This window comes from Vicinamibacterales bacterium, from assembly GCA_036504215.1.
In the GTDB taxonomy this organism is placed as follows: Bacteria; Acidobacteriota; Vicinamibacteria; order Vicinamibacterales; family Fen-181; genus FEN-299.
The window spans coordinates 1-48,363 of the sequence record DASXVO010000074.1; the positions used below are offsets into that span (position 1 = coordinate 1).

Consider the following 48,363-nt stretch of genomic DNA (forward strand, 5'->3'; position numbering starts at 1 on the left):
AGGTAGTCGGCCAGTATCCGGTGCGGGCTCGGTCCGGACAGGTCGCTGAAGATACGGACGGCTCGGACGGTGTCCGCCACGTTGCTCGCGCCCCACGCCACGAAGACGGCGAGCGCGATCCCCCGCAGCCGACGGGACGGCTCGCGGACCATGAACGCCGCCAGACAGGCGATCGGCATCAGAAGCGGAAGATGAAGATATCGCACCATGGGCGGGACGCCCGTGGTGAGCATGCACGCGAGCGTGTAGGACGCCAGGCCGAAGGCGCCGACCAGCATGAGGAACGCCGCCACGTCGGTCCGGCCGTCGTCCCTGCGCCACGTCCAGGCCAGCCTGGCGAGCATCACCGACAACGTGGGGAACAGAACCCAGCCGAGGGCCGGAGAGCCGACGATCTTCGCTCCTCCCGTGTAGAGCCCGATCCGGTAGGTTCCGAAGAGGACAGGCAGACAATCGGTGAACAGGTACACGATGCGCGGCCAGAGATCGCCAGCGCGGAAGCAGGTGTTGACCGCCAGCATCCGGACCTGCATGAAGAGCGACGTGTTGTTCAGGTGGAGATTCAGGTCGTCGATGGCCAGCCAGACGAGGCCGAATCCAGCCGCCATCCGGAGTGCCCTGGTGAGCGACGATCGGCGCCAGAGCGTGCCGGCCGCCGCCTCGACAATCACGAGCGCTGGCAGCACAAACAACGTGAACTCGCGGTGCAGGTAGGCGAGCGCGAACATGGCGCCGAAGGCGAACGGCTTGTTCCGGAGCGCCCACAGGGTCAGCACGTAGAAGTACAGTTCGCCGGCGCCACAGCCCTGTCCGTCGAGCAGGCTGCCCGCGATGGCGGGAGAAGCCGCGATGAACGGGAGCGCGGCTATCAGCGCCACGGCCGGCCGAAGCCGAAGTTCCCGCCCGAGCGTCCGCATGAGGAACAACGCGGCCGCCACGTTCAGCAGCATGAGCGGAAATCGCAGCGCCGTCACGGACGGTCGGGCCAGCCAGAAGAACGGCGCAACGATCCAGGCCTGCACGCCGAGCATGTAGCTCTGGCCGTAGAAGAAGAGCGGGAATGCGCGGAACTCGCTCAAGTGCTTCGCCATCAGGCCGATGACTGCCTGGTCCGAGTCGAAGCGTGTGCTCTCCCACAGCACCCACGGCGCGGCACGCAAGGCCACCAGGGCCGAGGTGATCAGCACGGCGGCCCACCACTCGCGCCGACCGCCGTCCAGGATGGCGAGCACACGACAGCGGACAGCCAGCCATTCGACGAGGGACGCCTCAGACGACGACTGCGAATTGGCGGAGACGACGTTAGTCTTCATGGCCGTGGAGTGGGCGTGCAGCCGGTGACGGAAGGCCATGCTAGCACGCTTCAGTCACCTCGAGGCGCGCCGTCGCTCCTCGTCACGATCTGGCGCCGCGTGTCCGCGTCGTTGTTCCCCGGCGGGGCAATCAGCTATCATTCCGGCCCAATGGACCGTCGGTCAGCGCCCGGATCCCGTGCAGTACCCGTCCTCTGGGTCATCCTGCTCTACGCGCTGCTCGAGGTCGCATTCGCGTACCCGCTCTCGATGCATCCCTGGGACACCGCGCTGCGCATCGGATCCGACACGGATCTGTACACCTGGACGCTGGCCTGGGACGCCCACGCCTTCCTGCACCGCCCGCTCTCGATCTTCGACGCGAACATCTTCTACCCTGCGCCAAACACGCTCGCCTTCTCGGAGAACCTGATCGGGGCCGCGTTCATCTCGGCACCCGTTCAGTGGATCACCGGCAATCCAGTCCTGGCGTTGAACTTCGCGGCACTGAGCTCGGGCGTGCTCTCCGGCCTCGGTGGCTACGTGCTGGGGCGGGCTCTTGGAATGAGCCGGCTGGCCGCCTTCCTGTCGGGCCTCATCTACGCCTTCGGGCCGCCGCGGTTCCTCCGCCTCGGACAACTCCATCTGACCACGGTCCAGTGGATTCCATTCGGCCTCGCGTCGCTGCACCGATACCTGGACGGCGGGCGCCGCCGCGATCTCTGGATGGCCGTCGGGTTCTTCACGCTGCAGGTGCTGTCGAGCGGCCATGGCGCGGCGTTCATGGCAGTCGCCTACGTGGCCCTCCTCATCTACCGTGTCGCTCTCGGAGACGAGGTTGCGCCGTTCAGGCGGCTGCGCGACTTCGGCATGCCCGGCCTCCTGCTGGTACTACCCATCGTCTTTGCCGTGCTGCCGTATCGGAGCGTCCAGCAGGAGGGGCTTCGACGGACGCTGGACGACTGGACGGCCACCTTCGAGAGCCTGCTCGCTTCCCCGTCACATCTGCACCAGTACCTCATCTCGCTCGTGCCGGGCCTGAGAATCAACCAGCGAGGGAAGGCGTACCTCTTCCCCGGCGTGCTGCCTGTCCTGCTCGCGGCAATCGCGCTGTGGCCACGCTGGCGTCGGGCACCAGTCGAGGCGATCGTGGCCGGGACCACGAGTGTTGTGGCGGTGCGTGCCAGTTGGCGTGAGCGGTGCCAACGCGGGATGGCGGTCGTGCTCGACCTCATCGCGCTCGTCAGCCTGGTAACGGGCGTCTTTGTCGCGATCGGTGGGCCGCTCAGGATCCGGTGGGCGGGCGCCCCGGTCTTCTCGGCGGCCGGGCCGTGGCGGCTGTGGCTGGCGGCGTCCGCGGCCCTCGGAATCCGTCTCGGCATCCGCCGATGGGTCCCGCTCGACCCGCACCAACCCGTGGTCGTGATGAAGCGCCTCCAGGTGATCTGGCGTGCCGTGGTGCTTCGAGTGCAGGCGTGGCGGGCCACGCATCGACAGTCACCGTCCCTCTTCTACGGCCTGCTCGCACTCATCGCCTTTCTGATGACCACCCCCCGGCCGTTGACGCTGTGGCCCTACGTCTACTCCTGGCCCGGCTTCAACTTCATCCGGGTTCCGTCGCGGTTTGCGATGCTGGGGCTGATGTGCGTCGGCGTGCTGGCGGGGCTCGGGTTCGACAGGTTGTTCGCCCGGCGCCGGCGGGCCTGGCGCGCCGTCGCCGCCGGGCTGGCCGCGGGCGTGCTCGTGGCCGAGTATGCGACGATGCCGCTCACGAACACGTTGCCGTATACGATCGATATCCCCGCGATCGACCAGTGGCTCGACACCAGGCCCAAGCCCTTCTCGGTGGCCGAAGTGCCGGTCCTGCCGCACGTGCGTGAGTCCGACGCGGCCCGGTACGAGAAGCGGCAGTCGGTCTACATGACGCACTCGATGGCCCACTGGCAGAAGACGATCCACGGGTCCAGCGGTTTTCGGCTGCTGCTCCACGACCGGCTCAACGCCGAGCTCAGCACGTTCCCAAACCGGACCGCGCTCGAGAGCCTGGTCCAAATCCACGTCACCTACCTCGTGGTTCACACCGATCTCTACCAGACCGGCGAATGGGCCCAAGTGGAGCCGCGCTTCGCCGAGTTTGCGGAATGGATGACGCTCGAGCACGTCGAAGGGGCCGGCCGCGTGTATTCCCTGCATCGCCCGCGGCAGGAGTAGGGCAGCCGTGTGTCGGCCGAGGAGTCGGTGGGTCGAGAGGAGCACATGTTCAACTGGTCGTCATCCACGGCTTCGGTGACCGGGGAGGGCGCGGCGCGGCCCGGCGCGCGCCGGATCGCGTGGGGCCGGGAACTCGTGACGCTGGCGCTGTTCGTGTTGCTGGCCGTGGCGCACACCTGGCCCCTGGCCAGCGCGCCGAATACGTGGTGTCGCAACGACAATGGGGACGCCGGCCTCAACGAGTGGGCACTCGCGTGGGTGGCGCACCAGGTGGTCCGGGATCCGGTGCACCTGTTCGACGCGAACATCTTCTATCCCGAACGACGCACGCTGGCGTTCTCCGAGCATCTGCTGCCGGAGGCCGCGCTCGTGGCTCCGCTGCTGTGGGGCGGTGGGTCGCCAGTGCTCGCCCACAACGTTGCCCTGCTGGCGGGATTCGTGTTGACGGGCTGGGCGATGTGCTTCGTCGTCCGGCGGTGGACTGGCAGCCTGGCGGCGGGGCTCGTGGCGGGGTCGCTCGCGGCCTTCAACGCGCACACTCTGACGCGCCTGGCAAATCTCCAGGCGCAGCACGTCCAGTACCTGCCCCTGGCCCTTCTGGCGCTCGATCGGCTGCTCGACTCCCCGCGCGTACGACACGCCCTGGCCCTGGCCGCGTACGTGACGCTGCAGGTCCTGTCGTCCAGCTACTTCCTGCTCTTCACCGTGGTGACCGTCGCCGCGTCCAGCCTCGTTCGACCCGGCGACTGGCTTGGCGCCCGCTTTCGACGAGTGGCTCCCCTGCTGCTGCTTGCCGTGCTCGTCGCGGTGCTCGCGCTCCTGCCGGTGATCGCCACCTATTGGCTGGTGCGCCAGGAGCAGGGGTTCGTGCGCACGATGAAGGACGTTCGAACCTACTCCGCCATCTGGACCGACTACCTCGCGACCGGGGCGCTCGTGCACTGGGGCTGGAGCGGGCGCTTCTTCCGGGGGAACGGTTACTTTCAGGGATTCACGGCGCTTGGCCTGGCCGGGCTGTGCCTGGTGACGGGAACCGCGCTGAAGGACCGCCGGGCCAGGATGTGCCTGGCCGCCGCGCTCGCGGCCTTCGTGCTGTCGTTCGGCTCGCAGTTGCCGTTCTACGAGTTCCTCTTCAATCACGTCCCGCTATTCGATACGGTCCGGTCGGTCGATCGCTTCGCGCAGGTGACGATCCTCGGCGTGGCCGCGCTCGCAGGCTTCGGCGTCGCGTGGTGTCTGAGGAAGGCAACCAGTCGGCGCCAGGCCCTGATCCTGGCGTTCGTGTTGCTGGCGGCGGTCAACATCGAGGCGTGGCGAGGGCCGCTGACCTATACGAGGTTCGAGGGGCTTCCGCGGGTTCTCAGGAGCCTGGCCGGGGCACCTGGCGCCGTGGTCGTCTACTTTCCCTACTACCACCGCGGCGGCGAGGCCGGCCTCAATTCCCGATTCATGTTGTGGTCCACGCTGAACTGGCGCCCGATGCTGAACGGGTACTCGGGATTCATGCCCGCCAGCTTCCACCGGACCGCGGATGCCGTGGGTCGGTTCCCGGACGCCGCAAGCCTCGGCTACCTGCAGAGCGTCGGCGTCACGCACATCGTGGTGGACGGGGCCAATATGAACAAGCCCCAATTCCACCAAGTGACCGAGGCCGAGGGATTGAAGCTGTGGGCGAGCGACGGGACGGTCTTCATCTACACGATTCGCTGATGACCCGGTCCGACGGCGCCCGTTTCGCCCGCGTCCGGTTCAGGCGGCGCCGGTCGAATCGCGCCCGGTCGCGCGCACCGGCCACGAACGCGCGAGGGCTATGCCCGCGACCAGGATGAGGGCGACGGTCAGCATGGCCGCGAGGTTCGGGACGTACGTCCAGTAGCTCGAAAAATCCCAGAAGTAGAACGAGGGGAGCAGGCCGCGGATTCCCAGCGGGAAGAGGCTGTCCCGCTCGGCGATCTTCTCCGACAGGTAGGGGAACAGCACATCCGGCGTTCTGAGCCATCGGACGGCGAGCGCCGCCTGGTAGACCAGCGCCACGACCGTCGCGGCCGGCAGGTATCGGCGCAGACGCGGGTATGCCGCCAGGCCGGTCACCATCGGCACGGCCCAGAGCCACATCGCGGGCCAGGCAAAGCGCGACGTTGGCGCGCCGCCGCCGTACCGCGCGAGCTCGAGGGAATTCGGTCCGATCAGGGACAGGTAGAGCAGTCCCCAAAACGCCGCCTGCGCCGGTTGGCGGCGGAAGAAGAGGGGCAGGAACAGGACGCCGGCGAGTAACAGCGGATTCCGCACGAACATCCCCTGGCTCTGATCGAGATGCAGGCCAAGGAAGATCTCCGCGGCCCTCGAAGGCACCGACGCCACCTCCGCGATGAAGCGGCCGCCAGTGAGGTTGTCGTAGGCCCAGACGTTGAACGCCACCAGTCCGAGCGGACCGACCACGAGGCACCCGGCGCTCATGAGCGCCATTCGTGCGGTCGCGGGTCTTGCCGTCCGGGACGCGTGCCACGCGACGCCCAGCAGGCCGGCCAGGAAGACTCCAGACGTGGCGACGAACTTCACGTTGAGCCAGGTGAGCAGCCCCATCGCGAGGCCCGCTCCGGCCCATGCCAGCGGCCTGGCGTCATCCTCCTCGCGGTTCAGCAGCCACAGCGCGAGCGCCGTCGCGAACACGCCCGCCGGCAGGTCGGGAAAGATCCGCGATCCGCCGAAGCACGCCGGGCTGCACACGACGACTCCAAGCGTCAGCCAGGCGGCGTCGGCGGGCGTCAGCCGGGCGCGGGTCCACCGGACGATCGACCACGGCAGCAGCGCCATCAGGAGGCACAGCCAGATCCTGACAGCGGCTTGGCCCTGGAGCCAGAAGGGGAGCGCGATCAGGATGGACATCCCGGGCGTATGGAACGGCATCCACCGATGCTGGACGAAGACCATGTGCGGCGGGACCGGCCCGAAGATGGCGGCGGTCTGCGCATCGCGCGCATAGGCGGGGCGGAGGTCGAAGCTGGCGTCGGTGACCAGGCTGTCGGCCATGATCAGGTAGTGGGGCTCGTCGCCGTTGGTGCCCGCCTTCCCGATGGTCAGCGCGCAGACGATCAGCGCGAGGATGGTCGGCAAGAGCACGACGGCCAGGAGCGTCCGGCGCGATCGGGCGGTCAGTGTCGGGAGCGTCATCGGTCGGAGAGTATACCCCAGCAGCCCGGCGGCCGACGCCGCGTGCCGGGCGGCGTGCCGGGCGGCGTCTGGCGCGGGCGGCTCCGCGCGGAAGGGGCGGGACCACAGTGCTACAATCGGGCCCCGTGGGTCGTGACCTTGGCGCTCCGTCCGTCCGGATCTCTCTCTTGTCCCGCGAGACGTGGCTGGTCGTGCTCTTGTACGTGGCGCTCACGCTGCTTCTGGCGTATCCGATCTCGATGCACCCCTCGACGCTCAGATTCCCGACGGGGCCGGACGGGGACCTGGGCATGTATCTCCTGGGATGGAATACCCACGCGTTCCTCGACAAGCCCTGGGCGATCTTCGACGCGAACATCTACTATCCGCAGCGCCTGACGCTCGCGTACGGCGAGAACGTGATCGGAATCTCGCTGTTCGCCGCGCCGGTCATCTGGATCACCGACGATCTCCTGCTGGCCGCCAACTTCGTGGCCCTGCTGTCGTGCGTCCTGTGCGGGCTCGGGGCGTACGTGCTCGCCCGGCGCCTCGGACTCAGCGTCGCGGCAGCCGTGCTGTGCGGGGTCATCTTCGAGTGCTCGCCGCCACGGTTCTTCCGCGTGACCCAGATGAACCTGTCGTCCGTGCAGTGGATCCCGTTCGCGTTGGCTTCACTGCACGCCTACCTCGACGAAGGGCGGAAGCGGGACCTTCGCGTTGCGGCGGGGTTCTTCTCGCTGCAGGCGCTCTCCAGCGGCCACGGTGCGGTGTTCATGAGCGTGACGCTCGCCCTGTTCGGGGCGTACCGCATTCTGCTCGGCGAACCCCTCCGCCTGTTCCGGCGCGTGCGTGACCTCGGGGTGACGGGCGTCCTGCTGCTCGCACCGGCCGTCCTGGTGTTCCTGCCCTACCTGGCGGTGCAGGACGACGTTGGCCTGAGGCGCGGCCTGGGGAGCTGGACCCAGGACCTCACGTCGTTTCTCGCGTCGCCGTCGCACGTGCACGCCTTCCTGTTGTCGGCTGTCGGCGCGGCTCGCGTCAACCAAACCGCCCAAGCGTACCTGTTCCCAGGGTATGTGCCGCTTCTGCTCGCGCTGGTTGCGCTGGCCTGGCCCCGGCTCGGGCGTTCCCGGCGCGAGACGCCGCCACTGGCCATCGATCGCGGGCCCACCGGGCCGGGCGACGGGTCCGCCGATCCGGTCGTTGCCGATGTGGATGGCGCGACGAGACCCGAGCGCGGCGTCGGCACGCCGGGCGCATGGACGCGCGTCGCCCTCCTCGCCGACCTCGGCGCGGTGGCGTCTGCAGTACTCGGCCTCGTGGTGATCTACGCGGGGTCGATCAGGTGGAAGGTGGGACCCGTCGTGATCTTGACGGCCCGGGACGCGTTTCGCCCCTGGATGTTCTTCGCGATCTGCGTGATCGCCAGGCTGGCCATTCTCCGGCGCGCGCCCCTCCATGCCCGACGCCGCCTGTTCACATGGTGGTCGGCGGTGGCCCCCCTGGCCCGGGGAGGCTGGAAGGCGTGGCGACCCGCGATGGCGAGCGTCGTGCGACTGCCGGCGGTGACCGTTCGCCTCGCCCGGCTCGCATGGGTCCGGCTGGGGCCGGTGCGGCGATGGGCGAGCGTGCAGAGAACGGACGCGACCGGCTTCTACGGCGTGCTCACCGCGGTGATGTTTGGACTCGCGCTCGGACCACCCTACGGACTCTGGCGGTACGTGTACTCGTTGCCCGGGTTCAACTTCATTCGCGTGTCATCCCGCTTCTCGATTGTCCTCGTGCTCGGCCTGGCGGTCCTCGCGGCAATTGGCTTCGACAGGCTCACGGCCGGCCGAACGCGGAGGATACGCACGCGGCTCGCGGTGATCGTCGGGGCGCTCCTGGTCGCGGAGTTTGCAGCCATGCCCATGCGCGCCGTCCCGAGCAACCTCGAGGTACCCGCCATCGATCGCTGGCTCGACACGAAGGCGAAGCCGTTCGTCATCGCCGAACTGCCGTTGCCGAGCTACGACTACGCGGGGGCCTTCGAGCGACAGCAGGTCGCCTACATGATTCACTCGACGGCGCACTGGCAGAAGACCATTCACGGGTATAGCGGCTGGCGGACTGCGCAGCACATGGACCTGTACAAGAGCCTGGAAGGTTTTCCAGACGAGACGAGCCTGCGGAACCTGGCGGAGATCGGCGTCACCGATCTCGTGGTCCACACCGACCGGTATCCGTCCACCGAGTGGCCGAAGATCGAGGAACGGATCGGGCACTTCCAGGCCTGGCTCACGCTCGAGCACGTCGAGGGGGGTGGGCGAGTCTACTCGCTGCGGGCGCCGCGCGCCGCCACGTCCCGCTGACGGGTGAGATCAGTACTTCAGCGCCAGCTCGATGGCGTCCAGCTTGTGCCGTGAGATCAACCCGTACCACTCGGCGACGCTGATGCTCCGCGTATTGCGGATGTGTCGCCGCCTCCTGAGCATCGTCGGCAGGCGCCAGAGCGCGGCGAGGCGAGCCTGGATCAACAGGACGAAGAGCCGCATCACCGAGTACTCCTTCACGAACTGCGAGGACAGCCCCTGGTGCGTGTAGGCGGCGTACGCCTGCATGGCGTAGCGGTTCATCGTGAAGAGCGGCGATGCCAGGACGAGAAAGCGCGGCATCCACTTCCACAGGCAGTAGATGCGGTTGCGCTCGACATGGAAGGCCTTGAAGACCGAGTAGTTGCCGGCTGTCGCCGACTTCTTGTGCCGCACCCGCGCGGTCGGGACGTACCAGCACTTCCATCCCGCGAGCTGTCCCCGCACGCCGAGATCGAGGTCCTCGAGGTAGCAGAAGAAGTCCTCGTCGAAGTCCCCGATTTGGTCGAGCATGGCCTTTCGAAGCGCACACGCGCACCCGTGAGGGGCCAGCACCTCTTCGGCGCGATCGTATTGTCCCTGGTCCTTCTCGTCCCATCCTCTCGACCGGCAGACGCCATCCGGATAGACCAGCAGCCCCACCGAGTCGAAGAAGATCGGCTGGTCCGCCCGTACGACCCGACACGCGAGCTGGCCGACATCCGGTCTTTCCGCGGCGAACGCCATCAACTCCGCGATGACATCGGCGTCGCAGATGGCGTCTGAATTCAGCAGGAAGATCCACTCGCCCGTTGCCACGCGGAAGCCCGCGTTGTTGCCGGCGGCGAACCCGAGATTCCCGGCGTTCCTCACGACCACCAGGCGGTCACCGAATCGGTCGATCGCGTGATCGACCGACGCGTCGGTCGATCCATTGTCCACGAGGACGACCTCGAGTGCCGGCCACGTCTGGGCGAAGAGGGAGGCGAGTGCGTCGAGGAGCATCTCCCCGCCGTTCCAGTTGACGACGATGGCGCTGACGAGTGGGGTTGCCGCAGGGAGTGAGCGGTCGGCCGACGTGGGCATGGTGGTGGCTCAATTCGCCGCGGTTCGTGGGCCGTCTGCCGACGCGGCCGGCTTCGTGCTCACCACGACGAATTCGTTGTGGGCGAAGAACCTGCCGGCCCATCGCGGAAGCGGAAAGGAGAACGACCGGTCCGGTCGGCAGCCCACGCATGCCGCAATACGAGCGAGTTTCCCGAAGTCCACGAACTCCACGTGTGTGGGATCGCTCGCCTGCCCGGCTTCTTGCGGGGTGATCAGGATGACCTGGCCGTTGTCTCGGACGAGACCGGCGTAGCGGGCGAGTAGCGAGACGGTCTCGTCCACTCCCAGGTGTTCCGCCACGTGGGCCAGCAGGAGAGAATCGAAACGTCCGGGTGCGTGGTAATCGACGGAGCGCTCGAACTCGTCCGGCGTGAAGACCACGAACCCCCGATCGCGGGCGACGCGCAGACAGTGCTCGTTGACGTCGATGCCCACCCCGTTTCCGCCAAGGTGGATGAGGTTACGGCCGATGCCGCAACCGATATCGAGGGTGAAGCCCGGGTCGAGTCGCCGGAGGTTCCAGCGGTAGGGCGCCTGGACATCCAGCCACTGCTTCCATCTCGCGGTCTGGGCACGCACCAGCCGTTCAGCGTACAACCTGCTCTGAACGTCCATCCGGGCCATCATACCCGAGGTGGCGGCCGATCCGGCACCTGGCCGTCCGAGCGCACCGGCTAGAACCTGGCGACTCCCATGATGTACGGTCCACTCAGCTTGAACGAGCCCGTATCCGTCTTCACGCGGTAGGAGACGTCCAGCGAGCGATAGCCGCCCTGCACGCCGACGTTGTTCGTGAAGTTCAACGTCCCGTAGATATCGAAGTCCACGTAGCGGCCATCGTACCGATTGGCCTTGTCCACGCTGGTCGGCAGCTTGAAGCCGGTGACCTCGCCGGTGATGGCGACGTTCGCGACGGGGTAGACGCGGACGATGCCGCCGATCGTCGGGATGGGCGCGCGCACCCGGGCGTACTCGGAATCCACCGGGCTCGCGAGGTTGACCTCGACGTCCGTGTACTTCGCCTCGAGGATCAGGCCAACGAAGCCGCGGTCCCGATAGATGAAGTCGTACTCGTAGCCGAACCGCATCGCCTTCCAGTCGAGGGACGAATTCACCGGCATGCCGACGTTGTACGCGATGCCGTTGAACACGATCCGCCGCTTGAGGATGGCCTCGGCACTGTAGTTGATCGGGATGTAGCCGAACCGGAACTTGTGCTTCTTGAACGGCCGCAGCACCAGCCTGAATTCCTTGAACGTCGTCTTGCTCATGCCCAGATCGTTGACCCCGTCGATCTGATCGCCGATGATGCCCAGGGATTCACTCGACACCAGCATTTCCGGGGTCGGACTGATCAGGCCGACGCCGAACTCCACGTGGTAGGTCTCGCCCGTGGCCGGTTCGTTGATCGGGGCTTTCCGGTACTGTGCGCTGGCCGACGACGCGCCGAATACGACGGCCACGACCGAGAGGAACACGAGAACACGGGTTATCAGGCGCATGGTCCTTCCTTGTGCGTGGGGCACGGTGGGCGCACTTCTCCCTGTTGCCCTTATCGGCCGGAGCCCAGTCGGACTGTAGCCCCTCGACCGACCTGAATCCACCGGCGTACCGACGAGACGAGGATGATGATGACGCACGCCATCATGACGACCGTGAGAACCGAGTTCAGGTAGCCCTGCACGTGCATCGCGGGGTCGGTTCCGACAGCCATCGGCCAGAAGTTGTCCCTCACGCTCATCCATCCGGCGGTCAGCGTCGTCGTCGACAGGAAGACGAGCGGGACGACCGTGACCCAGCAGTAGCGCGCACGGCCGAGATTGATCAGGATGGTCGTGCCGATGAGGAGGGCGATCACCGCCAGGAGCTGGTTGCTGATGCCAAACATCGGCCAGATCGTGCCGATGCTGCCGGTCCAGATGAAGTAGCCCCATCCGAGGACGACCAGCCCGGTGGAGATCACCGTGCCGGGCATCCAGTCGGTTCGGGCGAACGGCTTGTAGAAGCGGCCGAAGAACTCCTGCACGAGGAAGCGGGCCACCCGCGTGCCGGCGTCGATGGTCGTGAGGATGAAGAGCGCCTCGAACATGATGGCGAAGTGGTACCAGTAGTCCATCAGGCCCTTCATGCCGGGGAGACCGCTGAAGATCTGGGCCATGCCGACCGCCAGCGACACCGCGCCGCCCGTCCGACCCGTGACGGTCTCGCCGACCGCCTGTTCGAGCGCGTGGAGGTTGACCGCCGGGATGCCGAGCGACGCGAAGACCGCGGGCGGCACGTTGATGGCGAAGTAGTCGCCGGGATAGAGCGACGTGGCGGCCAGCAGCGCCACGATCCCCACGAGGCCCTCGATGAGCATGGCGCCGTAGCCGATCGGCCGGATGTCGGATTCCTTGTCGATCATCTTCGGCGTGGTCCCCGAGCCGATGAGGGCGTGGAATCCCGAGATGGCGCCGCAGGCAATCGTGATGAAGACGAAGGGGAACAGCGGCCCCTTGATGATCGGCCCGCCGCCCGCGACAAACCGCGTGACGGCCGGCATGTGCAGTTCCGGGTTGACGATCATCACGCCAAAGACCAGCAGCGCGATGGTGCCGATCTTCATGAACGAGCTCAGGTAGTCGCGGGGCGCGAGCAGCATCCAGACCGGCAACACGGAGGCGACGAAGCCGTAGACGGCCATCGCGACGATGAGTTGATTGTGCGAGAGGAGGAAGATCTGCCCGAAGGCCGACGCGGCGAGCGGTTTGCCGAAGGCCACGGCGCACAGCAGGCCGATGACGCCGATCACGGTCGCTTCCGCGATCTTCCCCTTGCGGAAACGGTACATGTAGAAGCCCATGAACAGGGCGAGCGGGATGGTCGAGCCGATCGTGAAGGTGCCCCAGGCGCTCTCGCTGAGGGCGTTGACGACGACGAGGCCGAGGCCCGCCAGCGCGATGATGACGATGAAGAGGACGGCCACGCCGGCGGTGATGCCGGCGACGGTGCCGATCTCCTCGTGCGCGATCTCGGCCAGCGAACGACCGCCGCGCCGGGTGGACGCCCAGAGGATGATCAGGTCGTGCACGGCGCCGGCGAGGACGACGCCGGTGACGAGCCAGATGAGTCCGGGCGCGTAGCCGAATTGTGCCGCGAGCACGGGACCAACCAGCGGACCGGCTCCGGTGATGGCTGCGAAGTGATGGCCGAACAGCACCCAGCGGGTCGTCGGGTAGTAGTTGTGACCGTCGTATTGAGTGTGCGACGGCGTCGTGCGAGTGTCGTCCAGCACGAGCAGGCGCGCCGCGATGAAGCCGCTGTAGAACCGGTAGGCGATGACGAGAATGCAGAGAATGGGAACGATGAGATACAGCGCATGCATGGCGGGATTTTATGCGAGAAACGAGAATTGGAACATGAGGAATGGAGGTTGGGCGGTGTGATACGTTTATGAGATGCTTCCGGCAGTCCGACGCCTCCTGCCCTATCTCCTGCGCTACCGGCGTCAGTTCCTGCTCGGTCTCGCCTTGGTCGGCGTCACGACCGGTGTCTCGCTCGTGACGCCCTGGGTGCTCAAGCTCGCGATCGACGATCTCTACCGCGGCGTCACCCGAGGCAAGCTCGGTTACTACTCGCTGCTGCTGCTCTCGATTGCGGTGACCGGCGCGACGTTCCGCTTCCTGATGCGCCGCATCATCATCGGGGTGTCGCGCAACATCGAGTACGACCTCCGCAACGACTTCTTCGCGACCCTCCAACGGTTTCCGCTGCTGTACTTCCAGTCGCGGCGCACGGGCGACCTGATGTCGCGGGCGACCAACGACCTCAATGCGGTCCGGATGACGGTCGGCCCGGCGATCATGTACTCGGCGAACACGGCCATCCTGTTCGTCATCGCCATCGTGATGATGCTCTCCCTCGACGCGCGCCTGACGCTGGTCGCGCTGATCCCGCTGCCGTTCGTGTCCATTGCGGTCCGCTATTTCGGTGCGGCGATCCACCGGCGGTTCGAGCGCATCCAGGCACAGCTCTCGGACCTCAGCGCCGTCACGCAGGAGGCGCTCTCCGGCGTGCGCGTGGTCCGGGCGTACGGCCAGGAGCGTGCGGAGATGGAACGCTTCGGCCAGGCGAACCGCGAGTACCTCGAGCGCAACCGGCGGCTCGTCCGGCTCCAGGGGTTCTTCTATCCGACGATGTCGCTGTTCCTCGGCCTGGGATCCCTGCTGGTGCTGTGGCTGGGGAGCCGGGAGGTCATCCTCGGCCGCATCACGATCGGCGAGTTCGTCGCGTTCAACGCGTACCTCGTGATGCTGTCGTGGCCGATGATCGCGTTCGGCTGGGTCACCAACATGGTGCAGCGCGGGATGGCCTCATGGAAGCGGATGCTGGAGGTCTTCGACACCGAGGCGGCGATCGGCGATCCGCCCGAGGACCGCCGTGTGGTGCTGTCGGAGGTGAAAGGCGCCATCGAGTTCCGCGACCTGACGTTCCGCTACGGGGACCGGCCGGTCCTCGAACACGTCTCGCTGCTCATCGAGCCGGGCCAGACGGTCGCACTGGTTGGTCCGACCGGCTCTGGAAAGTCGACGTTGATCAGCCTGCTGCCCCGGCTGTTCGATCCGCCGCCGGGCACGGTGTTCATCGACGGCGTCGATGTCCGAGACCTGTCGCTGGCGCAGCTTCGCGGAGTGATCGGCTTCGTGCCCCAGGAGGCCTTCCTGTTCTCCGAGTCGGTGGCCGACAACATCGCGTTTGGCGTGGCGGGTTCCGGCGGGGCCGACCGCGACCGCGTCGCGTGGGCGGCCGGCGTCGCGCGCCTCGACACGGACCGGACGGAATTCCCGCACGGGATCGACACGATGGTGGGCGAGCGGGGCATCACGTTGTCGGGCGGCCAGAAGCAGCGCGCGGCGATCGCGCGCGCCGTGATGACCGACCCGCGCATCCTGGTGCTCGACGATGCGCTGTCGGCGGTGGACACGTACACCGAGGAGGAAATCCTCGCGAGACTCCGTGGCGTGATGCGGCAGCGCACCTCAATCCTCGTCTCACACCGGATCTCGACCGTGCGGGATGCCGATCTGATTCTCGTGCTCGAGCAGGGCCGCATCATCGAACGCGGGCACCACGACGATCTCGTGCGACGCGACGGATTCTACGCGGAGTTGTACCGGAAGCAGTTGCTCGAAGAGGAACTGGCGGCATCGTGAGGCGGACGGCAGGGCGGCTTGCCCCGAGCGAGCGGAGCGAGTTGAGGGGACGGGTGGCGAGGGGACCGAGCGCCCAGCGCCCAGAGACCAGAGTCGAGTGCATGTCCATCCAGGAAGAGGAAGTTCTCGGCAAGTCCTATGACGCCCGGCTGATGCGGCGGCTGCTGGGATACCTGCGTCCTTATCGGCCGCAGGTGGCGGGCGCGCTGGCGGCCATCATCGGGGGCGCCGCGCTCCAACTCGGGCAGCCCTACCTGTTGAAGGTCGCGATCGACCGGTACATTGCGCAACACGACCTGGCCGGTCTGAACCTGATCGCGGTCGGCTTCCTGGGCATCCTCGTCGGCTCGTTCGTGCTGGAGTACATCCAGACGTACGTCCTGCAGTACGTCGGACAGCGGATCATGTACGACATGCGAATGCAGATCTACGGGCACCTGCAGCGCGTGGACGTCCAGTACTACGACCGCAACCCGGTCGGCCGGCTCATGACTCGGGTGACGACCGACGTGGACGTGCTGAACGACCTGTTCGCGTCCGGCGTCATCACCGTATTCGGCGACGTGTTCGCACTGGCCGGGATCATGGGCGCCCTGCTGGTCATGAACTGGCGGCTCGCGCTCGTGACCTTCTCCGTTCTCCCGATCATCGTCTTCATCACGCAGTGGTTCCGCCGCAACGTCCGGGAGTCGTACCGGACGGTGCGGACGTGGATCGCGAAGATCAACGCCTTCCTGCAGGAGAACATCAGCGGGATGTCGACGGTGCAGCTCTTCCGCCGCGAGGCCGAGAACTTCCGCCGCTTCGACGCGATCGACCGGGGCCACCGCGACGCCAACATCGAATCGGTCTTCTACTACGCCGTCTTCTATCCGGCCATCGAGGTGACGAGCTCGATCGCGATTGCGCTCATCATCTGGTACGGCGGCGGGCTCGTGATCGCGAGTGCGTTGACGCTGGGCTCGCTGGTGGCCTTCATTCAGTACTCGCAGCGGTTCTTCCGCCCGATCAGCGACATCTCGGAGAAGTTCAACCTGCTCCAGTCGGCGATGGCCTCGTCCGAGCGGATCTTCAAGCTGCTCGACACGGAGGTGAAGATCCGGGATGGAGAGGTTCAGGCCGCCGGGCGTGCCCCGGTGGGCCACCTCGTCTTCGACCACGTCTGGTTCGCCTACAACGGCGAGGAGTACGTCCTGCGCGACGTGTCGTTCGAGGTGCGGCCGGGACAGCGCGTCGGCGTGGTGGGGGCGACCGGGGCCGGCAAGTCCACGCTCATCAACCTGCTCATGCGGTTCTACGACGTGAGCCGTGGCCGCATCCTGATCGACGGCGTGGACATCCGGGAGATGCGAATCGCCGATGTCCGGTCGCGGTTCGGTCTCGTGCTCCAGGACGTTCAGTTGTTCTCGGGCACCATCGCCAGCAACATCAGGCTGGGTTCGGCCGACATCTCCGACGACGACGTGCGGCGCGCGGCGGCGGCGGTGCACGCGGACGCATTCATCGATCGGCTGCCCGCCGGGCTGTCGAGCCCGGTGGGCGAGCGCGGGGCGAGCCTGTCGGTCGGCCAGAAGCAACTGCTGTCGTTCGCCCGCGCCCTCGCATTCAACCCGCGCGTGCTGATTCTCGACGAGGCGACGTCGAGCGTCGATACCGAGACCGAGCTCCTGATCCGGGACGCCCTGACGGTCCTCATGGCGGGCCGGACGACAATCGCCGTCGCCCACCGGCTCTCCACCATCCAGGACATGGACGCCATCCTGGTGTTCCACAAGGGCGAACTCCGCGAGGCGGGTGCCCATCAGCAACTTCTGGCCACGCGCGGCATCTACTACCGCCTGTATCAGCTGCGGTACAAAGACCAGGAAGCGCGGGTCGGCTAGCGCTGGGGGAACTGCGGCAGGTCGGTCGATGGCGACGGCCGGCGGGAGGCCGGCGCAGCCTGTTTCGCCTTCGACTTGTCGCGCCAGGGTAGCAGCGTGTCGAGCAGGCTCGGGCCCGATGCCGACGGGTTCCAACCCAGACGCAGGACGAACACCTGGACCGCGCGGCGGCCGAATCGCGTGGCCTCGCTGCAGTTGCGCGTGTAGATGTCGAGTGTCCGGCCGCGGACGACAGGCCCGGTGTCCATGATGGTGTAGATGCCGTCGTACGGGGCGCCAAGCTTCGAGATCTGGATGATCGAACCGGTCGGCAGGACGTCAGGGTCGGCGGCCGCGATGCCAGTGCGCGGGGCCAGGCCCGACGCCGTCACGTCCCCGGTGCAGTAGGCGCTGGCGGTGAAACGCAGGCGGGTGCCCGGCCCGGGGTCGGCCTTGTCTTCCCGAAGCAGCGCCTGCCGGGCCGCGTACTTCGAGTCGAGGATCGTCGCCTGGTAGACCAGGACGAATCCGCCCGCCGCGAACAGCGTGACCACCAGCTTGCGCCAGAGGGAATGGGAGATGCGCATCAGTGCTTCGTCCTGAGCCGTGCCTCCTGCATGTGCTTGTACCGCGCCTCGATGAACCCGCGAGTCAGCCAGTACGCGACGATGGACAGGAGCGCCGCGCCGAGGAGCGATCCGACGAAGTACGGCCAGAACAGCGGGCGCATCTGGTGCGCCAGCTGGCTCCAGAAATCCGCCTGGAACAACGACAGCTCGAACAGGTGGCGAACGCCGTCGCCAAACCCCTCCGGCAGCTTCGTGCCCAGCAGCCACGCCCCCGCGGCGGTTGTCACCGCGTACCACGCGGCGATGATCCACGGCAGGTTCGAGTACACGCCAATCAGGACCGCCACGCGGTTCAGGTTGAAGACGAACGCCACGCCGAGCGCCAGGACCGTGTGCAGCCCCAGGAACGGTGAGAACCCGAAGAACACGCCGACGGCGAAGGCCGCCGCCGTGCGCCGCGGCGTATCGTGTATGTGCAGCAGCGCCTCGGTCCACTTGCGGAGGAGGGCGCGCGTGATGGCAATCATCGAAAGTGTGCGAACCCTTGGGGTAGTGGAAGCGCTCCGCCGTCTCGCCGCAGCAGCACGTCTCGCCCCGTCGTCACCATGCCGATATGGGTGCAGGGCACGTCGCCGGCCAGCTTCATCACCGCCGCGAGTGCCCGCCGGCGCCTGGGCGGGACGGTGAAGAGCAACTCGTAGTCTTCGCCGCCAGACACCGCCGCATCGATGGGATCCACGCTCCCGTGCTCGACGAACCAGCGGCGAGCCGCGTCCGGTATGGGAAGCGGGCCGCCGTCGATCGTCATGCCGACGCCGCTGGCGCCCGCGACCTGGTGCACCGCATCGGCCAGTCCGTCACTGAGATCCATGCACGACGAGGCGACGCGATTGCGCGCGAGCAGCAATCCCAGCCGAACCCGCGGCTCCGGGGTCAGGAACCGCGCCTCGCATGCCGCGAGGTCTCCGTTCGGGACCACCGACCGCTCGCCCCCCGGCGAGGCCCGATGGCGGCACGCCAGAAAGCCGGCATAGGCCGTCCCAACGGTACCGCTGACGTACACGCGCTCGCCAGCCCTGGCGCCGCCACGGCGCATGACGCGCCGCGGCTTGATCGATCCGAACGCCGTCACGTCGATGACGAGCGGGCCCGGAGAACGCGCGATGTTCCCGCCGATCAACACCACGTCGTACCGCGCCGCGAGCGCGAGCCAGCCATCGAGGATCGCGTCCAGATCCGCGACGGGGAAATCGCCAGGCAGCACGAGCGACAGGACGGCGGCCCGCGGCTCGGCACCCATCGCGGCCAGATCGCTGAGGTTGGCCGCAAGGGCCTTGTGGCCGATCGCGGCGGGCGGGACGTATCGGCGGTCGAAGTGGACGCCCTCCACCAGCGAGTCGGTGGTGACGACCTCTGCGCGGTTCCGCGCCGGCTCGATCACCGCGGCATCGTCGCCGATGCCGACCGACACCCAAGGCGGCGTCCCGGGCAACCTGGCCCGGATCCGCTCGATCATCGCACGCTCGCCGACCTCGGCCACGGTCGCGGTCGAGGTGCCGTTCGGATACATCCGAACAGCATACCTCAGGTTGTGCAGGGCCAGGCCTGAAACCGACGGTCTGGCGGGCACCAGGCCGCTCCTACTTGGCGTACTCGACGGCCCGTGTCTCGCGAATCACCGTGACCTTGATCTGCCCCGGGTACTCCAGCTCGCTCTCGATTCGGCGGGCGATGTCCTTCGAGAGCCACACCGCCTCTTCGTCGCTGATCTTCTCGCTCTCGACCAGGATGCGGATCTCGCGCCCCGCCTGGAGCGCGAAGGCTTTCGAGACGCCTTTGAACGAGTCGGCGATTCCCTCGAGCTTCTCGAGCCGCTTCACGTAGGACTCGAGGATGTCGCGCCGCGCGCCCGGCCGCGCCGCGGAGATGGCGTCGGCCGCCTGCACGAGCATGGCCTCGATTGACGGCCAGTCGATGTCCATGTGGTGCGCGGCGACGATCTGCGTGACGGCTTCCGACTCGCCGTGCTTCCGCAGGAAGTCGACGCCGATCTCCAGATGCGTGCCCTGCAGCTCGCGGTCGATGGCCTTGCCGATGTCGTGAAGGAACGCCGCGCGGACCGTGAGGTGCGAATCGAGGCCGAGTTCCCTCGCCATCAGGCCGGCGAGATACGCCACTTCCTTGCAGTGGTTCAGGACGTTCTGACCATAGCTCGTCCTGAACCTGAGCCGGCCCATCAGGCTGTGGACCTCCGGGTCGAGGTCGTGCAGGCCCAGCTCGAACGCGGCCGCTTCGCCTTCTTTGCGAACCGTCTCCTCGAGCTCTGCGCGGACCTTCTCCACCACTTCCTCGATGCGCGCCGGGTGGATGCGGCCGTCCGAGATGAGCCGCTCGATTGCCTGCTTGGCGATCTCCCGCCGGTAGGGATCGAAGCCCGACAGGATGATGGCGCCCGGCGTATCGTCGACGATCAGGTCGACGCCCGTCGCAATCTCGAGTGCCCGGATGTTGCGACCCTCGCGGCCGATGATCCGTCCCTTCAGGTCGTCGCTGGGCAGGTCGACCACCGACACCGTGGTCTCGATCGCGTGGTCGGGCGCGCTGCGCTGGATCGCTTCGGTCACGAGCTGTTTGGCGCGTGCCGCGGCGGTCTCGCGCGCTTCCGATTCGAGGCGCTTGACGAGGTTGGCCCCATCGCGCCGGGCGTCCGATTCGATCTGCTTGAGCAGCAGTTCCTTGGCCTCGTCGGTCGTCAGCCGCGCGACCCGCTGGAGTTCCTGCTGCTGATCGGCCACGAGCTGCTCGTAGCGCGACGCGCTGGCGGCGGTTGCCCGCTCCCGGTCGCGGATTGCCTGCTCACGGGTCCGCAGGTCCTTCTCGTGCTGCTCGGCGGCCGCGAGCCGCTCGGTGAGCTTCTCCTCCTTCTTCGTCAGGACCTGCTCGAGCCGCGCCGCCTGCTGGCGGCGATCCTCGCTCAGGCGATCCGTCTCCATGACGATCTGGTGGGCCTTCTCCTTCGCTTCGAACAGCGCTTCCTTCTTGCGGTTCTCGGCCTCGCGCTCCGCCTCGCGCAGCAGCGTCCGGGCCTGTTCCTCGGCTCGGCCGATCGTTTCAGCGGCGATCCGTTTACGGGAGGCGGCCCAGTAGAGGAAGACACCAACGGCCGTCAGGGCGGCCGCAAGGGACAGGATCAGATATACGTACTCAGCGGGCATGCCGCGTCCTTTTCACTACCCCTCAGTCGGGATACCGCGGGGTTCGGCAGAGGAGCGGGGGCCCGCGGCCCCCGCGTTCAACGGAGATGAGGAGAGGACGGAAGAAAATCCCCGCTTTGCCGTGTGGGGAGGTCGCATGAACCTGCATGAAGCAGGTGGAACCGCTTTTTCGATCGCGCGTCAGGCTTCCTCGCGCGGAGGCATGCACACGGCGCGACCTTGCAGCTCGCTTAGTGGTACTGTTGGCTCAAGCGAGCCTCCAGAACCATCACGCACAAAGCAGGGAACCCAAATTCTGCGACGATCTTAGACCGCCGCCCCGCGACGGTCAAGGCGAAACCCCGGTGCCGCAGACCCGTCCGATTCCTCATCCAACCCGTCTGTTCAGTCCCTCAGGCGCGTCACGCGCCGGGAATCGGTGGCGGCATCGGTGGCAGCGGCGCCAGGTCCGTGCCCACCAGTGCCTTCAGCTGCGACATCTTTACCAGGAACAGGATCATGAACACGAGCGAGGCCAGGCACGACAGCATGCCAATCACCGGGATCAATCCGCACACCATCGTAATCGCCCAACCCAGCCCAACCGCGTAGCCACAGTCGCCCACGTCCGTCCGTTGTTGTGCCGCGAAGTACTCCTTGAACGACTCCGACAGCTTGATGACCACGAAGAAGACCCAGACGAAGTTCAGCAGCGGAACCAGCAAGAGAAAGATCGAGCCGGGTGCCAGTTTCCGGTACTGCGCCGGCAGACGCGACGCCGCTTGGTACAACTGGTAACAGACGAAGAGCCCGATCGCGAGGCCGACCGCCAAGACGACCAAGAACACGAGCACTCCGGCGCCACAGCCGATGAGGGCCGGAAGATCGGGTCTGTCCATCGGGGACGTCTCCTTTCAGAGAAGCTGGGGAAGATGAGCGGGCCGCGCGCCACCGCGCCGATCCCCGCCGGCCGAATCATACTCTGCCGTTCCGCAGAGTGACAAGAAACCGTGACGGTCAGGCGAGGTGCGTTTTCGATACGGAACGGGTCGACCCCGTCTCCGCCCTTTCGGCCGTCACCACAAGGATTTCAGGGCCGTCCTCAGTTCCGCGATCTGCGTGGCCGCAATGACCGTGTGGCTGCCGACGATGGTCGGGTCCGTGTAGGTGGGAGGCCTCTGGACCGCGGCGGAGAAGACCTCGTCAAGCGCGGCGCGGAGCTCCGTCAGGTGCGCGGCCTTCACACTCGTCACTCCCGGCGTCAGCAACGGGTCCGTCCAGGCCACCGCCGCCAGGCCGTAGCGGACCCTGAGCATGTCGATCGCGTCCCGCAATTCCCGCACATGGACTGCCTTGACCGTCGTCCCCGCCGCGAGAGGATCGTCGGTCAGCAGCAGTGTCGCGGGCTGGATGACGAGCGTATCGACCCACGCCGTGTCACTTCCGTGAGAGACCGCCGTATCTTTCGTATATTGCCAGCGCACGACATGGGACCCGGCGGGCACGGAGATCTGGACCCTGGCCCAGTCCACTTCGCCACTGATTCCCGCCGCCGCCCCGCCCTGCTCGATGCCGTCGACGCGCAGCGAGAGGATGTCGAAGCCGGCCTCCGACGACACCTTCCAGTAGAAGCTGACCCACGCCGGGCCGACGACCGTCGTCTCGAACGCGCTGAACTGGCTGTCCAGGATGCGCCCGGCCTTGGCCGCCGAGCCTCCGGTGCGCCAGAGTCCGTCCTGGCCGTGCCACGGCTGCGAGCCGGCGGTCGCGAACGTGCGCGTCGGCTGGTCCACCGCGTCCGCCAGCGGGATATCGGGCCCCGGCTCGAACCTCGCCGTACACGAGCGATCGGCACCGAGCGTCACGGTGCCGGCGACTCCACAGTCGCCGCCCCATCCGTAGAAGCGAGAACCGGCGTCAGGGTCGGCAATCAGCGTTGCCGTGGCGCCCTGCGCGAAGAGCGCGGCACAGCCGGCGCCGCAGTTGATGCCGTCGCTGCTGCTCGAGATGCGGCCGGAGCCCGATCCGGATTTCGACACGGTCAGGCGCGTCCGCGTGGGATCCGGTTCGATGCCCGTATAGATCCGCTGGGTCGATGCGACCCAGTTGTAGGTCGCGGTCCAGTTGTTGTCGACGTCGTACCAGCCCTTGTATCCGCCGATGGTGGTACCGGCCTCGAATGCCGCTCCCCATCCGAGGTTCACGTGGACATACTCGGGCGTGCCGGTCTGGTACCCGTCGAGGACGACCGAGTGGCCATTGACGCCGTCGGTCATCGCCATCAGGACCGGCCGTGGTGGTGCGGCGTCGAGTTCCTGCTGGATGCGGGTGAAGAACTCGCCGGCGCCCAGCCCCACGACATTCACGCAGCCCTGTGTCGGGTCGGTGGTCCGGCAGAACGGGCCGGTCGTCGGTTTGTAGCCGAAATGGGCGGGCAGCACGCTGGCCGCGGCGTCGGACGTGTAGGCACTCGACGAGCTGCAGCCGAACTGCATTTCGACGCCGACCGCGACATCGGCGATCAGTCGTGCGGTCGCTTCCACTTCGGCGGCCGTGCTCGACCCGGTCAGCGCGCCCGGCATCTGCGTCCAGTCGTAGGTGTGATCGAACGACGCCGTCAGTGTCTGGCTGAGCGTCTGGCCCGTCCAGACGTACGAATGGCCGCCCACGCCAGTCGAGCGCGCGCCCCGCTCCAGCCAGTACCGCATCAACTGCGCGGCCGCAACGGCCACGCATCCGGCCTGCGTGTGGGTGCAGGCTCCGTCGGCGGGCGTGTAGTTGTTGTAGGAGGCTCCCTGCGCCCATGACGTGGTCAGCAACGGGCCGACGAAGGCCGGGGCCGCCTCCGGTGGCCCCGCGGCCTGGGCGCCGGGGGGCTGCGACGTGGTTGATGCCGCCTGCGTGGCGCCAACGCTCGCTTCGCCGCCCACCTTCCGAGCCGGCCGTCCCGGGATCGGCGTGAACGCGGAACCAGGGACGGCAAACCGGTTCCAGGCCCCCGGGATGCGGCCCTCGATCCATTCCCTGGGCCGCTCACCGACCGGGCGCGTGCGTCTCAGTTCACGGAGCGCCGCGTAGATGCTCCGTATCTCGGGCACGATCCACGATTCGACCGCGTTCGGTTCGGTGGCACGCGCGGCCTCGAACGTCGAGGTGTCCGAATAGAGCAGCACGGGGCTGAACTCATCGTCTGCCGCAACCAGGACGTGGCCGCTGGGACGAATGGCCACGTTGTATGCGAGACGGTCGGCGCCGGACTCGACGATCTCGATGCGCCCGACCACGGGGTTGGTGGCGCCGCCCCACGATCCGAAGGTGGCAACGTGTTGGCGAATCGTGTTCTCGGCGACGAGGCGCGCGGCGCGCGTGGTGACCGGCAGTGCACCCACCGGTGTCGCGGACGCGAGGATCCAGACCACTCCAAGCAACAGGAGCAGCACTGGTTGCGGCCGGCGTGCGACGGCGCCGCGGGACGGGCGCGGGTCAGAACGGGTCATGCGGCACTACACGTCTGGACGTCCGGCGCTCGGCGACAGTCCGGAGCGCCCACAGCCGAGCCAGCAACTGCTGTGGAGGCCGCATCTAGAGTAACAGGGTCCGGATGGGGACTCAACGATAGGACAGGTGCTGGAGGTGCCAGGGACTACAGTCGAGGGCCCTGCCCGAGCGTCTCGTCGATGAGCCGTTCGAGACGGTCCAGACGGTCACGGAGCAGTTCCCCGGCTCCGGTATCATCGCTCGAGGCGTGGAAGCACTCGTCGGCGATATTGAGCGCCGCGATGACGACGAGGCGGACGGTGTCGGTGGTGGGCGTAATGTCGGCGGCGGAGCGAATCTTCTCGTCCACGTACGAGGCAAGCCGCGCCACGTACGCTTCATCGAGCGTGCTGCGAATCGGGTACTGCTGGCCCAGGATCTCGACCGAGACGACGCGCGCACTCTGGTTCACGGGACCTCTTGGCAAGGCAGGAGCCTTGCCCTACCGCGTCCTGGCTCCTAGCTCCCCTTAGACGTCGAGCGCCTCGAGTTGTTCGAGGATGTCCGCGACACGCGAACGGACCTGGTCGCGCTCCTGGCGCAGCACGGTCATCTCGGCCGTGGCGCTCTCGGCCTCGACCAGGCGCGCGCGCACGTCGTCCAGTTCGCCGGTCAGCCGGCGGTTCTCTTCGACCTGGTGCGAGTGCTCGGCGCGAAGCTTGCCGATCTCGACGACCAGCAGCCTCACCTTCTGCTCCAGGCGGTCGAGCGTTTCCAGATCAGCGGGGGTCGTCGTCTTCGCCACAGCGGAACCTCACTAGGAACGACACGCAAGCTGCCTATCTTGGGCCGGCACGGAGGCCCGCCACTCAATCGCCTATCTCTGCACCGCGCCGTGATGGCGGGAGAGCGAGTCGACGATCAGTTCCATCGCCTGCTGCACTTCGGAGTCGGTCAGCGTGCGATCGGGCGAGCGGAACGTCAAGCGCAACGACAGGCTGTAGTGTCCGTCGGGAATTCCCTTGCCCCTGTAGCGGTCGAACTCGCGCACGCGCACGAGCGTCGCGGGGGCGGCGCTACGAATGGTCGCGCGAACCTGCTCGGAACGCAACCCCCCGTCCACGACGATCGAGATGTCACGCACGATTGACGGGAAGCGGGGAAGCGGCTCCGCCTGGATGTCAGCCGACGGGACCAGCCGATCGATGGCGTCGAGGTCGAGTTCGGCCACGTAGATCTCGTCGCCGACGGGCAGGTCGCGAGCCGCGGCCTCCGCCGGGAGCAGTTGACCGACCACGCCGATCGCCACGTCGCCCACAAACACCGAGGCCGTCCGCCCGGGCGCGAGGTACGACCGCGTCGCCACAAAGAACTCCAGCCGGAGGCGGAGCGCCTCGCCGATCCGTTCGATCACACCCTTCGCGTCGAAGAAATCCACGTTGCGCTGACCGCCGGTCCAGTGCTCGGGCACGGCCGCGCCGGTCCAGGCGAACGCCACACGAGGCTGCTCGCCCGCCGCGCGCGAGAAGCACGACCCAATCTCGAAGAGCGCGACGTCACGGCACTCGCGCCGCCGGTTGTGGGCCACCGCATCGACGAGGCCGGGCAGCAGCGACGGACGGAGCACGGCCATCTTCTCGGACAGCGGGTAGGCGAGGGCGACCTGGTCCACGGGCGGGACGCCCGCGCCACTCGGCCCTGCCGAAAACTGCTGTGCCGCAGAATCTTCGATGAAGCTGTAGCCGATCGCCTCTGAGAAGCCGGCGGCCGTCAGTACGTGCCGGAGCAGCGTCTTCTGCGCAAGGCGCGGTTCCGGACGAGGCGGCATCGCGCGCAGCGCCGGGAACGTCGTGGGCACCAGGTCATAGCCGTGATGGCGCGCGACTTCTTCGATCAGGTCGGCTTCGCGCGCGATATCGACGCGCATCGTCGGCACCGTCAGACGCCAGCCGTCCCCGGTGCGTTCGATGCCGAAACCGAGACCGCCGAAGATCTCGACCACCTCGCCGTCCGCCACCGTCGTGCCGAGCAGACGCGCGATGCGATCGCGGCGCAGGCTCACCTGGATCGGACCGCGCGGAGCCGGGTAGCAGTCGAGCACGGTGCTCACGACGCGGCCCGCGCCAATCCGCTCGAGCAACGCGCAGGCGCGTTCGAGCGCCGCCACGGGTGCGTTGATGTCGGTGCCGCGTTCGAACCGTGAGGAGGCCTCGGATTTCAACCCCAGACGCTTGCTCGTCCGCCGCACGGACGCGGGTTTGAAGTACGCGCTTTCGAATGCGACCAGGCGCGTGCCCGACCACACCTCCGAGGCGGCGCCGCCCATCACGCCGGCGACGGCCTGGGGCGACACGGCGTCGGCGATCACCAGCATGCCGGCCTCGAGCGCACGAGCCTCGCCGTCCAGCGTCCGGATCCGCTCGCCGGCGCGGGCGGGGCGGGCGCGCAGTTGCCGCCCCTGGAGGCGCTCGAGGTCGAACGCGTGGAGGGGGTGGCCCACCTCGAGGAGAACGTAGTTGGTGACGTCCACGACGTTGTTGATCGGGCGGACGCCGGCGGCATCGAGACGACGTGCCAGCCAGTCGGGCGAAGGTTCGATCTTCACCTCGGCAATCGCTGCCGCATATCGCGGGCACAGGTCGGCATCCTCGATGGTGACGTCGAAGCCCTCGACCGCGACGTGTGCCGATGATGGAGCTGGAACCGGACGCGCGGTGCTGATCGGACGGCCCTGCGGATCCCACGGCAGGTGCAGTTGCAGGCGACACGCGGTCGCCGCCTCTCGCGCCAGGCCGATCACGCTGAGGCAGTCGGGACGGTTGGCGGTGATCTCGAAGTCGATCACCGCGTCCTGGTCCAGGGCCTCCACCGACGCCACCTCGAAGCCGCGCATCGACAGCAGCGAGGCCAGCTCGGCGGCCGGCAGGGGAACGTCGACGAACTCACGGAGCCACGAAGTCAGGATTCTCAAAAGGAAAACTGCTCCAGGAAACGCTGGTCGCTCTCGTAGAACAACCGGATGTCATCCACGCCGTACTTGAGCATCGCGACACGCTCGATCCCGGTCCCGAAGGCGAACCCGGTGTAGCGCTCGGGATCGTAGCCCACCGCCTCGAACACCGCCGGGTGCACCATGCCGCTGCCGAGGATTTCCAGCCAGCCCGTCCGCTTGCACACCGGGCAGCCCGACCCCGCGCAGAACACGCAGCCGATGAACATCTCGGCGCTCGGCTCCGTGTAGGGGAAGAAGGACGGGCGGAACATCACCTTGGTTTCGGGGGCGAAGATCTCGCGCACGAATGCGGTGAGCGTGCCCTTCAGGTCGGCGAACGTCACGTCCTCGCCGACCATCAGTCCTTCGAACTGATGGAACATCGGCGTGTGCGTGAGATCGGGATTGTCACGGCGGTACACCTTGCCGATGGCGACGATCCGCACCGGGGGCTCGTGGGCCTCCATGTAGCGGACCTGCATGGCCGACGTGTGCGTGCGCAGGAGCACCGCGGCGCGATCTGGCGGCGCGGGGCGCGTGCTGACACGCATGCCGGGCGATCCGAGGCCGCGCTGCGGCACCGGGTCGGCCAGGAAGAACGTGTCCTGCATGTCGCGAGCCGGATGCTCGGGCGGCATGTTGAGGGCTTCGAAGGTGTGGTAGTCGTCCTCGATCTCCGGTCCCTCGAGCACTTCGTAGCCCATGCGTCCGAAGATGGCTTCGACCTGGTTGCGCACGAGCGTGAGGGGATGGAGGTGGCCGAGCGGCGTCTTGCGGCCAGGCAGCGAGACGTCCACGCTGCCCGCGATCGGGCGGCCGGCCTCGAGCGCCGCGCGCTGCCCGTCGAGGCGCGCTTCGACCTCGACCTTGAACTGGTTGGCGAGCTTGCCGAGGACCGGGCGTTCGGCCGGGGAGGCGCCGGCGACGGCCTTCATCAGCGAGGCAATGACGCCGCCCTTCCGCCCGAGGTACTGATCGCGTACCGCGCGCAAGGCCTGGTCTGTCACCGCCGCAGCAAGCGCGGCCTGGAACTCCGCCCGGAGGCGTTCGATCTCGGCAGCGTCGGGCATCGGAACCTGCTGGAGTAGAGCAGTGGGTAGTTGTTCGTCAACGGACGGTGACTGCACCGTGAGGGCGCGAAGGCGGGTCAGAAGACCCGCCCCATCTCGTCGTGGAACCCGGCGCCCCCTACACGGCGGCCGGTGTGGCGAGCGCCTGCTTCGCCTGACCCGCGATCTTCGCAAAGGCGGCGGGTTCCTTGACGGCCATGTCGGCCAGGACCTTCCGGTCGAGCGCGATGCCCGCCAGCTTGAGGCCGCGGATCAGCTGGCCGTAGGTGATGTCCTGCTGGCGTGCAGCCGCGTTGATCCGCACGATCCACAGGCGGCGGAACTCCCGCTTCTTGTCCCGGCGACCGACGAACGCGTACTTCAACGCGGTGTCGACCGCCTCCTTGGCGGAACGATACAGCTTGCTCTTCCTGGCGTAGTAGCCCTTGGCCAGGCCGAGCAGCTTCTTTCGCTTCGCGCGCCGCACGGTTCCGCGTTTGACTCGAGGCATGGTCGATCGTCCTTTCATCGCGGGACTGAAGTCCCGCGCTCAATCACTGTCTCACGGGCGGGACGCCCGTGCCACTCTGTCTGCCGTCTCACGGGCGGGACGCCCGTGCCACTCTGTCCGCCGTCCGGGCGAAATGCCCGTGCCGGTCGCTCCGCTTGCCGGGTCCGCCGCCTGACCGCCCTCCCGCCTATTTGTACGGCAGCATCCGCTTGATCTTCGCGGCGTCGGCGTCGGACACCACGACGCTGCCGGAGAGGTGCCGCTTCTCCTTGGTGGTCTTGCTCGACAGCAGATGGCGCTTGAACGCCTGGGCGCGCGTGAACTTCCCGGTACCCGTCTTCTTGAAGCGCTTGGCAGCGCCCCGATGCGTCTTCAGTTTCGGCATGTCAGTCTCTCGATTCCCGAACCGTGATCGACTTGGCTGTTACGAACCGCTCTGCTCGGGCGCGGCCGGAGGCGCCTGCGAGGCCGCGGGCTTCGGTGCCGGCGGTCTGCTGCCCGGTTTGTGGGTGAGGATGGTGTGCATCGTGTTGCCTTCCATCCGGGGGAAGGATTCCGGCACCGCCACCTCGGCTAACTCCTGGATCAAACGCTCGAGGATCCGCCGGCCGATATCCGGGTGCGCAATCTCGCGGCCGCGGAAGAAGATTGTCGCCTTCACCTTGTCGCCGTCGGCCAGGAACCGCTCGATGTGGCTCTTCTTGAACTGGTAGTCGTGTTCATCCACCTTCGGGCGGAACTTGATCTCCTTGACCTCGATGACCTTCTGGTGTTTCCGCGCTTCGCGCGCCCGCTTCTGCTCCTGGTACTGGTACTTGCCGAAGTCCATGATTCGGCACACCGGGGGTTGCGCCATGGGCGCAACTTCCACCAGGTCGAGGGCCTTCTGCCGGGCTATCGCCAGCGCCTGCTGCGGGGACATGATGCCCAGCTGCTGGCCGGCGTCATCAATGACTCGGACTTCCCGCACGCGGATGCGTTCGTTGATCCGGGTGCGGTCGTCACGACGTGGTGCGGAGCGATCGAAAGCGATATGGACCTCCTCTGCGTACCGAATGCAAACTACACGGTGAGGACTGGAGAATGCTCCGTGGAATTGATTCTACATTTTCCGTCCTGCATTCTGCATTTTGCATTCAGGCTCCCGCCTGTCAGTGTCCCTTCCGCGCGATCTCGTCCCGTGCCGCGGCGATGAATTCGTCCACCGCACGCGACCCCTGGTCGCCGCCGGCCCGGCTGCGCACCGACACGGTTCCCTGCTCGGCCTCGCGATCGCCGACGACGAGCATGTAGGGGACTTTCTGCAATTGCGCTTCCCGGATCTTGTACCCGATCTTCTCCTGCCGATCGTCGAGTTCCACGAAGAGCCCGGCGGCCGCCAACTGGTCGCGCACCGACGCCGCATACATCAGGTGGCGATCCGCAATCGGCAGCACGATGGCCTGCACCGGCGCGAACCACAACGGCAGCGCGCCGGCGTAGTGCTCGAGCAGCAGGGCAATGAACCGCTCCACGCTCCCGAAGATGGCCCGGTGCACGACGACGGGGGTGTGCTCGGTGTTGTCCGCCCCGACGTAGGTCAGCTTGAAGCGCTGCGGCAACTGGTAGTCCAGCTGGATCGTCGCGCACTGCCACTTGCGGCCGATCGCATCGGTGACGGCGAAGTCGATCTTCGGCCCGTAGAACGCGCCGTCGCCTTCGTTCACCGCGTAGGGCTGTCCCGCGTGTTCGAGCGCCTGCTTGAGCTCGGCCTCGGCATGATCCCACGCCGCCTTCTCGCCGAGGTACTGCTCGGGCCGCGTCGAGAGCTTCATCTCGGGCGACAGGCCGAAATCGCCGTACACGCGCTGAATCAACCGGAGCAGCCGCTCCACTTCCTCCGCGATCTGGTGCTCGGTGATGAAGATGTGCGCGTCGTCCATGATGAACTCGCGCACGCGGGTCAGGCCTGAGAGCACGCCCGACGCTTCGTACCGATGCAGCACGCTCTGGTCGTGGATGCGATAGGGCAAGTCGCGGTAGCTGCGCATCTCGCTGCCGAACACGAGCATGTGCCCCGGGCAGTTCATCGGCTTCAGACCGTACGCCTGGTCCTCGGCCTCGAACAGGAACATGTTCTCGCGGTAGTGGTCCCAGTGGCCGGACATCTCCCACAGCGCCTTGTTGAAGACGAGCGGCGTCCGCATCTCCACGTAGCCTTCGGGCGCCAGCACCGCGCGCATGTAGTTCGTCAGCGTGTTCACCAGGCGGGTGCCCTTCGCGAGCCAGAACGGCTCGCCAGGCGCCCACGGGTGGAACATGAACAGCCCGAGCTCCTTGCCCAGCTTCCGATGGTCGCGCTTCTTGGCCTCCTCGAGGCGGTCGAGGTACGCCTTGAGGTCGGACTCGCTGAAGAACGCCGTGCCGTAGATGCGCTGCATCGGCTGGTTCTTCGCGTCGCCCTTCCAGTACGCATTCGACGCCGACAGCAGCTTGAACGCCTTGAGCCTGCCGGTGGACGGAACGTGCGGTCCGGTGCAGAAGTCGGTGAAGACGCCGTTGATGTCGTAGCAGGAGACGACCGGTCCGCCCTTCTCTTCGATGAGCTGCACTTTGAGCGGTTCGCCGCGCTCGTCGAACTGGCGCCTGGCCTCGTCTTTGGCCAGCATCCGGCGCTCGTAGGGAAGGTCCTGCTTCGCCAGGTCCTTCATCTTCGCTTCGATCGCCGCGAGATCCTCCGGCACGAACGGCCGGGAAACGACGAAGTCGTAGAAGAAGCCGTCGTCGGTCGACGGGCCGATGCCGCACTGGGCGCCAGGGAAGAGTGCCACCACCGCCGCCGCCATCAGGTGGGCGGTGCTGTGCCGGTACAGGTCGAGCGCTTCAGGGGCGTCGGGCGTCACGAGGCGCAGGGTGAGGTCGGCATCGATGGGGTGCGAGAGATCGACGACCTGGTCGTTGAGAACCGCAGCCAGGGCGGACTTCGCCACCCGCGGCGGGAGGCCGTCCATGAATGCCCGCACGGTCGTCCCCGCGGGGACGCTGCGAGTGGAACCGTCCGGCAACGTAACAGTCACGTGAGTCATCCGGGTGTTCAGAAGCCGAGGAAGGCGTCTTCAGCCATCAGAAAAACCAGCCACTCGCATCCAGGCTGACAGCCGATTGCTCCGGCGCAGAACGGAATCGAGGTGGTAGGCACGGGCGGACTCGAACCGCCGACCTCCTGCGTGTCAAGCAGGCGCTCTAACCATCTGAGCTACGCGCCTATGTCAAGAAAAGCCGGGACTTACAGAAGTAGTTAGTATAGCAATGGCTGGAAGGGTGAGTCAACGCGCGACAAGAAACGCAGGTCAGAGGCTCGTGCCACAAGGCAAACCTTGCAGCGTCGGCCCCCGCCAGCCAGGAGGCCCGCGCCACAAGGTTCTTGCAGTGCAAGCCTCTTGACTTGCGGCTGACGTCGTCTAGCGGATGGCTTCCTTCAACGCTTTGCCGGCGGTGAACCGCACGACGCGCCGCTTCGGGATCTTGATCGCCGCCCCGGTCTGCGGGTTCCGCGCCGTCCGCGCCTTCCGGACGGATGTCTTGAAAGTGCCGAACCCGACGAACGTGATCGGGTCGCCCTTCTTGAGCGAGCGAGTGATGCCATCGAGGGCCGATTCGAGTGCGGCCGCCGCGTGCGTCTTCGGAACGCCGGTGTCCTTCGCGATCTTGGCGATGAGTTCCTGCTTGTTCATGAAACCTCCTGGCGGCCTACTGGAGTAACACGTCGCGATACTGGTCGCAGTCGGGTGGGCGCCTCAGCGGTTATACGCGACCGATCGGAGGGTGTCAAGGGGGAACACCTCGAAACGGGAGATGGAAAGTGGACGTTGTGTCACTTGCGCAACGTCTCGAGTGCCTTCTGCAGGATCGGATCGCCCGGCGGCGGCGTCGCGCCAAACTCCACGTCGGGCACGTCGACGGCGATCGAGGGCGTCAGTCCCTTCTCGTGGATCTGCGCGCCGGCTGGTGTCAAGTACCAGCCGTTCGACACGAGCATCGCGCTGCCGTCGGGCAACCGCACGAACTTCTGGACGGCGGCGCGTCCCTGGGTGTGTTCACCAACGAGTTGCGCGCGCTTGTTGTCGGCCAGCGCTGCGGCGAACAGTTCCGACGCACCCGAGGTGCCGTCGTCGACCAGCACCACGGCGGGCAGCTTGACGACGCCGTCACCGGCCGCGGCCGCGACCTGCTGGCGCGCTGCGCCACGCATCTGCTTGACGCTGATCGTGCCGCTCGGCACGAACAGGCGCGCGATGGCGATCCCGGCATCGTACGCGCCAGTGGCCGTGTCGCGCACGTCGACGACCAGGCCCGTCGCGCCGTTGCGGGCCAACTCCGCCGCCTGGCTCGCCACGGCGGCGGCGGCGGTCGGACCGAACGCGCTGATGCGGATGATGCCGGCCTGGCCATCGAGGCGTGACGTCACCTCGGCGCCGCCGAGGGTCTCGCGCGTGACCTCGACGGCGTGCGGGTCGGCGGCGTTGCCGCGGATGACGAGCAACGTCACCTTCGTGCCGGGGGCGCCGCGCAGCAGGCGGCGTCCTTCGACCACCGACATCTCCCGCGTGGGCTTGTTGTTGATCGCCCGCAGGAAGTCGCCGGCATGCAGGCCGGCCCGGGCCGCTGGCGAGTTGTCGCGGGTCGCAATGATGCGCAGGTAGTAATTCCGCGTCAACTCGATGCCGGTCTCACCGGTGGCCGTCTTGTCGCCACTCTCGAACAGCTGTACTTCGTCCGGTGGCAGGTATGCACTGTCGGCATCGAGTCCCTCTGCCAGGCCCCGCATCGCACCGCGCATCACGCGGCTCAGATTCGCCTCTTCGACGTAATTGCTCGAGATGAGCGACAGGACGTCCTCGAAGATGCGGAGGTGCGGATAGGCGTCCTGTCGCGCCGACACTCGGCCAAGCATGCCGCCGACCACCACGAAGGCAAGGATCGGGGCCGACACGAACAGGACAATCAGTCGAGTGCGGACAGTCATTCTGGGCTCTGGGTTCTGGACGCTGGACTCCGGGTGGCAGGCTTCGGCCGCCTACCGCCGCTCCTTCAGCCATTGTAAGGGATCGACCGGTTTACCGTCGATTCGCAACTCGAAGTACACGGCCGGGGTGCCGGCAGGACCGGCGCCCGCGGTGCCGATGGGTTGGCCGGCGATCACGGTGGCGCCCTTCTGCACGCCGAGCGATCCGAGATAGCCGTAGAGGGAGAATGCCAGGTTGCCGTGATCGACGATGACGAGTTGGCCGAATCCGGTGAAGACGTCGGCAAAGGCCACGCGTCCCTCGTGGACGGCCCGCACGGGCGCGCCATCGGCGGAGGCAATCTCGATCCCGCTCTGGATCGTCGAGGTTCCGAAACGCGGGTTGCGATGTCGGCCGAAGCGGGAGGTCACCGCTCCCAGGGCGGGCCACTCGATCTCGCCGCGGAACGGACGGATCGGGAGCATCACTGGCTCGGCCGCCGACGCCGCGCCGACGGCGGCGACGGTCTGTTCGACCTTCTGCCGTGCGGACTCCAACTCGCCAACCATCTGGGCCGCCAGGTCGCGGCGGGCGTCGATCTCACGCACCATCTCGGCACGTGCCTCGGCCGCCTGGGTGGCGCGTGCCGCCGCGCGTGCCGCATCGGCCTGCAGTGCCTTCAGCCGCGCCGACTGTTCGTCGAGCGCCGTTCTGGCTTTCCCAAGCTCCGCGAGCGACGCCGCGAACTGCGCGACGCGTCGCTGGTCCATCGCCGCCAGGGCCGAGACCATGCGCGCCGCGCGGCCGGCGTCCTGTACGTTGTCGATGCCCAGCAGCACCCGGGCGTAGCCGGGGCGCCCGAGCTTGTAGACGTCGACCATGCGGGCGTCGAGACCAGGGCGTGCGGCGTCGATGGTCTGCTCGACGGTGCGGATCCGGACGGTCGCGTCCTGGATCTGCGCGGTGACGCGTGCGGCGTCGGCATCCAGCCTGCGGGCTTCCTCGACGCGCAGGTCGCGCTCGATCTCGAGCTTCCGCAGGTCGCCGAGCAGCGTGCGTTCCTGTCCGGCGAGCGCGTCGGCCTCACGCTGCAGGGCACGAATGCGATCGGCCGCCCGCGACGCGGTGTCGAGCGAGGAGGGCTGCTGCGCGGCAAGGATGGCGCCGAACGCGATCGCAATGACGGCGGCGCAGGTGTTGGGGCGGGTCTGAAACCCGCCCCAACGTGTCTGGTGGTTCAGGGTCGGTCTCCAGGGGCGGTTTTCAACCCGCCCCGACTAGAACAACGGCTTGCCGTCGATTTCCTTCGGGATACCGACCCCAAAGTACTTCAGAACGGTTGGAGCGATATCGATGATGCGCGCCTGATCGGCGGTCAGCCTGCGGTTCGACAGCAGCGAGCCGGGGATCGTCTGGTAGTCGAACGAGCAGTGGTCGCCGCTCCACTTCTTCATGTTCGGGTAGAGCAGGCCGGCCGGCGAGCCGCCGAGCGAGGTTTGCCACGACACTCGGTAGCCGTCGACGAAGCCCACCTGCAGGTCCGGGGCGTTCGCGATGTACGGGCCGGCATACACATCGTCCCGCTTGTAGACGTTGCTGACGATACGCTGGCCGGTTTTCGGGTCCGTCATCGTGAGCAGCCGGGCGGAGAGCTCGTCGGCGAGGCGCTTGTAGTCCTCGCCCGGGTTCACGATCCCCTGGCCTTCGCGCCCCTTCATGTTGAAGTAGATCTGCCCGAGGCCCAGCGAGTAGGCGCGAGTGCGGGTCCAGTCCACGTTTTCCCAGAACTGGCCGCCGCCGCCGAACATGTCGTTCAGGTTCTTCGCGCCGACCTCCCTCCCGGGCCGCGCGATGTAGCCGTTCTCCACGAGCCACGTGTTCAGGTTCACGCCGTACTTGAACGAGTGGAAGCCGTGGTCGGACATGACGAAGACGAGCGTGTCGGGTTCGATGCGCGCGAGCACATCGCCCAGCAGTTGATCGCACCGACGGTAGACGCGCTCGATCGAGTCGCCGTACTTCGCCGCGAGCGCCGGGTCGTACATCGGGTGCGTGGGGTCGATGAAGCGCCAGAACATGTGTTGTACGCGGTCGGTCGATTCGAGCACGCCGATGACGAGGTCGAACTTCTTCGAGTCGACCTCGTGCAGGATGACCTGCGCCCGGTCGTCGAACGCGCGGAACAGGTCGTCCATGAACGTCTTCTCGTCGATCCGGTCCTCGTTGAGCGGCCACGTGGCCTCGGCCCAGCCCAGCGTTCGGTACGTGCCGAGCCGTTCGTAGAGATCCTTCGAGAGGGACGCGGGCGACGAGATCGGCATGACCGGCGATTCCGGCCGCCAGTTGACGGGGGACATGTAGAGTTGCAGCTCGCCGTTTGCGCGCACGAGGAAGAACTGCGTCATGCCGTACAGACGGATCAGGAAGTTGACCCGGAACTCGAGCGGCACCCACTTGCTCCACTGGCTCTCGTTCAGGTGCACGGTGGTGCCCTGCACCTCGATGGTCGCGCTCTTGGCCTCGCGATTCCAGCGGATGCCGAACGGAACCCGCACGTCGCGCTTGGCCTCGAGGTCCACCATCCTGGCGTGGTCGGCGTCGCCGAGGGTCGCGCCCTTCTTGCGCAGCTCTGCCATCTGCGCCTGGATGATCGGATTCGGCGCGCCCACGATCTCGCTCTGCGCCGTGTCGCCTTCGAAGACGAGCCGCTTGAGGATGCCGCCCTGCTCGGTGTTGCCCTCTTCGTAGCGGCTCAGGTCGGTGGCGAAGTAGGAGAAGGTGCCGACCGTGCCGCGAATGTCGGGCAGCGGAAGGCCGGAGAGCAGTTCGCCGGCGGGCACGTCTTCGGGCGGGAACGTGATGGGCACCGTCAGAATCGCCGACCGCACGCCAGCCTGGCCGGCGGTGACCCAGAACGACGTGCCGCCACGCAGCGTCGTGATCTTCGGGCGCCCGAGCGGAACGTAGTTCAGGAAGAACTCCGGCATCTCCCGGCGCACCATCCCGAGGTCGGGCACGTACGTCTTCACGTCGCGCACGAGGAAGTCGAAGATGTTGTGCTTGGCCGCGTTGCCGCCGATGGCGAACGACGCCCACGACGTCGGGGACTCCGGCGAGGTCGAGGTCTGGAGGCGGTAGAAACCACCTTGGCTGGCCAGTTTCTGGAAGTTGGGCAGCTTGCCCTCGCCCATCCACTTCTCGACGAGACGGGGATCCATGCCATCGAAGCCGAGGATCACCATCTTCTGTTTGAACTTGGCCGGGGCAGGCGTCGAACCGCAGGCGGCGGCAAGCACCAGCGCCAGCAGCGTGAGCACAAGACGTCGTGTGTTCATGTGAAACTCGGACCAGGAAGGTGCTATATCGAAAAGTATAGCACGCGTTGAGGTTGCCCTTGCCGCCCCCGCCGGCCACCGGGTACCATTCCCGCGTGCGGGTGCTCGCCATTGACCTCGGTCGCCGTCGGATTGGGTTCGCCGTCAGCGACCCGAGCGGGTTGCTGGCGCGGCCGTTGGAGGTGGTGGCGGTCCCCCACGACAACGGACAGATGAGGGCCGTCCTCGAGGTCGTCGGCCGTCTGGCCGCGGAAGACGACGGGCTGGGCAAGGTGGTCGTGGGATGGCCGCGGCGGTTGGACGGAACGGCGAACGACGAGACGCCGCGCGTCGAGGCGTTTGCCGAGATGTTGCGGACGCGGATCAGCCAGCCGGTCGTCCTGCAGGACGAGCGGCTCTCGAGCGTCGAGGCGGAGAGTCGACTCGCGGTGCGCGACCGGGACTGGCGCAGTCGGAAGAAGAAGCTCGACGCCGCCGCCGCCGCGGTGATCCTGCAGGATTATCTGGACGGGCAGTAGGCAGGTCACGGGTCACACGGAGCCCGCACGTCGAGCATGGCTTCAGAGCCTGCGCTTCAGGGCGGGACGTGCTGCCTTGGTTCTCTCCGTGGAACTCCGAGTTGATAGCTGGAACGAACCGTGGGACGTCGAATCATCAGGTTTCTCTTCGTGCTCGTGCTCCTCGTCATCGTCGCGGGGGCGGCGGGGGCGTGGTTCGTCTTCGAGCGCGTGTCGGCGCCGTACCGAGGCTACGGCGGAGTGGAGCAGTTCGTCGACCTGGTTCCGGGGGACGGGACGCAGGTGATCGGACGGAAGCTCGTGGACGCCGGCGTCGTGCGCGACCGCTGGGTCTTCCGTCTCGCGCTCTGGCGCTCGAACGCCGCCCGTCGCCTGATGGCCGGGGAGTACAGGTTCGACCGCCCGATGACGCCGCTCGAAGTCGTCGAGAAGCTGGCTCGAGGCGACGTGTACCTCCGTGCCATCACCTTCCCGGAAGGGCTGAACATCACGGAGATGAGCCGTCTCTTCGAGTCGCACGGGTTTGGCCCGGCCTCGGACTTCGTCAAGGCTGCGCGCCGCGCCGAACTCATTCACGATCTCGACCCGGCCGCCCGCGATCTCGAAGGCTATCTGTTTCCCGAAACCTACACGCTCTCGCGCCGCGCCGGCGCGCCCGAACTCGTGCGCCTGATGGTGGCGCGCTTCCACCAGGTGTTCTCACCCGATCTCGGGCAGGCGGCGGCGTCTCACGGACTGAGCGTGCGCCAGGCGGTCACCCTGGCGTCGGTCGTCGAGAAGGAGACGGCCAGGCTCGAGGAGCGGCCGACGGTGGCGGGCGTCTACCTCGAGCGCCTCCGGATCGGCATGGCGCTCCAGTGCGATCCGACGGTCATCTTCGCGCTCCAGATCGCGGGGCGCTACCGCGGCAACCTGACGAAGGACAACCTGGCGTTCGATTCACCCTACAACACGTACCGGTACCGCGGCCTGCCGCCCGGTCCCATTGCCGCGCCGAGTCGGACGTCGCTCGAGGCTGCCGCAAGTCCCGCAGCGACGTCCTACCTGTACTTCGTCAGCCGCAACGACGGCTCGCACGAATTCGCGCGCACCCTCGACGAGCACAATCGGAACGTCTTCAAGTACCAGGTCCAGTACTTCAGGCAGAAGCGCCAGGGTCAACGGTAGGTCATCTCTCGGCCCACTTGAGTTTCTCCCGCAGCACGCTGAAGTAGCTGTGGGAGGCGGACTGGACGAGGCGGACCGGCGTCTGGTTTCGCGCCACGCGGATCGTGTCGCCCGGGCGCAGGCCGACGCCGCTCTGTCCATCGAGCGTGAGGAACACCTCCTGGGTCGGGTCGTGGACCGTCGGGATGACGGAGACGGACTCCGAGGCGGGGATGACCACGGGCCGGTTGCTGAGCGTGTGCGGCGCAATCGGCGTCAGCACCAGCGCGTCCACGGCCGGATGGAGGATCGGGCCGCCGGCCGACAAGTTGTACGCCGTGGAGCCGGTGGGGCTCGCGATGATGAGACCGTCCCCGTTGAAGGCCGCGACGAACTCGCCGCCGACCGACACCGACAGTTCGATGATGCGTGACAGCGCACCGCGCGTGACGACGACGTCGTTGAGGGCCATGTGCTCGGCAACGCACTGCCCGTCGCGGACGACGCCGGCGCGGAGCACCATCCGCTCGTCGAGGGCGGCCGTCTCGGCGATGGCCGCCTCGAGCGAGGCGTACAGCTCGGGCAACGCGATCTCGGTGAGGAAGCCGAGGTGGCCGAAGTTGACGCCGAGGATCGGAATGTCGCGTCCGGCCTGGCTCACGCGGTCGGCCATCGCGAGCAGCGTGCCGTCCCCGCCGAGGACCAGCAGGAGGTCGGCCAGGCGCGGTAACTCGTCGCGCGTCGCGGTTCGGTGCGCGCACAGCGACGGGGCGAGTTGGGCCGTGTCGACCTCGAAGATCGGTTCGACACCCCGCGCATCCAACCAGGCGGCGATCTCCACGAGGTGGCTGGCGACCGACTCCAGCCGGATCTTCGCCACGACGCCGACACGCTTGACCATGATGCCCTCGCTACCTTCGTCTCAGATGCAGCAGGAACTCCCGATTGCCCTCGGCCCCCGTGATGGGCGAAGGCGTCATCGCGAGCCGCGCCAGTCCGGCGACCGCTGCCGCCTCGGTGACCCGTTCGACGGCGCGCGCCTGCACGTCCGGATCCCTCACGATGCCCTTCTTCCCGACCTCGCCGCGTCCGGCTTCGAACTGCGGCTTCACGAGCGCGATCACGTCGCCGCCGGGCCGCAGAACGCCTGGCACCTGAGGCAGGATCTGGGCCAGCGAGATGAACGACACGTCGACCGTGACGAGATCGACCAACCCCGGCAGGTCGGAGGGCCCGAGGCGTCTCGCGTTGAATCCCTCGATGACGACCACGCGCGGATCATTGCGCAGCGTCCAGTCGAGTTGCCCATGCCCGACGTCGAGCGCGATCACCCGGACGGCCCCCCGTTTCAGCATCACGTCGGTGAAGCCGCCGGTGGAGGCGCCGATGTCGAGCGCCTCGCGGCCCGCGACCGCCACGTTAAAGGTGTCGAGCGCGTGCGCGAGTTTCAGGCCACCACGTCCGACGTACGGATGATCGGGTTGAACGAGCGCCAGATCCGCGTCGAGCGCCACTGGCGTGCCCGCCTTCGACACGACCGCGCCACCCACCGTCACCTGCCCGGCGAGGATCAACGCCCGCGCCCGCTCGCGCGAGGGCGCCAGCCCGCGTTCGGCAACGAGCAGATCGAGGCGCGTCCGCTTCATTCAGATCTTCAACCGAGAGCCTCCGGTCTCCATGCCGAGGAGCAGGCCTGACGGTCCGTCCCGGACACTCCGGACTGCGCTGCGCCCTCTTCGTGCGCTGTGTCACCCGTGATCCGCCTACGTCCCTGGCCGCGGTTGATCGCTAGTTTCGTCGTTCCACGACCCAGTCGGCAATCTCGTCCAGCCGCCCACGTTCGAGACCCGCGGCACGAAGCGCCGCCAGGGCCTCGTTGTAGGCGACCTGCGCCAGTTCGCGCGACCGCTCGAGGCCGAGGAGGGAGGGGTAGGTCGGCTTGCCCGCGGCGGCATCCTTGCCCGCGGTCTTCCCAAGGTCCTCGGTCGTCCCCTCGACGTCCAGGATGTCGTCCACGATCTGGAACGCGAGGCCGAGGTTCCGCGCATAGATCCTGACCCCGTCGATCGCGCGCTCGTGCGCGCCGGCCATGATGGCCCCGGCGACCGCGGACGCGCGGATCATCGCGCCGGTCTTGCAGGCATGCATCACGCGCAGCGCGTCGAGGCTGAACTCCGGGTTGCGGCCTTCGCGCTCGGCTTCGAGCGCGGCCTGCAGGTCCAGCGCCTGTCCGCCCACCATCCCCGTGGCGCCCGCCGCCACCGCGATCTCGCCGCCGGCGCGCATCCGGCGTTCGAGGATGTCAGGACGATTGGACGCGGGTTCGCGCGCGAGCAATGCGAACGCCTCGGTCAGCAGACCATCACCGGCCAGGATCGCCATGCCCTCGCCGTGTACGACGTGGTTGGTCGGCCGCCCGCGGCGCAACGTGTCATCGTCCATCGCGGGGAGGTCGTCGTGGATCAGGGAATAGGTGTGTATCATCTCGAGCGCACTCGCGGCTGGCAACGCCAACTCGAGGGCCTCCGCGATCGAGGTGCCGGCGTCGGGTCGTTGGAGGGCGCGGTTCGCGCCAATCGCCTCGGCAGATGCCAGGACCAGAATGGGCCTGAAGCGCTTGCCGCCGGCGAGCAGACTGTAGCGCATTGCGCTGCTGATGACGGCCGGGCACTCGGGCGGCGCGGGCAGGTACCGCTCGAGGGCCTGATCCACGCGCTCGCGGTGGGCGCGCAGGTACTCCTTCAGAGGGACGGTGGCGAGCGTCACCGGGCTCTCTCCTTGCCGAGAGGATCTGGCCCCGTGGACGGCCGGCCGGGGTCATCCGCCACCGCCGAGAGCGATCCCGGCGCGGGAGACAATTCGCCGCGTTCGTCGAGGATCTCGATCCGCCGCTCCGCTTCTTCGAGCCGCGTGTGGCAGAAGCGGGAGAGTTGCACGCCCCGCTCGTACATCTCGAGCGATTTCTCGAGGGCGAGGTCCCCTTCCTCGAGTCGCTTCACGATGCTCTCCAGTTCGGTGAGGGCCGCCTCGAAGTCCTTGATCGTCGATTCCATCTTGAAATCACTCCGGGCGGGCTCCAGGCCCGTCCCTACTCCGATTTGCGCTCGACCCGGCAGCCAAGTTCGCCGCGATGGAGTGTGACGCGAACGGCGTCACCCTCGGTGACCGCGTCCACGTCGCGGATGATTCGCGTGCGGGATGCGTCCCAGCAGACCGCGTAGCCACGTCCGAGCACGGCCAGCGGGCTGAGGCTCTCGAGGTGCGCCGCCTGGCCCCGGAACCTGGCATCGGCGCGGTGGTGTGCACGCACGATACCGGCGCGGAGCGCGGCCTCGACGCCAGACAATCGGCCTCGCACGACGCCGAGCCGCCGCCGCAAGTCGAACAGATCGAGCGTGCGGCGCAGTTCATGATACCGGCGCAGGCGTCGCGTCACCAGTTCCCGACCCGCACGGCCGAGCTGATGTGTCAGTTCCGAGACGTGACGACCACGGAGCGCGAGCCGTCCCGGCCACCCGGCCAGCCCCGGACGGCCCTCCAGGCGATGCACCTGCCCTCGCAGCCGCTCCACGCGGCGCCGCTCGGCGTTGGACAGCCTGCCGTGCAGCCGGTCGATGCGCGCAAAGAACTCGTCCTTGCCGGCAACGACGATTTCCGCGCCGGCCGACGGGGTCGGCGCCCGCACGTCCGCCACGAAGTCCGCGATCGTCACGTCGGTCTCGTGTCCCACCGCTGAGATGACGGGCACGGGCGACTGGCTGATCGCGCGCGCCACCACCTCCTCGTTGAAGGCCCAGAGGTCTTCGATCGACCCGCCGCCGCGGCCGACGATGATGACGTCCACGCCCGGTACCCGCCCGATCTGCTGCAAGGCTCGCGCGACATCTGCGGCGGCGCCCTCGCCCTGGACGCGCGCGGGCCGTATCACGAGATGCGAGTTCGGATGCCGCCTGGAGATGACCTTGATGATGTCGCGGATGGCCGCGCCGTCCAGCGAGGTGACGATGCCGATCTTGCGGGGGAGCGCAGGGAGCGGCCGCTTGCGTTCGACGGCGAAGAGACCCTCCGACTGCAGGCGCTTCTTCAACTGATCGAACGCGACCTGGAGCGCACCCACGCCTTGCGGCTCCATATGTTCGCAGACCAGTTGGTACTCGCCCTTGGGATCGTAGACGCCGACACGTCCGCGCGCGACCACGTGCAGCCCGTCTTCAGGCTTGAAGCGCAGCGCCCGCAGCGCCGAGCGAAACATCACACCTTTGATCTGTGCGCCGGCGTCCTTGAGCGTGAAGTACAGGTGTCCCGTGTTCCAGAGGCGGCAGTTGGAGATCTCACCCTCCAGCCAGATCTCCGCGAAGCGGCTCTCGAGTGTGTCCCGGATGGCCGCCGTCAGCTCCGACACGCTCCAGACGTGCCGACTGGGCGGAGGAGGTGGGACCGGCTCGGGCTCCGGCTCGGGCTCCTCGAACGGCAGGTCGAAGAGATCGTTCATCAGCTGCAGGCAGCGGGCCGTCGGCAATCGGCGACCATCATCTCATCGTCGGTTCGACGTCCATCTTCTCGAGGTCGGTGAGCGAATAGTCGAGGCGCGTGAACTTGCTGGCCCGCCCGGTCGCCTCGTCCACGGTGAGGACGACGCCGTGGAGTCGCGGGTTGCCGCTGGCCGGCTCGAAGCGCGAGGGCATCCCGGTCAGGAACCGGGCCAGCGCCGGTTCGCGCTCCGTGCCGATGATTGAATCGTGCGGACCGGTCATCCCGGCGTCGGTGATGTACGCCGTGCCCTTTGGCAGAATCCGTTCATCCGCCGTCTGCACGTGCGTGTGCGTGCCGATCACGGCGCTGACGCGGCCGTCGAGATGCCACCCCATCGCGATCTTCTCGGACGTGGCCTCGGCGTGGAAGTCGACGAGGATGACGCGCGTCTGGCCCGAGAAGTTCTCGATCTCGCGGAGCACGACCGCGAACGGATCGTCGATCGGGTGCATGAAGACGCGCCCCATCACGTTGATGATGCCGATCGGCCGACCGGTGTCGGTGCGCGCGAGGATCGATCCACGGCCGGGCGCGCCGGGAGGGTAGTTCGCGGGCCGCAGCAGCCTCGGTTCCGCGGCGACATAGTCGAGCGCTTCCTTCTTGTCCCAGATGTGGTTGCCCGACGTCAGCACGTCCACGCCGCAGGCCAGCAGGCTGTCGCCGATCTCACGGGTGATGCCAAACCCGCCGGCCGAGTTCTCCCCGTTGGCGACGACGAAATCGACACCGAAACGATCCACGAGCACGCGCATCCCCTTGCGGACGAGATCGCGTCCCGGCCGCCCGAACACATCGCCGATGAAGAGGATGTTCATGAGGTGACGATTGGCACGCTGATTTCCTGGCCACGGCGTTCGGCCAGCCTGGGGATGACCACGCGCAGCTCGCCGCCCTGCAGGACGGCACGCGTCCGGTTCCCGTCGAATGCACCTTGCAGCTGGACCGCGCGGGCGAACCGGCCGAATCCACGCTCGACCAGGTGGAACGATCCGACCCGCACGCCGGCGCCGGCGTAGGGCGACACCTTGAGACCCGCGATCACCAGGACGCCGCCCTTGAGGAGCACGCGGACGCTCTCGGGCACGACGCCCGGGAGGTCGACGACCACCTCGACCGTGGCCTCGGTTTCGAGCACGTCGAGCGCCGGCGTGCAGTGGCCCGCGGACGCGGGCTGGCCGGCGGCGACCTGACGATCCAGATCCTCGAAGAGCCGCCCGACCTCGTCGGCCAGTTCGTGCACTTCGGACGAGAGCAGGATGCGGTGGAAGTCACGCATGTGTCAGTCCATAATCGCACAGTCGTGCGGTTCATCGCTACGGGGCGGGCCGGAGGGAATGGCGCCGGGCGGGAATGCCACAGACCGGAGGGGTGACGGGCTTGAACGATCAGGTGCGTAGAGCGGTCGAAAGCCTGACGGGCGACACGACGTCAGGGGCGTCCGAACTCCTGCGCCGTGGCATCGACGTGGTGCGGTCCGCGCTCGTCAGCGACCGGTCGGCGCTCGTGGAGGTCGCGCGAGCGCTCGGGGACGCGCAGCCGAGCATGGCGTCGTTCTGGAATCTGGGGCTGGCCGCGTTGCGAGAGCTGGACGAACCGGGCGCGGTCGAGCGGTTTGCAGAGCGCCAGCAGCGGGCCGGCGCCGCGCTCGTGCGCGTGGCGCTCGAGGTCCTGACGCCCGCCGACGGCCCGTCCTTGCGTCTCGCCACCGCGTCGTTCAGCGGGTCGGTACTCGCGGTGTTGCTCGCCCTGGCGCGTCGAACGGATCTGACCGTGGACTGCGGCGAAGGACGGCCGCATCTCGAGGGGCGCCGCCTCGCGGCGGCGCTCGCCGACGCCGGCATCGCGGTGGCCCTGCGCTCGGATGCGGCGCTCGGAGCGCTCGTGTTCTCTCGCTCGGTCGACGCAGTGATCGTCGGTGCCGATGCCGTCACACCCTCGACGCTCGTCAACAAGATCGGGACCGGTCCGCTCGCGGCGACCGCGCTCTACGCGGGCACTCCGCTATTCGTCCTCGCCAGCCGGGACAAGTTCCTGGATGAGCGGTCGGCCGGATTGCTGCGGATCGAGGAGCACGATCCCGCGGAGATTTGGCGGGACGGACCCGGCGGCGTGGCCATTCGCAACCCCTACTTCGAGCGGGTTTCGCTCGATGTGGTGACCGCGACGATCACCGACGCAGGCGTGTTGGCCGGCGAGATGGTCGCCGAGGCGTGCCGCGCCGCGTCGGTGGGGGCGACCGACCAGATGATCGCCGCGCTCCAGGTGGCTCCAGAGCACGGCTGAAGCCGTGCCTTTCTCCTACACCACTTTCCGGGCCTTCAGCGACGCGATCTGCTCGTCCGTGTAGCCCAACTGCTTCAGGATCGGTTCGGTGTGGGCCGAGAGCCGCGGCGGCGGCGAGTCGAGGCTGGCCGGCGTCTCCGAGAACTTCGCGCTGAGATTGAACAGCTTGAGCGGGCCGATTCCGGGTTCCTCGATCGTCGCGATCGTTCCGCGGTGCGCGATCTGCGGCTGCGCGAGCGCGTCCTGCAGCGAGAGGATGTCGCCGGACGGAATCCCCTTCGCGTTCAGCGCCGTCGTCCAACTGGCCGTCGGTCTTTCGGTGAGCTTTGCTTCAATCAGCGGCGTCAGGGCCTTCCGATTCGCCTTTCGCACGTCGCGCTTCTGGAACCGCTCGTCTGTCTTCAATTCCGGCAGACCGAGGACGTCGCAGAGGTTCTCCCACTGCTTCTGCTCGTTGGCGGCGATGTTGATGTAGCCGTCCGACGTCTTGAACGTGCCCGACGGCGCAGCGGTCATGTTGTCGTTGCCGAGGAGCTGCGGTGGCTTGCCGCCGATGAGCCAGTTGGCCGCAACCCAGCCGAGCAGCGGCATGATCGAGTCGATCATCGCGACGTCGATCGCCTGCCCGCGGCCCGTGCGCTCGCGGCAGTACAGCGCGCCCATGATGGCGAACGCCGCGTTCAGGCCGCCGACCGTATCGCAGACCGGGAAGCCGGCGCGCAGCGGATTGAGGCGGTCGTCGCCGTTGATGGCCATCACACCGCTCAGCCCCTGGATGATCTGGTCGTAGGCCGGCTTGTCCGCATCGGGACCGGTCTGGCCGAAGCCGGAAATCGCGCAGTAGATCAGCCGGGGATTCAGCTGGTGCATGGCCTCCCAGGAGAACCCGAGGCGGGTCAACACCCCCGGGCGGAAGTTCTCCACCAGCACATCGCTCGTGGCGATGAGCTTGCGGAAGATCTCCTTCGCGTCGGCCTCCTTGAGGTTGAGCGTCAACGATTTCTTGTTGGTGTTCTGCGCGAGGAACGACGTGCCCATCAACTGCTGGTTCAACTCGGGCACGTTGCCGAGCTTCCTGGCGAGGTCACCGCCTTCCGGATTCTCGATCTTGATCACCTCGGCGCCGGCCAGCGCGAGGTGAAGGGTGGCGAACGGGCCTGCGAGGACATTCGTCATGTCCAGCACGCGGATGCCTTCGAGCAGCTTCATAAGTCCTCCAGGGGGCGTGCCTGCTAGTTGGTCCCGACCCCGATTTCGGGGATCGGGCCGGTGCGCCACAGACGTCCGGCCATGTCGCGGCCGAAGAAGCGGCCCGCGTCCTTCGCCAGAGCGATGAGGACGTCCAGCTTGATGTCCTCGCGGTGTCCCATCCGCTGCAGCATGTGCACGAGGTCCTCCGTGCACACGTTGCCGCCGGTGACCGCGGTGAACGGGCACCCGCCCAGACCGGCGAAGGCCGATTCGAAGTACGTCACGCCGGCCCGCAGCGCCGCGTAGGCGTTGGCGAGGCCGAAGCCGTAGGTGTCGTGGAGATGGCACGCGCACCCGATGGCCGGATCGAGCGCGAGGACGGCGGAGAAGAGCCGGTCCACCTGCGCGGGGTTCGCGTGACCCGCCGTGTCCGCCAGGCTGATCGTGCGGAGCCCGGCATCCACGAACCGCCTGACGATGTCGAGCACGCGCACCTCGGGCACCAGGCCCTCGAACCCGCAGCCGAACGCCGATTGCACCGAGACCTGGACGGTGGCGCCCGCGTCGCCCGCCGCCTTCGCCATGGCGATGATGCGGTCGGTGGCTTCGACGGTGCTCATCCCGGTGTTCTTCCGACTGTGGGTGTCGGAGGCCGACACGCCCATGCAGAAATAGGTCACGCCGCATTTGAAGCCGCGCTCCATCCCCTTCTCGTTGAGCACGAGCCCCGACAGGCGCGCGTGCGCCGGCTTGTGCGCGGGCTCCGAGAAGTAGGTGAAGAGCACGTCGGTGTCGGCCATCTGCGGCACCTTCTGCTGGTGCACGAACGAGCCGACCTGGATGACGTCGATGCCGGACGCGATGAGTGATTCGATCCACGCGATCTTCTGCTCGGTCGGGACCGTCGTCTTCTCGATCTGGAGCCCGTCGCGCGGACCCACTTCGTGAATGATGATGTCGGACATGGAGAGGATGCCCCCTGCGCGCTGCCACACGCCACGATCAACGGTTCATGATGCCCCGCCGCACCAACACAGATTATACCGGACCGAGAAACGGGACCAGGGCTGAAAAGTCTTTTGGATTGAAGCTGACTTACTGTCTAAAAACTTGGCGAGTGTCAGGTTCGCAGTCAATCTTCCAGATTACCGGCTCGACGCTCATCGTGCGGGGACGAGGGGGGAGCTCTAATCTGAGAGATGAGTTGTAAGGACTCAGATTATATGCTTGACAACCGCTCATGCTGCTCGTATATTTGAATTCGCATGGCAGCGCGGACAGGAAAGGAGAGCGGCATGGCGGGCAAAGTCATTGGAATCGACCTCGGCACCACGAATTCCGTGGTGGCGATCATGGAGGCCGGGCAGCCGGCGGTTATCGTGAATCAGGAAGGGGCGCGGCTGACGCCCTCAGTCGTGGCGATCGCCAAGGACGGC

General features: G+C 67.3%; 42 protein-coding genes, 1 tRNA gene and 1 other RNA gene. 9 read left to right on the forward strand and 35 right to left on the reverse strand.

Going from position 1 to position 48,363, the window contains the following annotated elements; translation table 11 throughout:
* A partial coding sequence (locus VGK32_19955; GenBank protein HEY3384045.1) for a hypothetical protein occupies positions 1–1,352 on the reverse strand: 1,352 nt, incomplete at its 3' end.
* Positions 1,353–1,463: 111 nt separating this feature from the next.
* Here VGK32_19955 and VGK32_19960 point away from each other — a divergent pair.
* Both VGK32_19960 and VGK32_19965 read left to right on the forward strand, forming a co-directional pair.
* Entirely contained in the window at positions 1,464–3,503 is a 2,040-nt protein-coding gene (locus VGK32_19960) for a hypothetical protein (GenBank protein ID HEY3384046.1), read from the forward strand.
* Positions 3,504–3,548: 45 nt separating this feature from the next.
* On the forward strand, positions 3,549–5,213 hold the full coding sequence (locus tag VGK32_19965; GenBank protein ID HEY3384047.1) for a hypothetical protein: 1,665 nt from the start codon (positions 3,549–3,551) through the stop codon (positions 5,211–5,213).
* A 39-nt stretch (positions 5,214–5,252) separates the two neighbouring features.
* Here VGK32_19965 and VGK32_19970 read toward each other — a convergent pair whose 3' ends face one another.
* On the reverse strand, positions 5,253–6,674 hold the full coding sequence (locus tag VGK32_19970; protein HEY3384048.1) for a hypothetical protein: 1,422 nt from the start codon (positions 6,672–6,674) through the stop codon (positions 5,253–5,255).
* Between the two features lie 167 nt (positions 6,675–6,841).
* Here VGK32_19970 and VGK32_19975 point away from each other — a divergent pair, with 167 nt between their 5' ends.
* Positions 6,842–9,004, forward strand: coding sequence for a hypothetical protein (locus VGK32_19975; protein HEY3384049.1), 2,163 nt, complete (start codon positions 6,842–6,844; stop codon positions 9,002–9,004).
* Positions 9,005–9,013: 9 nt separating this feature from the next.
* On the opposite strand, the gene VGK32_19980 is transcribed toward VGK32_19975, so the two are convergent.
* From VGK32_19980 to VGK32_19995, 4 genes are read right to left on the reverse strand one after another with little or no spacing between them, the layout of a single operon-like run.
* Positions 9,014–10,069 (reverse strand): glycosyltransferase family 2 protein, encoded by a 1,056-nt coding sequence (locus VGK32_19980; GenBank protein HEY3384050.1) that lies wholly within the window; start codon positions 10,067–10,069, stop codon positions 9,014–9,016.
* A 9-nt stretch (positions 10,070–10,078) separates the two neighbouring features.
* Positions 10,079–10,705: a class I SAM-dependent methyltransferase gene (locus tag VGK32_19985; protein ID HEY3384051.1), complete on the reverse strand. Its 627-nt coding sequence runs from the start codon at positions 10,703–10,705 to the stop codon at positions 10,079–10,081.
* A gap of 59 nt (positions 10,706–10,764) precedes the next feature.
* Positions 10,765–11,592 (reverse strand): hypothetical protein, encoded by an 828-nt coding sequence (locus tag VGK32_19990; protein HEY3384052.1) that lies wholly within the window; start codon positions 11,590–11,592, stop codon positions 10,765–10,767.
* A gap of 50 nt (positions 11,593–11,642) precedes the next feature.
* Complete coding sequence (locus VGK32_19995; GenBank protein ID HEY3384053.1) at positions 11,643–13,454, reverse strand: carbon starvation protein A; 1,812 nt, start codon at positions 13,452–13,454, stop codon at positions 11,643–11,645.
* Between the two features lie 73 nt (positions 13,455–13,527).
* On the opposite strand from VGK32_19995, the gene VGK32_20000 reads away from it, so the two are divergent.
* Both VGK32_20000 and VGK32_20005 read left to right on the forward strand, forming a co-directional pair.
* Complete coding sequence (locus tag VGK32_20000; protein ID HEY3384054.1) at positions 13,528–15,282, forward strand: ABC transporter ATP-binding protein; 1,755 nt, start codon at positions 13,528–13,530, stop codon at positions 15,280–15,282.
* Between the two features lie 101 nt (positions 15,283–15,383).
* Entirely contained in the window at positions 15,384–17,165 is a 1,782-nt protein-coding gene (locus VGK32_20005) for an ABC transporter ATP-binding protein (GenBank protein ID HEY3384055.1), read from the forward strand.
* Here VGK32_20005 and VGK32_20010 read toward each other — a convergent pair.
* The 20 genes from VGK32_20010 to VGK32_20105 all read right to left on the reverse strand — a co-directional run bounded on the left by VGK32_20010 (position 17,162) and on the right by VGK32_20105 (position 37,256).
* Positions 17,162–17,731 (reverse strand): 3D domain-containing protein, encoded by a 570-nt coding sequence (locus VGK32_20010; GenBank protein HEY3384056.1) that lies wholly within the window; start codon positions 17,729–17,731, stop codon positions 17,162–17,164. The genes VGK32_20005 and VGK32_20010 overlap by 4 nt on opposite strands.
* Positions 17,731–18,240: a DUF2062 domain-containing protein gene (locus VGK32_20015; GenBank protein ID HEY3384057.1), complete on the reverse strand. Its 510-nt coding sequence runs from the start codon at positions 18,238–18,240 to the stop codon at positions 17,731–17,733. Before VGK32_20015 ends, VGK32_20010 begins: the two co-directional genes overlap by 1 nt.
* Positions 18,237–19,343 (reverse strand): thiamine-phosphate kinase, encoded by a 1,107-nt coding sequence (thiL, locus tag VGK32_20020; GenBank protein ID HEY3384058.1) that lies wholly within the window; start codon positions 19,341–19,343, stop codon positions 18,237–18,239. Before thiL ends, VGK32_20015 begins: the two co-directional genes overlap by 4 nt.
* 10 nt (positions 19,344–19,353) lie before the next feature.
* A complete protein-coding gene (rny, locus tag VGK32_20025; GenBank protein ID HEY3384059.1) occupies positions 19,354–20,928 on the reverse strand; it encodes a ribonuclease Y in 1,575 nt (524 codons plus the stop codon).
* 104 nt (positions 20,929–21,032) lie between these two features.
* Positions 21,033–21,217: non-coding RNA, 6S RNA (gene ssrS / locus VGK32_20030), on the reverse strand.
* Between the two features lie 112 nt (positions 21,218–21,329).
* Positions 21,330–21,806 carry a hypothetical protein gene (locus VGK32_20035; protein HEY3384060.1) on the reverse strand — a complete coding sequence of 159 codons (477 nt, stop codon included), beginning with the start codon at positions 21,804–21,806 and terminating at the stop codon, positions 21,330–21,332.
* 177 nt (positions 21,807–21,983) lie between these two features.
* Positions 21,984–24,404: a C10 family peptidase gene (locus VGK32_20040; GenBank protein ID HEY3384061.1), complete on the reverse strand. Its 2,421-nt coding sequence runs from the start codon at positions 24,402–24,404 to the stop codon at positions 21,984–21,986.
* A gap of 146 nt (positions 24,405–24,550) precedes the next feature.
* Entirely contained in the window at positions 24,551–24,856 is a 306-nt protein-coding gene (locus VGK32_20045; protein ID HEY3384062.1) for a cell division protein ZapA, read from the reverse strand.
* Positions 24,857–24,913: 57 nt separating this feature from the next.
* Entirely contained in the window at positions 24,914–25,189 is a 276-nt protein-coding gene (gene zapB / locus VGK32_20050) for a cell division protein ZapB (protein ID HEY3384063.1), read from the reverse strand.
* A gap of 72 nt (positions 25,190–25,261) precedes the next feature.
* The gene (pheT, locus tag VGK32_20055; protein HEY3384064.1) at positions 25,262–27,355 is read right to left on the reverse strand and encodes a phenylalanine--tRNA ligase subunit beta; all 2,094 of its coding nucleotides are present in this window, start codon (positions 27,353–27,355) and stop codon (positions 25,262–25,264) included.
* Positions 27,352–28,446, reverse strand: a complete 1,095-nt coding sequence (pheS, locus tag VGK32_20060) for a phenylalanine--tRNA ligase subunit alpha (protein ID HEY3384065.1) — start codon at positions 28,444–28,446, stop codon at positions 27,352–27,354. The genes pheT and pheS overlap by 4 nt, the downstream gene beginning before the upstream one ends.
* A 118-nt stretch (positions 28,447–28,564) precedes the next feature.
* The gene (gene rplT / locus VGK32_20065) at positions 28,565–28,936 is read right to left on the reverse strand and encodes a 50S ribosomal protein L20 (GenBank protein ID HEY3384066.1); all 372 of its coding nucleotides are present in this window, start codon (positions 28,934–28,936) and stop codon (positions 28,565–28,567) included.
* 187 nt (positions 28,937–29,123) lie between these two features.
* Positions 29,124–29,321, reverse strand: coding sequence for a 50S ribosomal protein L35 (gene rpmI, locus VGK32_20070; protein HEY3384067.1), 198 nt, complete (start codon positions 29,319–29,321; stop codon positions 29,124–29,126).
* 39 nt (positions 29,322–29,360) lie between these two features.
* The gene (infC, locus tag VGK32_20075; GenBank protein HEY3384068.1) at positions 29,361–29,993 is read right to left on the reverse strand and encodes a translation initiation factor IF-3; all 633 of its coding nucleotides are present in this window, start codon (positions 29,991–29,993) and stop codon (positions 29,361–29,363) included.
* Between the two features lie 94 nt (positions 29,994–30,087).
* Positions 30,088–31,992: a threonine--tRNA ligase gene (gene thrS, locus VGK32_20080; protein ID HEY3384069.1), complete on the reverse strand. Its 1,905-nt coding sequence runs from the start codon at positions 31,990–31,992 to the stop codon at positions 30,088–30,090.
* Between the two features lie 112 nt (positions 31,993–32,104).
* A tRNA-Val gene (locus VGK32_20085) sits at positions 32,105–32,181 on the reverse strand.
* A 195-nt stretch (positions 32,182–32,376) separates the two neighbouring features.
* Positions 32,377–32,649, reverse strand: a complete 273-nt coding sequence (locus VGK32_20090; protein HEY3384070.1) for an HU family DNA-binding protein — start codon at positions 32,647–32,649, stop codon at positions 32,377–32,379.
* A 140-nt stretch (positions 32,650–32,789) separates the two neighbouring features.
* Positions 32,790–33,941: a S41 family peptidase gene (locus tag VGK32_20095; GenBank protein ID HEY3384071.1), complete on the reverse strand. Its 1,152-nt coding sequence runs from the start codon at positions 33,939–33,941 to the stop codon at positions 32,790–32,792.
* Positions 33,942–33,992: 51 nt separating this feature from the next.
* Positions 33,993–34,802, reverse strand: coding sequence for a peptidoglycan DD-metalloendopeptidase family protein (locus VGK32_20100; protein ID HEY3384072.1), 810 nt, complete (start codon positions 34,800–34,802; stop codon positions 33,993–33,995).
* 396 nt (positions 34,803–35,198) lie between these two features.
* On the reverse strand, positions 35,199–37,256 hold the full coding sequence (locus tag VGK32_20105) for an alkaline phosphatase family protein (protein HEY3384073.1): 2,058 nt from the start codon (positions 37,254–37,256) through the stop codon (positions 35,199–35,201).
* 59 nt (positions 37,257–37,315) lie between these two features.
* Here VGK32_20105 and ruvX point away from each other — a divergent pair, with 59 nt between their 5' ends.
* Positions 37,316–37,774, forward strand: coding sequence for a Holliday junction resolvase RuvX (gene ruvX, locus VGK32_20110; GenBank protein ID HEY3384074.1), 459 nt, complete (start codon positions 37,316–37,318; stop codon positions 37,772–37,774).
* A 120-nt stretch (positions 37,775–37,894) separates the two neighbouring features.
* Positions 37,895–38,941 carry an endolytic transglycosylase MltG gene (gene mltG, locus VGK32_20115; protein HEY3384075.1) on the forward strand — a complete coding sequence of 349 codons (1,047 nt, stop codon included), beginning with the start codon at positions 37,895–37,897 and terminating at the stop codon, positions 38,939–38,941.
* 1 nt (position 38,942) lies between these two features.
* Here mltG and VGK32_20120 read toward each other — a convergent pair whose 3' ends face one another.
* The 7 genes from VGK32_20120 to VGK32_20150 all read right to left on the reverse strand — a co-directional run bounded on the left by VGK32_20120 (position 38,943) and on the right by VGK32_20150 (position 44,729).
* Complete coding sequence (locus tag VGK32_20120; GenBank protein ID HEY3384076.1) at positions 38,943–39,821, reverse strand: NAD(+)/NADH kinase; 879 nt, start codon at positions 39,819–39,821, stop codon at positions 38,943–38,945.
* Positions 39,822–39,831: 10 nt separating this feature from the next.
* The gene (locus VGK32_20125; protein HEY3384077.1) at positions 39,832–40,566 is read right to left on the reverse strand and encodes a TlyA family RNA methyltransferase; all 735 of its coding nucleotides are present in this window, start codon (positions 40,564–40,566) and stop codon (positions 39,832–39,834) included.
* Positions 40,567–40,708: 142 nt separating this feature from the next.
* The gene (locus VGK32_20130) at positions 40,709–41,686 is read right to left on the reverse strand and encodes a farnesyl diphosphate synthase (protein ID HEY3384078.1); all 978 of its coding nucleotides are present in this window, start codon (positions 41,684–41,686) and stop codon (positions 40,709–40,711) included.
* Entirely contained in the window at positions 41,683–41,973 is a 291-nt protein-coding gene (locus VGK32_20135; protein ID HEY3384079.1) for an exodeoxyribonuclease VII small subunit, read from the reverse strand. Before VGK32_20135 ends, VGK32_20130 begins: the two co-directional genes overlap by 4 nt.
* A 35-nt stretch (positions 41,974–42,008) precedes the next feature.
* A complete protein-coding gene (gene xseA, locus VGK32_20140) occupies positions 42,009–43,412 on the reverse strand; it encodes an exodeoxyribonuclease VII large subunit (protein HEY3384080.1) in 1,404 nt (467 codons plus the stop codon).
* Between the two features lie 37 nt (positions 43,413–43,449).
* Positions 43,450–44,268, reverse strand: coding sequence for a TIGR00282 family metallophosphoesterase (locus VGK32_20145; protein HEY3384081.1), 819 nt, complete (start codon positions 44,266–44,268; stop codon positions 43,450–43,452).
* Entirely contained in the window at positions 44,265–44,729 is a 465-nt protein-coding gene (locus VGK32_20150) for an Hsp20/alpha crystallin family protein (protein ID HEY3384082.1), read from the reverse strand. Before VGK32_20150 ends, VGK32_20145 begins: the two co-directional genes overlap by 4 nt.
* Positions 44,730–44,842: 113 nt before the next feature.
* On the opposite strand from VGK32_20150, the gene VGK32_20155 reads away from it, so the two are divergent.
* On the forward strand, positions 44,843–45,736 hold the full coding sequence (locus tag VGK32_20155) for a hypothetical protein (GenBank protein HEY3384083.1): 894 nt from the start codon (positions 44,843–44,845) through the stop codon (positions 45,734–45,736).
* A gap of 15 nt (positions 45,737–45,751) precedes the next feature.
* Here VGK32_20155 and VGK32_20160 read toward each other — a convergent pair whose 3' ends face one another.
* Both VGK32_20160 and VGK32_20165 read right to left on the reverse strand, forming a co-directional pair.
* Positions 45,752–46,945, reverse strand: a complete 1,194-nt coding sequence (locus tag VGK32_20160; protein HEY3384084.1) for a CaiB/BaiF CoA-transferase family protein — start codon at positions 46,943–46,945, stop codon at positions 45,752–45,754.
* 23 nt (positions 46,946–46,968) lie between these two features.
* On the reverse strand, positions 46,969–47,892 hold the full coding sequence (locus VGK32_20165; GenBank protein ID HEY3384085.1) for a hydroxymethylglutaryl-CoA lyase: 924 nt from the start codon (positions 47,890–47,892) through the stop codon (positions 46,969–46,971).
* 330 nt (positions 47,893–48,222) lie between these two features.
* On the opposite strand from VGK32_20165, the gene VGK32_20170 reads away from it, so the two are divergent.
* The coding region (locus VGK32_20170; protein HEY3384086.1) for an Hsp70 family protein at positions 48,223–48,363 on the forward strand (141 nt) is incomplete at its 3' end.

Excerpts from the sequence above, each read along its gene's own strand:
- VGK32_19960 (HEY3384046.1), top strand. The coding sequence starts at position 1,464 with ATGGACCGTCGGTCAGCGCCCGGATCCCGTGCAGTACCCGTCCTCTGG.
- VGK32_19965 (HEY3384047.1), top strand. The coding sequence starts at position 3,549 with ATGTTCAACTGGTCGTCATCCACGGCTTCGGTGACCGGGGAGGGCGCG.
- VGK32_19970 (HEY3384048.1), bottom strand. The coding sequence starts at position 6,674 with ATGACGCTCCCGACACTGACCGCCCGATCGCGCCGGACGCTCCTGGCC.
- VGK32_19980 (HEY3384050.1), bottom strand. The coding sequence starts at position 10,069 with ATGCCCACGTCGGCCGACCGCTCACTCCCTGCGGCAACCCCACTCGTC.
- VGK32_19985 (HEY3384051.1), bottom strand. The coding sequence starts at position 10,705 with ATGGACGTTCAGAGCAGGTTGTACGCTGAACGGCTGGTGCGTGCCCAG.
- VGK32_19990 (HEY3384052.1), bottom strand. The coding sequence starts at position 11,592 with ATGCGCCTGATAACCCGTGTTCTCGTGTTCCTCTCGGTCGTGGCCGTC.
- VGK32_19995 (HEY3384053.1), bottom strand. The coding sequence starts at position 13,454 with ATGCATGCGCTGTATCTCATCGTTCCCATTCTCTGCATTCTCGTCATC.
- VGK32_20000 (HEY3384054.1), top strand. The coding sequence starts at position 13,528 with ATGCTTCCGGCAGTCCGACGCCTCCTGCCCTATCTCCTGCGCTACCGG.
- VGK32_20005 (HEY3384055.1), top strand. The coding sequence starts at position 15,384 with ATGTCCATCCAGGAAGAGGAAGTTCTCGGCAAGTCCTATGACGCCCGG.
- VGK32_20010 (HEY3384056.1), bottom strand. The coding sequence starts at position 17,731 with ATGCGCATCTCCCATTCCCTCTGGCGCAAGCTGGTGGTCACGCTGTTC.
- VGK32_20015 (HEY3384057.1), bottom strand. The coding sequence starts at position 18,240 with ATGATTGCCATCACGCGCGCCCTCCTCCGCAAGTGGACCGAGGCGCTG.
- rny (HEY3384059.1), bottom strand. The coding sequence starts at position 20,928 with ATGCCCGCTGAGTACGTATATCTGATCCTGTCCCTTGCGGCCGCCCTG.
- VGK32_20035 (HEY3384060.1), bottom strand. The coding sequence starts at position 21,806 with ATGGACAGACCCGATCTTCCGGCCCTCATCGGCTGTGGCGCCGGAGTG.
- VGK32_20040 (HEY3384061.1), bottom strand. The coding sequence starts at position 24,404 with ATGACCCGTTCTGACCCGCGCCCGTCCCGCGGCGCCGTCGCACGCCGG.
- pheS (HEY3384065.1), bottom strand. The coding sequence starts at position 28,446 with ATGCCCGACGCTGCCGAGATCGAACGCCTCCGGGCGGAGTTCCAGGCC.
- rplT (HEY3384066.1), bottom strand. The coding sequence starts at position 28,936 with ATGCCTCGAGTCAAACGCGGAACCGTGCGGCGCGCGAAGCGAAAGAAG.
- rpmI (HEY3384067.1), bottom strand. The coding sequence starts at position 29,321 with ATGCCGAAACTGAAGACGCATCGGGGCGCTGCCAAGCGCTTCAAGAAG.
- VGK32_20090 (HEY3384070.1), bottom strand. The coding sequence starts at position 32,649 with ATGAACAAGCAGGAACTCATCGCCAAGATCGCGAAGGACACCGGCGTT.
- VGK32_20095 (HEY3384071.1), bottom strand. The coding sequence starts at position 33,941 with ATGACTGTCCGCACTCGACTGATTGTCCTGTTCGTGTCGGCCCCGATC.
- VGK32_20100 (HEY3384072.1), bottom strand. The coding sequence starts at position 34,802 with ATGGTCGACGTCTACAAGCTCGGGCGCCCCGGCTACGCCCGGGTGCTG.
- VGK32_20105 (HEY3384073.1), bottom strand. The coding sequence starts at position 37,256 with ATGAACACACGACGTCTTGTGCTCACGCTGCTGGCGCTGGTGCTTGCC.
- VGK32_20120 (HEY3384076.1), bottom strand. The coding sequence starts at position 39,821 with ATGGTCAAGCGTGTCGGCGTCGTGGCGAAGATCCGGCTGGAGTCGGTC.
- VGK32_20125 (HEY3384077.1), bottom strand. The coding sequence starts at position 40,566 with ATGAAGCGGACGCGCCTCGATCTGCTCGTTGCCGAACGCGGGCTGGCG.
- VGK32_20135 (HEY3384079.1), bottom strand. The coding sequence starts at position 41,973 with ATGGAATCGACGATCAAGGACTTCGAGGCGGCCCTCACCGAACTGGAG.
- xseA (HEY3384080.1), bottom strand. The coding sequence starts at position 43,412 with ATGAACGATCTCTTCGACCTGCCGTTCGAGGAGCCCGAGCCGGAGCCC.
- VGK32_20145 (HEY3384081.1), bottom strand. The coding sequence starts at position 44,268 with ATGAACATCCTCTTCATCGGCGATGTGTTCGGGCGGCCGGGACGCGAT.
- VGK32_20150 (HEY3384082.1), bottom strand. The coding sequence starts at position 44,729 with ATGCGTGACTTCCACCGCATCCTGCTCTCGTCCGAAGTGCACGAACTG.
- VGK32_20160 (HEY3384084.1), bottom strand. The coding sequence starts at position 46,945 with ATGAAGCTGCTCGAAGGCATCCGCGTGCTGGACATGACGAATGTCCTC.
- VGK32_20165 (HEY3384085.1), bottom strand. The coding sequence starts at position 47,892 with ATGTCCGACATCATCATTCACGAAGTGGGTCCGCGCGACGGGCTCCAG.